The 57,671-nt window shown below is 47.3% G+C and carries 44 protein-coding genes and 2 tRNA genes (2 of these 46 only partly in view); 22 read left to right on the forward strand and 24 right to left on the reverse strand.

Features of this window, described 5'->3' with window-relative positions; translation table 11 throughout:
* From GVI43_RS01240 to lrp, 9 genes are all read right to left on the reverse strand, one after another.
* Positions 1–855 carry the 5' portion of a DMSO/selenate family reductase complex A subunit gene (locus tag GVI43_RS01240; protein WP_159564600.1) on the reverse strand. It extends 1,584 nt beyond the left edge of the window, so only the first 855 of its 2,439 coding nucleotides appear in the window; the start codon lies at positions 853–855; its stop codon lies beyond the left edge, outside the window.
* A gap of 192 nt (positions 856–1,047) precedes the next feature.
* The gene (locus GVI43_RS01245) at positions 1,048–1,902 is read right to left on the reverse strand and encodes a DmsC/YnfH family molybdoenzyme membrane anchor subunit (protein WP_159564602.1); all 855 of its coding nucleotides are present in this window, start codon (positions 1,900–1,902) and stop codon (positions 1,048–1,050) included.
* A 1-nt stretch (position 1,903) separates the two neighbouring features.
* Positions 1,904–2,524 (reverse strand): DMSO/selenate family reductase complex B subunit, encoded by a 621-nt coding sequence (locus tag GVI43_RS01250; RefSeq protein ID WP_159564598.1) that lies wholly within the window; start codon positions 2,522–2,524, stop codon positions 1,904–1,906.
* Positions 2,525–2,534: 10 nt separating this feature from the next.
* Positions 2,535–4,988, reverse strand: coding sequence for a DmsA/YnfE/YnfF family dimethyl sulfoxide reductase (locus GVI43_RS01255; RefSeq protein ID WP_159564604.1), 2,454 nt, complete (start codon positions 4,986–4,988; stop codon positions 2,535–2,537).
* A gap of 512 nt (positions 4,989–5,500) precedes the next feature.
* The gene (gene serS / locus GVI43_RS01260; protein WP_159564606.1) at positions 5,501–6,793 is read right to left on the reverse strand and encodes a serine--tRNA ligase; all 1,293 of its coding nucleotides are present in this window, start codon (positions 6,791–6,793) and stop codon (positions 5,501–5,503) included.
* A gap of 107 nt (positions 6,794–6,900) precedes the next feature.
* Entirely contained in the window at positions 6,901–8,244 is a 1,344-nt protein-coding gene (locus GVI43_RS01265; RefSeq protein WP_159564608.1) for a replication-associated recombination protein A, read from the reverse strand.
* 7 nt (positions 8,245–8,251) lie between these two features.
* Positions 8,252–8,863, reverse strand: coding sequence for an outer membrane lipoprotein periplasmic chaperone LolA (gene lolA, locus GVI43_RS01270; RefSeq protein ID WP_159564610.1), 612 nt, complete (start codon positions 8,861–8,863; stop codon positions 8,252–8,254).
* Between the two features lie 261 nt (positions 8,864–9,124).
* A complete protein-coding gene (locus GVI43_RS01275; RefSeq protein ID WP_159564612.1) occupies positions 9,125–12,700 on the reverse strand; it encodes a DNA translocase FtsK 4TM domain-containing protein in 3,576 nt (1,191 codons plus the stop codon).
* A 124-nt stretch (positions 12,701–12,824) separates the two neighbouring features.
* Positions 12,825–13,319, reverse strand: a complete 495-nt coding sequence (gene lrp / locus GVI43_RS01280) for a leucine-responsive transcriptional regulator Lrp (protein ID WP_027274497.1) — start codon at positions 13,317–13,319, stop codon at positions 12,825–12,827.
* Between the two features lie 639 nt (positions 13,320–13,958).
* Here lrp and trxB point away from each other — a divergent pair.
* The 3 genes from trxB to cydC all read left to right on the forward strand — a co-directional run bounded on the left by trxB (position 13,959) and on the right by cydC (position 18,560).
* Entirely contained in the window at positions 13,959–14,918 is a 960-nt protein-coding gene (gene trxB / locus GVI43_RS01285) for a thioredoxin-disulfide reductase (RefSeq protein ID WP_159564614.1), read from the forward strand.
* A 151-nt stretch (positions 14,919–15,069) separates the two neighbouring features.
* Positions 15,070–16,839 (forward strand): heme ABC transporter permease/ATP-binding protein CydD, encoded by a 1,770-nt coding sequence (gene cydD / locus GVI43_RS01290; protein WP_159564616.1) that lies wholly within the window; start codon positions 15,070–15,072, stop codon positions 16,837–16,839.
* A 2-nt stretch (positions 16,840–16,841) separates the two neighbouring features.
* A complete protein-coding gene (gene cydC, locus GVI43_RS01295; protein ID WP_159565063.1) occupies positions 16,842–18,560 on the forward strand; it encodes a heme ABC transporter ATP-binding protein/permease CydC in 1,719 nt (572 codons plus the stop codon).
* A gap of 80 nt (positions 18,561–18,640) precedes the next feature.
* On the opposite strand, the gene GVI43_RS15945 is transcribed toward cydC, so the two are convergent.
* Positions 18,641–18,772, reverse strand: coding sequence for a hypothetical protein (locus tag GVI43_RS15945; RefSeq protein WP_281350966.1), 132 nt, complete (start codon positions 18,770–18,772; stop codon positions 18,641–18,643).
* A gap of 248 nt (positions 18,773–19,020) precedes the next feature.
* Here GVI43_RS15945 and aat point away from each other — a divergent pair, with 248 nt between their 5' ends.
* Both aat and infA read left to right on the forward strand, forming a co-directional pair.
* Complete coding sequence (gene aat, locus GVI43_RS01300; RefSeq protein ID WP_159564618.1) at positions 19,021–19,713, forward strand: leucyl/phenylalanyl-tRNA--protein transferase; 693 nt, start codon at positions 19,021–19,023, stop codon at positions 19,711–19,713.
* Between the two features lie 139 nt (positions 19,714–19,852).
* Positions 19,853–20,071, forward strand: a complete 219-nt coding sequence (infA, locus tag GVI43_RS01305) for a translation initiation factor IF-1 (protein ID WP_029093554.1) — start codon at positions 19,853–19,855, stop codon at positions 20,069–20,071.
* Positions 20,072–20,179: 108 nt separating this feature from the next.
* Here the strand turns inward: infA and clpA are convergent, their stop codons facing one another.
* The 3 genes from clpA to GVI43_RS01320 form a co-directional block, all read right to left on the reverse strand.
* Positions 20,180–22,462: an ATP-dependent Clp protease ATP-binding subunit ClpA gene (gene clpA, locus GVI43_RS01310; RefSeq protein WP_159564620.1), complete on the reverse strand. Its 2,283-nt coding sequence runs from the start codon at positions 22,460–22,462 to the stop codon at positions 20,180–20,182.
* A gap of 24 nt (positions 22,463–22,486) precedes the next feature.
* A complete protein-coding gene (gene clpS / locus GVI43_RS01315) occupies positions 22,487–22,810 on the reverse strand; it encodes an ATP-dependent Clp protease adapter ClpS (RefSeq protein ID WP_159564622.1) in 324 nt (107 codons plus the stop codon).
* Between the two features lie 514 nt (positions 22,811–23,324).
* Positions 23,325–24,989: an ATP-dependent nuclease gene (locus GVI43_RS01320; protein WP_159564624.1), complete on the reverse strand. Its 1,665-nt coding sequence runs from the start codon at positions 24,987–24,989 to the stop codon at positions 23,325–23,327.
* Between the two features lie 366 nt (positions 24,990–25,355).
* Here GVI43_RS01320 and hcp point away from each other — a divergent pair, with 366 nt between their 5' ends.
* The 3 genes from hcp to GVI43_RS01335 all read left to right on the forward strand — a co-directional run bounded on the left by hcp (position 25,356) and on the right by GVI43_RS01335 (position 29,783).
* A complete protein-coding gene (gene hcp, locus GVI43_RS01325) occupies positions 25,356–27,008 on the forward strand; it encodes a hydroxylamine reductase (RefSeq protein WP_159564626.1) in 1,653 nt (550 codons plus the stop codon).
* Positions 27,009–27,068: 60 nt separating this feature from the next.
* Entirely contained in the window at positions 27,069–28,076 is a 1,008-nt protein-coding gene (gene hcr, locus GVI43_RS01330) for an NADH oxidoreductase (RefSeq protein WP_159564628.1), read from the forward strand.
* Between the two features lie 255 nt (positions 28,077–28,331).
* Positions 28,332–29,783 carry a DUF2867 domain-containing protein gene (locus GVI43_RS01335; protein ID WP_159564630.1) on the forward strand — a complete coding sequence of 484 codons (1,452 nt, stop codon included), beginning with the start codon at positions 28,332–28,334 and terminating at the stop codon, positions 29,781–29,783.
* A gap of 68 nt (positions 29,784–29,851) precedes the next feature.
* Here GVI43_RS01335 and GVI43_RS01340 read toward each other — a convergent pair whose 3' ends face one another.
* Positions 29,852–30,664 carry an N-acetylmuramoyl-L-alanine amidase gene (locus tag GVI43_RS01340; RefSeq protein WP_159565065.1) on the reverse strand — a complete coding sequence of 271 codons (813 nt, stop codon included), beginning with the start codon at positions 30,662–30,664 and terminating at the stop codon, positions 29,852–29,854.
* A gap of 420 nt (positions 30,665–31,084) precedes the next feature.
* Here GVI43_RS01340 and GVI43_RS01345 point away from each other — a divergent pair, with 420 nt between their 5' ends.
* From GVI43_RS01345 to GVI43_RS01365, 5 genes are all read left to right on the forward strand, one after another.
* Positions 31,085–31,654, forward strand: a complete 570-nt coding sequence (locus GVI43_RS01345) for a rhomboid family intramembrane serine protease (protein ID WP_159564632.1) — start codon at positions 31,085–31,087, stop codon at positions 31,652–31,654.
* A 228-nt stretch (positions 31,655–31,882) separates the two neighbouring features.
* A complete protein-coding gene (locus GVI43_RS01350) occupies positions 31,883–32,338 on the forward strand; it encodes a hypothetical protein (protein WP_159564634.1) in 456 nt (151 codons plus the stop codon).
* Between the two features lie 195 nt (positions 32,339–32,533).
* The gene (locus GVI43_RS01355; RefSeq protein ID WP_159564636.1) at positions 32,534–33,904 is read left to right on the forward strand and encodes a COG3014 family protein; all 1,371 of its coding nucleotides are present in this window, start codon (positions 32,534–32,536) and stop codon (positions 33,902–33,904) included.
* 49 nt (positions 33,905–33,953) lie between these two features.
* On the forward strand, positions 33,954–34,559 hold the full coding sequence (lpoB, locus tag GVI43_RS01360; RefSeq protein WP_211959059.1) for a penicillin-binding protein activator LpoB: 606 nt from the start codon (positions 33,954–33,956) through the stop codon (positions 34,557–34,559).
* A 77-nt stretch (positions 34,560–34,636) separates the two neighbouring features.
* Positions 34,637–36,010 (forward strand): hypothetical protein, encoded by a 1,374-nt coding sequence (locus GVI43_RS01365; RefSeq protein ID WP_159564640.1) that lies wholly within the window; start codon positions 34,637–34,639, stop codon positions 36,008–36,010.
* Between the two features lie 106 nt (positions 36,011–36,116).
* Here GVI43_RS01365 and GVI43_RS01370 read toward each other — a convergent pair whose 3' ends face one another.
* Genes GVI43_RS01370 through GVI43_RS01380 form a run of 3 tightly spaced genes read right to left on the reverse strand, consistent with a single transcriptional unit; the run spans position 36,117 to position 39,225 of the window.
* Entirely contained in the window at positions 36,117–37,409 is a 1,293-nt protein-coding gene (locus tag GVI43_RS01370) for a F390 synthetase-related protein (RefSeq protein ID WP_159564642.1), read from the reverse strand.
* Positions 37,409–38,212, reverse strand: coding sequence for an MBL fold metallo-hydrolase (locus tag GVI43_RS01375; protein WP_159564644.1), 804 nt, complete (start codon positions 38,210–38,212; stop codon positions 37,409–37,411). The genes GVI43_RS01370 and GVI43_RS01375 overlap by 1 nt, the downstream gene beginning before the upstream one ends.
* Positions 38,213–38,223: 11 nt before the next feature.
* Positions 38,224–39,225, reverse strand: coding sequence for an NAD-dependent epimerase/dehydratase family protein (locus tag GVI43_RS01380; RefSeq protein ID WP_159564646.1), 1,002 nt, complete (start codon positions 39,223–39,225; stop codon positions 38,224–38,226).
* A gap of 761 nt (positions 39,226–39,986) precedes the next feature.
* Here GVI43_RS01380 and ydgT point away from each other — a divergent pair.
* Positions 39,987–40,199, forward strand: coding sequence for a transcription modulator YdgT (gene ydgT / locus GVI43_RS01385; RefSeq protein ID WP_159564648.1), 213 nt, complete (start codon positions 39,987–39,989; stop codon positions 40,197–40,199).
* Positions 40,200–41,122: 923 nt separating this feature from the next.
* Positions 41,123–41,198 (forward strand) — tRNA-Asn (locus tag GVI43_RS01390).
* Positions 41,199–41,353: 155 nt separating this feature from the next.
* On the opposite strand, the gene GVI43_RS01395 is transcribed toward GVI43_RS01390, so the two are convergent.
* Entirely contained in the window at positions 41,354–43,915 is a 2,562-nt protein-coding gene (locus GVI43_RS01395; RefSeq protein WP_159564650.1) for a bifunctional diguanylate cyclase/phosphodiesterase, read from the reverse strand.
* Between the two features lie 412 nt (positions 43,916–44,327).
* On the opposite strand from GVI43_RS01395, the gene GVI43_RS01400 reads away from it, so the two are divergent.
* A tRNA-Asn gene (locus tag GVI43_RS01400) sits at positions 44,328–44,403 on the forward strand.
* Between the two features lie 611 nt (positions 44,404–45,014).
* On the opposite strand, the gene GVI43_RS01405 is transcribed toward GVI43_RS01400, so the two are convergent.
* Together GVI43_RS01405 and GVI43_RS01410 are read right to left on the reverse strand one after the other, a co-directional pair.
* Positions 45,015–45,977: a YhfZ family protein gene (locus GVI43_RS01405; protein ID WP_159564652.1), complete on the reverse strand. Its 963-nt coding sequence runs from the start codon at positions 45,975–45,977 to the stop codon at positions 45,015–45,017.
* An 18-nt stretch (positions 45,978–45,995) separates the two neighbouring features.
* Positions 45,996–46,844 (reverse strand): class I fructose-bisphosphate aldolase, encoded by an 849-nt coding sequence (locus GVI43_RS01410; protein ID WP_159564654.1) that lies wholly within the window; start codon positions 46,842–46,844, stop codon positions 45,996–45,998.
* A 167-nt stretch (positions 46,845–47,011) separates the two neighbouring features.
* Here GVI43_RS01410 and GVI43_RS01415 point away from each other — a divergent pair, with 167 nt between their 5' ends.
* The 6 genes from GVI43_RS01415 to GVI43_RS01440 all read left to right on the forward strand — a co-directional run bounded on the left by GVI43_RS01415 (position 47,012) and on the right by GVI43_RS01440 (position 54,102).
* A complete protein-coding gene (locus tag GVI43_RS01415; RefSeq protein ID WP_159564656.1) occupies positions 47,012–48,409 on the forward strand; it encodes an FAD-binding oxidoreductase in 1,398 nt (465 codons plus the stop codon).
* Between the two features lie 28 nt (positions 48,410–48,437).
* Complete coding sequence (locus GVI43_RS01420) at positions 48,438–49,781, forward strand: FGGY-family carbohydrate kinase (protein ID WP_159564658.1); 1,344 nt, start codon at positions 48,438–48,440, stop codon at positions 49,779–49,781.
* Positions 49,778–50,731, forward strand: a complete 954-nt coding sequence (locus GVI43_RS01425; protein ID WP_159564660.1) for a 1-phosphofructokinase family hexose kinase — start codon at positions 49,778–49,780, stop codon at positions 50,729–50,731. Before GVI43_RS01420 ends, GVI43_RS01425 begins: the two co-directional genes overlap by 4 nt.
* Positions 50,732–50,745: 14 nt before the next feature.
* A complete protein-coding gene (locus tag GVI43_RS01430) occupies positions 50,746–52,128 on the forward strand; it encodes a sugar porter family MFS transporter (protein ID WP_159564662.1) in 1,383 nt (460 codons plus the stop codon).
* Between the two features lie 78 nt (positions 52,129–52,206).
* A complete protein-coding gene (locus GVI43_RS01435) occupies positions 52,207–52,719 on the forward strand; it encodes an RbsD/FucU domain-containing protein (protein ID WP_159564664.1) in 513 nt (170 codons plus the stop codon).
* A gap of 21 nt (positions 52,720–52,740) precedes the next feature.
* On the forward strand, positions 52,741–54,102 hold the full coding sequence (locus GVI43_RS01440; RefSeq protein WP_246201398.1) for a sugar porter family MFS transporter: 1,362 nt from the start codon (positions 52,741–52,743) through the stop codon (positions 54,100–54,102).
* A gap of 207 nt (positions 54,103–54,309) precedes the next feature.
* Here GVI43_RS01440 and GVI43_RS01445 read toward each other — a convergent pair whose 3' ends face one another.
* From GVI43_RS01445 to GVI43_RS01460, 4 genes are all read right to left on the reverse strand, one after another.
* On the reverse strand, positions 54,310–54,804 hold the full coding sequence (locus GVI43_RS01445; protein WP_159564668.1) for a fimbrial protein: 495 nt from the start codon (positions 54,802–54,804) through the stop codon (positions 54,310–54,312).
* 977 nt (positions 54,805–55,781) lie between these two features.
* Positions 55,782–56,804: a fimbrial protein gene (locus tag GVI43_RS01450; RefSeq protein WP_159564670.1), complete on the reverse strand. Its 1,023-nt coding sequence runs from the start codon at positions 56,802–56,804 to the stop codon at positions 55,782–55,784.
* 216 nt (positions 56,805–57,020) lie between these two features.
* Complete coding sequence (locus GVI43_RS01455; protein WP_159564672.1) at positions 57,021–57,545, reverse strand: fimbrial protein; 525 nt, start codon at positions 57,543–57,545, stop codon at positions 57,021–57,023.
* An 82-nt stretch (positions 57,546–57,627) separates the two neighbouring features.
* Positions 57,628–57,671: the final stretch of a fimbria/pilus outer membrane usher protein gene (locus GVI43_RS01460; protein ID WP_159564674.1), read on the reverse strand. It continues 2,518 nt past the right edge of the window; the window shows 44 of its 2,562 coding nt (coding positions 2,519–2,562); its start codon lies beyond the right edge, outside the window; its stop codon occupies positions 57,628–57,630.

The raw sequence follows: 57,671 nt of genomic DNA on the forward strand, positions 1-57,671 counted from the left end.
TGGCAACCATTCATCTTCGCGACCGGCAGCGGTATCACAATAGCGCGGGTCAATAACCACCATTTTGGTATTCGATATTTCGCGGGCCTGTTCGAGAATATAGGTAATGCCACCGCCGCCCATGCGCGTTTCAGCCGGGTTATTACCAAACATCACTACCAGCTTGCTATTTTCTATATCAGACGTGCTATTACCGGCAGAGCTGCCATAGGTATAGCCTAATCCGGTGGCAATTTGAGCGGTACTGTAAGTGTTGTAATGATTTAAATAGCCACCACAGCAATTCATTAATCGAGCAATCAGGGAATTTCCCGGTGGCCACGAGCGTGTTACTGTTCCACCCAGCGTTCCGGTAGCGTACTGCACGTAAACCGCCTCATTGCCGTAATCTTTGATAATTCTTTTGAGATTATTGGCAATGTCATCATAGGCTTCTTCCCAGCTTATCTTCTTGAATTTACCCTCTCCGCGTTTACCGACTCGCTTCATCGGGTATTTTAGGCGGTCAGGGTTATAAATCCGCCGCCGCATTGAACGGCCGCGCAAACACGCTCGGACCTGAGGTAGAGCCTGATAAACATCGTCACCGGTGTTATCCGTTTCCACATATTTAATTTCACCGTTCACGACGTGCATACGCAACGGGCAGCGACTGCCACAGTTTACCGTACAGGCACTCCAGACTGTCTTAACGGCGTCATCCCCCGACGCGGCAACACTTTGTGCATTTGCACGACCAAAGGGTAGCGAGACACCACCGGCGGCAACGGCAAGACCGCCTATTGCGCTGGTTTGCACAAAAGCACGGCGGCTCAGTGACATCGTTCCAAGAGGTTTAGGATCATCAAAGCTCATAAATCACCTGTTATCTTATTATTGTTAAACTATCGATACTCTATGTAGCCGGAGTACCAAGGGGTATACCCGAATCATTCAGGTTAAAATGAAGTCGAAAAAATAAGGCATCGGTCATTAATCAGAAAATATACTGCTGAGAACAAATAAAGCGCAAAGTAACGAATATATTACCCTGCGCTATATAGCGATTTACCCGCCGTAAGTCATGCCCACGGTCATATGTAAATTGTAAAACACCGCCCGGCCGATAAGTTCACCGCACACCACTAGCACAAAACCGACCAGCAGGCTGAATGTGGTAACGCCTTTAGCGCGGATCAGCGGACAAATCCAGAAGCCGAGGCCCACCGCTACCAGCGCTAAGCGCAACGCCATCATTTGGCCATACTGCGGCACTAAGGCGGTCGCCGACATCACCGAGCTTTGTAGCTGAACCAGTTCGCTCCCCTGCATCAGACCGGATACCGCACTGATTAGCAGCGCGATAACGCTGATGGCCGCCAGTCCTTTACCGCCGCAGGCGCAGGCTTTACTTTTCAGCATATAGCCCAGCAGCGGCCCGCCAATCAGCATGGTCAGGAAGAAGTTCAGCGTGGTATAGCCGCTATGCCAGGTCGGCACCGTCTCCATTTGGTAAACCCGGCACATGCCGTACACAAAGGCCAGGCCCGATATCATACCGATGACCAACCACAGTTTGCCCAGCCCTGCTGGCATCTTGCCCATCATGGCTATCAGCCAGTAAATGCCGCCGATAGCAAAGAAGGCTGAGCCCAGCGCTATCTCATTGCTCAGGCCGGATTGCCCCACCCGATTCAGTGAGTTAAACGCCCGCATCGGTGAACCAAGGTGCATCATTGAGGCGATAAAGGCGATGCCCATCAGGACCCAGATAAAGAACATGCCGTTGTGAATAGACTTTCGCTGAGCGTTATCCGTTTTAGGACATAACAGCGCCAAAGCCAGTACGATAAATCCGCCTACCGCGCACTGCCCCAGGACCGTGAATAACATCAACGGCCATTCATGCCATCCCATTCCCATCTTAAACCTCCTTCGGATTGGATAAATGACCGGTGGTATCCCCGACCGGGCGACTACAGGCGTTCGGCTTGAGCACGATATTCGGCCGGGTGTACTTCGCCGCCGGTAACGGTGCCACTTCGGCCAGCGTACCGTGTTTGGCCCGCAGTTCGTCAATCGGGCCGAAGTCTAGCGCGCGCAGCGGACAAGACTCAACGCAGATAGGCTTTTTGCCTTCGTTAAGCACCCGCTCATGGCAACCGTCGCACTTGGTCATATGCCCCTTCGCCGCATTGTACTGCGGTGCCCCGTACGGGCAGGCCATATGGCAGTAACGACAGCCAATGCACACCTCTTCATTCACCAGTACAAAACCGTCTTCGCGCTTATGCATGGCACCGCTCGGGCAGACCTTAACGCAGGCCGGGTCATCGCAGTGGTTACAGGCAATCGATAAATAGTAGGCAAACACGTTTTGCTGCCAGGCATCGCCGTCTTTCATCCATTCGCCGCCGGCGTATTCGTAAATACGACGGAAGCTGACGTCCGGGGTTAAATCTTTATAGTCTTTACACGCTAGCTCGCAGGTTTTGCAGCCCGTGCAACGACTCGAATCAATATAAAAACCGTATTGCGTTGTCATTGGCCGCTCCTTAAACTTTTGCCACTTCAACCAGATTGGTATGCTGAGGATTGCCTTTCGCCAGCGGCGAAGGCCGCAGCGTAGTCAGCACATTCACACAGCCACCGTGATCGATTTTATCGCCATTCATATTGGCCCGATGCCACGCACCTTGCCCCATTCCCGTTACTCCGGGCATCATTCTCGGCGTCACTTTAGCGGGCAGGCGAAGCTCTCCGCGAACGTTGAATACTCTGACTAAATCGCCACTTTTAATTCCGCGTTCTTGGGCATCAATCGGGTTGATCCAGACTTCCTGACGACAGGCAGCATCCAGCACGTCAATATTTCCATAGCTTGAGTGGGTACGGGATTTATAGTGGAAGCCAACCATTTGTAACGGGAATTTCTCCCTGATAGGGTCATCCCAGCCTTCAAAGGTCGATGCATAAACAGGTAACGGACTAATAACGTCACCCTTTTGCAGCGTCCAGCTGGCCACAATATCCGCCAACTGTTGAGAGTAGATCTCAATTTTTCCTGAAGGGGTTTTTAGTGGGTTCGCGTCAGGATCTTGGCGGAACTTTTTGTAGGCAACAAAATGTCCGCTCGGATCTTTACGCTTGTAGATGCCCATCGCCTTCATATCTTCATAGTCCGGCATTTGCGGATCTTTCTGTTTCATCTTCGCGTAGAGATACTGTAGCCATTCGGCCTGCGACCTGCCCTCGGTGAACTTTTGTGCCACATCAGGGCCTAGGCGCGTTGCGATTTCGGTGAGAATGTCGTAGATAGGTTTACGTTCAAACTTCGGCGAGGTTGCCGGTTGACTAAAGATCAGATAGCCCATGTTGCCGGCATAATCATTACAAACGAAATCTTCTTGTTCGGTGGTCATCAGGTCAGGCAGCAGATAATCGGCGTATTTAGCCGACGACGTCATGAAGTTTTCAATTACCACAATGCATTCGCACTGCTTTTCATCCTGAAGAATTTCATGGGTTCGGTTAATATCCGAATGCTGATTGATAATGGTATTACCGGCATAGTTCCACATAAACTTGATCGGCACCGTTAGCCGTTCTTTGCCGCGCACGCCGTCGGTTTTATCGGTCATCTCTGTGGGCCGATAAATAGCGTCCGTCCAGGTAAATACCGATATGCTGGTTTTTACCGGATTATCCAGCACCGGTACCCGTTCCATCGTCATGTAATAGGTCGATTCACGCGCACCGCTGTTACCGCCATTAATACCAACGTTGCCGGTTAAAATTGGCAGCATAGCAATCGCTCGGGAGGTCAATTCGCCGTTAGCCTGGCGCTGCGGCCCCCAGCCTTGACAAATATAGGCTGGCTTAGTTAGCCCGATATCACGCGCTAGCTTAATAATCCGGTCTACGGGAATGGTGGTAATAGACGAAGCCCATTGCGGCGTTTTGGCTATGCCATCATCGCCCTGGCCTAAAATATACGCTTTATAGTGACCGTTACGCGGAGCACCTTCCGGTAAGGTTGTTTCATCATAGCCAACGCAGTATTTGTCTAAGAACGGTTGGTCGACCAGATTTTCAGTTATCAATACGTAGGCAATACCGGCAACGAGTGCGGCATCGGTACCCGGTCGTATCGGTAGCCATTCATCCTCTCGACCAGCGGCCGTATCCGTATAGCGAGGATCGATAACCACCATTCTCGCATTCGAACGTTCCCTTGCCTGTTCAAGGAGATAGGTAATACCGCCGCCGCTCATGCGCGTTTCGGCCGGATTATTACCAAACATCACCACCAGCTTACTGTTTTCAATATCTGACGTGCTATTGCCGTCATTACTGCCGTAAGTGTATGGCATAGCGCAGCTAATTTGCGCCGTGCTGTAGCTTCCATAGTGGCTTAAATATCCGCCATAGCAGTTCATTAATCGGCCAATCATCGAAGCATAAGGGGAAGAGCGAGTAATATTTCCACCAATAACGCCGGTGCTATATTGCTGATAAACGGATTCATTTCCGTAATCTTTAACGATTCGTTTCAAATTATCGGTAATTTCGTTTAATGCCTGCTCCCAGCTAATTCTGACAAACTTACCTTCCCCTCTTTTTCCTACCCGCTTCATAGGATAATTCAGGCGGTCAGGGTGGTTCATACGACGACGCATTGATCGACCGCGTAAACAGGCCCGAACCTGATGATTACCATAAGCATCATCGCCGGTATTATCCGTTTCGACCCAATAAACCTCATCATCACGCACGTGCAAACGCAGAGCACAACGGCTGCCACAGTTTACCGAGCACATACTCCATACCACTTTATCTTTAGCTTTTTCTTTTATCGCTGAAGATACCGCTTCTGTCGCCTGACTTTTAGCAAAAGGAAGTGAAACACCTACGGTTGCTAGTACAATACTGCCTAACGCACTGCTTTTTACTAAACTTCGGCGGCTAATATCCGTTACCAAAAAACTCTTCTCTTCTGGCTCATTCATGATGGTCCTCACTTTTAGCTATATAAATCGATATTGCACTTGGAATGCTCGCACACAATAAAATAAGTAGCCCGCATAGTTCTTAATCAGCGCTACCGGAGAAATAACGCATTCCTTTGCTATCAATATTTGGACTGCCATACCAGTAAGAATACGCACAAAGGAGTAAGCATTTGTTGTCGACAATCAATTTTTAATAGCACGCTAACTATTTATATATAAAGACGCACAAATTGTTCATTATCAGGCAATTAATAAAAATGATTATCAAATTGATAATGAAAATCATTTTCAAAATATAATCATGGATAGGATTAAACGCGATATAGAAATATATATTGTGGCTGCCACATTGATTGATGAATAACTAATTAGCGAAACAAATAAATAAGAGGTAGCGATGAAAGGATGGCGATAAATAGGCTAGCAATGGGTAAATTAGGCGTAGGTAAAAAATAAGCCCCGAGATATTTTTCGGGGCTTATTTAATCAATGCGGCATTTAAAAATTTATCAGCCGATAAACTCTAAACCACCCATATAAGGGCGAAGCGCTGCCGGTACTTCAATACGGCCATCGGCTTGCTGATAGTTTTCTAATATAGCCACCAGAGTACGACCAACGGCAAGGCCTGAGCCATTTAGAGTATGAACCAATGTGGTTTTCTTATCGGCTTTACCACGATAGCGGGCCTGCATGCGCCGGGCCTGAAAATCCCACATGTTGGAACATGAAGATATCTCGCGGTAAGTATTTTGAGCCGGAACCCACACTTCCAGATCGTAAGTTTTGCTGGAAGAGAAGCCCATATCACCGGTACATAGCAAAATCTTACGATACGGCAGGCCTAGCAACTGCAGCACTTTCTCTGCGTGGCCGGTTAATTCTTCCAGCGCCTGCGCTGAATCTTCCGGGCGAACAATCTGAACCAGTTCAACTTTATCGAACTGGTGCATGCGGATCAGGCCCCGGGTATCACGGCCATACGAACCGGCTTCAGAACGAAAACACGGCGTGTGCGCCGTAAGCTTCATCGGCAATACGTCTTCATCAAGAATTTCATCGCGCACCAGATTGGTCACGGGAACTTCTGCCGTTGGGATCAGCGCATAGTTGCTGCAATCAGCCTCTTCCCCTAACGGTTTGGTATGAAATAAATCTTCACCAAACTTAGGTAACTGGCCGGTCCCGTATAGCGTAGCGTGGTTGACCAGATAAGGGACATAGGTCTCGGTATAGCCATGCTCATTAGTGTGCAGGTCTAGCATAAAGTGGGATAACGCGCGGTGCATACGGGCAACCTGCCCTTTCATCACCACAAAGCGGGCACCGGTTAGCTTAACCGCAGCGGCGAAATCTAAACCACCGGTTATCTCACCTAAGTCGACGTGGTCGCGAACGGGGAAATCGAACTGACGTGGTTCACCCCAACGGCATATTTCCAGATTATCATTCTCATCTCTTCCTGACGGAACGGAATCATGTGGAATATTGGGTATATTGGATGCTAAATCACGAATCTCGGCCTGTAATTGCTCCAGCTCAGCCTTTGCCGAATCCAGTCGCTCTCCCAGTTGGTTAACCTGAAGGCGTAATGGCTCAATATCTTCACCGCGAGCTTTAGCATCACCAATGGATTTGGAGCGTGCATTACGTTCAGCTTGTAATGTTTCGGTTTCAACTTGCAGAACTTTACGGCGCTCTTCTTGCTTACGCAAGGTCTCTACATCCAGTTTAAAGCCTCTGCGAGCCAGTTTTTCAGCGGTTGCGTCTAGCTCATTACGTAATAAATTCGGGTCCAGCATGCCTAATCCTATGCCTATTATTTTAATATTGGTCAATAATAATGCTGGCCGGTTAACTCACAGCACAGCAAAGTGTTTTCAACAATTACCTTACCGCAACAAAAACGTTAACGGTAGCGTTTTGTAGAGCTATTTTGATCCTGCTCAGCCAACCACTTAAGCTTTTCAGCAATCTTGGTTTCCAGCCCTCGGGATTCAGGAAAATAATAACGTCGGTCAGCCATTTCAGCGGGGAAATAACACTCACCGGCCGCGTAACCGTTGGGTTCATCATGAGCGTAACGATATTCGGCCCCTAGCCCCATCTGTTTCATTAACTTCGTCGGCGCATTGCGTAAATGTTCGGGAACGTCATAGTCAGCCTGCTGCTGAGCGTCTTGAACGGCGGCTTTAAACGCAGTATATACCGCATTGCTTTTAGGCGCGCAGGCCAGATAGACAATGGCCTGCGCAATCGCCCTTTCACCTTCGGCCGGGCCAACGCGAGTAAAACAGTCCCACGCGGCAATAGCCACCTGCATGCCGCGCGGATCGGCATTTCCAACGTCTTCAGACGCGATCGCGAGTAAACGACGGGCAACGTACAGCGGATCGCCTCCGGCAGTAATGATTCGTGCATACCAGTAAAGGGCAGCATCCGGAGCCGATCCTCTCACTGATTTATGCAGCGCTGAAATTAAATCGTAAAAGCGATCGCCTTTATTATCGAAACGGGCGCTGCGCTCGCCAGCGATCTCTTTAAGCAACTCAGGCGTTAACACCCGCAGGCCATCGGCAGAAATTTCCGCCATATCGGCCATCATTTCCAGACTATTCAGCGCTCTGCGGGCATCGCCGTTAACCAATTCGGACAACATCCGGCGGGTTTCATCCGGCAAAACAATATTCTGTTTGCCATAGCCTTTTTCGTTATCACCCATCGCCTGTAACAGCACTTGTTCAATATCGGCAGCGTCTAGCGATTTCAGTAAATAGACCCGCGCGCGGGATAACAGCGCCGAGTTAAGTTCAAAAGAGGGGTTTTCTGTGGTTGCGCCAATAAAAGTAATAGTACCGTCTTCGATATGGGGCAAAAAGGCATCTTGCTGGCTTTTATTAAACCGGTGGACTTCATCAACAAACAGAATGGTACGCCGCCCGGCATCGCGGTTATTGCGCGCGCGCTCGATCGATTCGCGGATCTCTTTAATTCCGGACGTTACGGCTGAAATACGTTCAATATCCGCATTACCGTAATGGCCGATAATCTCGGCCAGCGTTGTCTTACCGGTACCCGGCGGGCCCCATAAGATCATGGAATGTAAATGCCCAGCCTCTATAGCTCTGGGTAAAGGCTTGCCGGGCGAAAGTAAATGGCGCTGGCCGATATATTCGGCCAGCGTTGTTGGCCGCATTCGCGCAGCCAAAGGTTGGAATTCATTCTGAGAGAAATCGAGTGAAAGATTACTCACGAATACCTCACTGGCGTTGATCGTCTAAAGTCACGCCTGCTGGTGGTGTAAAAGTAAATTTAGAGGCATCGACAGAACCGCTCTGCTGGCCCTTAAGTACGTAGGTACTACGCTGATTATCTTGCTCTACCGCAACGAACCCTTTGATAGTTCCATCGGTGGTAACGCTGATAGAGAACGCTTTCAGGCTGCCTTTTCCGGCTTTTGGCGTTAGCTCAAACTCATCGCCTTTCTGCTTGATATTGTACTTATTCCAGTCAGCAGAGTCATTGCGGGTAATTAACATAAACGGCGTATCGCCGGTTACGCTATTGAGCCATGTAGCCGTGACCTGCTCAACAAATGGATTATAAAACCATAGGGTTTTACCATCAGAAACCAGCGTACTGTCATCGGGCGAAGTCATATGCCAATGAAATAAATTCGGGCGCTTAACCCACAGCTCACCTTCACCGTCTTGTATCGCTTTACCATTAGCATCTTTCACCGATTGAGAGAAACTGGCATGGAAACTGTTCACTTTACTTAAACGGCCCTGTAAGTCTGAACGGGCATCAGCAAATACGGCTGACGATACCAGACCAGACATCAGGCAACAGGCTATAAGTAATTTCTTCATTATTGCAATTACTCCAATCTCTTTTTGAAAAACGTAAGTTAAACGTAGATTAAACGCATTTTAACCTGTTTTAACGTTGATAGCTGCACTCTACCCGACAACGGCCACTAACGCATAGACTTAACCGGCTAACCGTATGATATTTTACCTATCTTTTCAGCCTGATTACTAATCTCTGACATTCATCAGACGCGATTGTTTAGTCGTTAATGAAAATAAGGGCCGCACATAGCGACCCTCACGAACAAACCGGACCGCTGTTTAATCAAACTGCGAACGGGCCAGCACTTCTCGGTTTCCATTGTGGCCGGGAGGACTAACAATTCCCTGAGCTTCCATTTGGTCAATAATTCGCGCAGCGCGATTATAGCCAATCCGGAACTGGCGCTGAATGCCGGAAATTGACGGTTTTTTCTTCTCAACCACAAAAGCCACAGCTTGATCAAACAGAGCATCAAGTTCTTCGTCGCCTTCAAGCCCAAATCCACCTTCGCTTTCTTCTGACGTCGCCGTAATGCTTTCAATATACTGAGGACGCCCTCGGGCCTTCCAGTCTTGAACTACGGAATGAACTTCCTGATCTCGTACAAAGGCTCCGTGAACCCGAACCGGCATTGATGAGTTAGGTGGTAAATAAAGCATATCACCCATGCCTAATAGGGATTCGGCTCCGCCCTGATCGAGAATAGTACGCGAGTCAATTTTGCTGGAAACGGTAAACGCCATACGGGTTGGGATATTAGCTTTAATCAGTCCGGTAATAACGTCAACCGACGGTCGCTGGGTCGCCAACACCAAGTGAATACCGGCAGCACGGGCTTTCTGAGCCAAACGGGCAATAAGTTCTTCAACTTTCTTGCCTACTGCCATCATTAGATCGGCAAATTCATCAACCAGCACCACGATATAAGGCAATTTTTCCAGCATCGGAGGTGAAACATCCATGCTCTCGCTTGGCTTCCAGAACGGATCCGGAATAGGACGTCCTAACTCTTCGGCTTCTTGAACCCGCTCGTTATATCCGGCTAAGTTTCTGACCCCGAGAGCCGACATCAGCTTATAGCGGCGCTCCATTTCACCAACGCACCAACGCAACGCATTAGCGGCATCTTTCATATCGGTAACAACTTCAGTTAATAAATGAGGAATTCCCTCATAAACTGACAGTTCTAACATTTTCGGATCGATCATAATGAACCGAACGTCTTCCGGCGTTGCCTTGTACAGCATGCTCAGAATCATCGCATTCACGCCTACCGACTTACCGGAACCGGTAGTACCGGCAACCAATAAATGAGGCATTTTTGCTAAATCAGCTACCACTGGCTGGCCTGAGATATCTTTACCCAGCACCACGGTCAGCGGAGAGGCAGCATCCCTGAATTCAGGACCGTTCAACACTTCACGCATGTACACCGTTTGACGATGTTCATTTGGCAGTTCCAGACCAACATAAGGTTTGCCCGGAATAACTTCAACCACCCGCACGGCGATAACGGACAACGAACGCGCTAAATCGCGGGCCAGACTTGAAATACGGGCCGCTTTAACGCCCGGAGCCAAATCAAGTTCAAACCGGGTAATAACCGGCCCCGGTAGAATATCAACAACGTGAGCCTTAACCCGGAAATCTGCTAACCGACGCTCAATTAAACGGGCAGTTTCTTCCAGTTGATCCATATCTATTGGCGTCGGATTAACCGGTGGAGCAGCCAGCAAGTCCAGCGATGGCAGTGGTGTCGACGGTTTCTCTAACGGCCGTTCGTTACGCATCAGGAATGGATGAATCAAACCATCCATTGATGACGGTGTTGATAGGTGATTATCGACATCCTGCATAGGCTGCTGAGACTGCGGCGCCAAAGGCGGAACGGGAGCCGCTGGCGATTCAACGGGCGCTGGAGCGGTATATCCACCATGGTTGATTTGAGGCGCTTGCTGATGAGCATAAGGCGCAGGAGCACTTTGTGGCTGTGATGAATTAAAGCTGCTGATATCACCAAAAGGCACTTCATCAGCGCGCTCAACGTCATCAACCTGAGAAGGCAATCTAAACAACGGTTGTTCTACCTGACGGTTTTCAACCCGTTCTTCATCATCATCGGCCGCTGATACGCCAAACATCGGATTATCTGAATCAATGCAGGCATCATCAGATTGATATCCCTCACCATAACGCTGGAGCTGGTCATCAGCAAAAGCTCTTCTCAGCTCTTCTTGCTGAATAGCATCATAATCTTCTTCACTTTCTACGCTATCAGTATTGATAAATGAGGAATGCTTGGACTGTAAACGTTCGCGTTCACGCTGTTCAGCCTCGCGCTGTGAGGGCAATTTAATACCATATGATGCCAGTTCACGACGAGTTGGAATTCTGACAGGATTCGGCCTCGGCAATTCAGGACCAATACCTTGTTTAACCTGAACCGCCGCGCTGGCTGCGGGCATAAATGTCATACCAGGCAACGCGGACGATGTCGCAGTAGCAGCAGAAGCCGCGACAACGGAATTCAGCGCATTAGAAACGGAATCATCATCACTACTCAGCTCATCAGACATTGCTGCGCTGAAGCTACCAATTGGCGATATTGCCGGCTCACGATCGGCAGTAAAGCGATCGTTAACAGAAGGCTCGCTAAATGCAATATCACCCATGGACGGTTCGGTCGGAGCTCGATCGGCGGCAAAACGCTCGGTTGAACCATCAAAAGTAAACGCTGGCTCGGAAGAAATCAGAGGATGCTGTGCATCAAAAGGCGTGTTTACCGGTAGCGGATTAGCCGATTGATTCAATAAACCGGTATCTGGCTCCGTGGGATGATCAAAACGATTAGAATGATTAAAACTAAATGCGTGATGCTGACTAAACGAAGGTGCGGCGATATCTTGCTGTGGCCCGGATGCCGGACCAAATGATTCCGTTGCCGGGAAACGCGCAGGCTCTGTTGCCGTCAGTTCCGATAGCATATCTAACTGATTATCGTCGTGCGAATCCATTGGCGAAGCAAAAGATGATTGCGGCTCGGCGTCAAAATCAAATTCCTGATTTTGGCTAACTTCAGGTTCAGAGTCATCAAGAGACATGCCGGCTCTGACCACCGGCGCGCTAAACAGCACATCATCAGTCGTGTCAACGGCAGAAAAGTTGATGGCCTCTGTGGGTTGCTCTACGCTGCGAGACTCGATTTCTGGCTCATAGTCGTTAACGTTAGACTCTTTTCTGGTCCTATTAGACATAAACGTCAGGCAGCCCATAATAAAGCCGCCGATTTTTTCAGCAATTATTAACCATGACCAACCGGTGAATAACGTCAGACCAACAGCCCAGACGCAAAGCAGTACTAACGTAGCGCCAACGCTGTTTAAATGAGGCAGTAATGCGCTATTAATTAGGCTGCCAATCACTCCGCCAGAAGCAAAGTAATACCAGTCATCAATGCTGATAGCAGACAGCCCGCACGATGAAAACACCAAGGCCAGCACGCCAATAAAACGTAAAGAGAGTGCAAAAAAGTCTACTTGGCCTTCATCGCGTTCACGGCGATGCAGCATCCAGCACTGGAAAATAATAATGAGAGGGATGGCATAGGCTAAGACGCCAAAAATAAACAATAGGGTATCCGCCAGCCATGCGCCAGTTTCACCACCAATGTTGTGAATAGGCTCATGCCAAGCAGTTTGCGACCAACTAGGATCGGCAGGATTAAAACTTACCAAGGCGACCATAAGGTAGATAGCAAAAATAGCTACAGCCAGCAGTCCTGTTTCAAAAAGCCGTTGGCGGCTACTTAACTTCTTCAACTTTGGCTCTTTATCTTCTATATATTCCTGGCTCAAATAGGGCTCTCCAGGTTACCGTAAAATGCATGAACGGAAGCGCCGGGTTAAACCCAGCGCTTAGGCTGTATGAATACACAGGAGTGTAACGGAAGTTAGCAGAGTTTGCACCTGCTACGATTAATTATCGTGTTTTGATGACCAAATGGTTACTTTGCTTAACTTCTTCCATAACAACATAGGTACGGGTATCGTTTACGCCCGGCAGGCGTAACAAGGTCTCACCCAACAGTTTTCTGTAAGCGGACATATCTGATACACGAGTTTTCAACAGGTAGTCGAAATCACCGGACACTAAGTGACACTCTTGGATTTCTTCTAACTTTTGCACAGCAGTATTAAACTGTTCAAAAACGTCTGCAGCCCCGCGGTTTAACGTAATTTCAACGAAAACCAACAGCGATGCATCCAAATAATGAGGGTTTAATAACGCGGTATAGCCTTGAATAAACTTTTGGCGTTCCAAACGGCGAACACGCTCTAAACATGGCGTAGGCGACAACCCAACCCGTTTTGAAAGTTCGACGTTAGAAATACGTCCATCCATCTGTAATTCATTCAAAATATTACGGTCAATACGATCAAGATCTTTACTAGGGCGTTTTTTGTTGTCTACCATTTTTTATTGTCTCTCAATATCTTCCTTGTTTCTCGATACACCAGATATCTCAGGAATTAATATTTGGCGCTTCAACTATCCAAGCAAATTTTATAGCTATGATGTAAGCCTGAGACTAAGCGCTATAACTGGTCTTTTAGTCAATATTGATAAAAGACCCATAAGAACACTTAGTTTTTTGCTAATTATAGTTAGCCCATCATTAGCATCGTCCGAAGCGTTAGCACACCGACTGTTAGCACTGCCTGAACACATGCATCACCCGATTAAACTTCATATATAAAACTGCTAAACCGCATATAAAAAGAGTAACTGTCTATTACCTTGCCGTAATCGACGCTTTTACAAATTTAACGGTTCATTTTCTTATCAGGATAATTACACACTACTGTTTTCGCAAATACCTACCTGATTGTCAAAGCAAAAGAATAAAAAAAAGCACAATTCTCTATATTTTATGATTAGACCGCTGTTTTCATTCGAATTTTATTTTATTGATAGGTTATACCTATTTCATTAATTAATAACAATCCAGTTACCTGCTTTTTTTCATACCGTATTTTCCTTACAATCACGCTAACCCATTCGGACTGTCTATTCCGATGAATGACAGTCAGTCGAATAACGTAAAGAGGTATTATGGCTATGGCCAAGCATTGCAAGCTTTTGATCTTAGGTTCTGGTCCTGCTGGTTACACGGCAGCGGTTTATGCGGCAAGGGCAAATCTGAACCCGGTATTGATTACCGGTATCGAACAGGGCGGCCAACTAACCACCACCACTGAAGTAGAAAACTGGCCGGGCGATCCTGAAGGGCTGACCGGTCCGGGCCTGATGGCACGCATGCACGAGCACGCTAAGACATTTCATACAGAGATTATTGTTGACCACATTAAGCGGGTCGATCTACAAACGCGCCCTTTCCGCCTGTTTGGCGACTCAGAAGAGTACACTTGCGATGCGCTCATTATTGCTACCGGGGCTTCAGCACAATATTTGGGGCTCCCGTCAGAAGAAGAATTCAAAGGCCGAGGCGTATCGGCCTGTGCGACCTGCGATGGCTTTTTCTACCGAGCTCAGAAAGTTGCCGTAGTCGGCGGCGGAAATTCGGCGGTTGAAGAAGCGCTGTATTTAGCCAACATTGCATCAGAAGTTCACCTTATCCATCGTCGCGATACCTTCCGTGCCGAAAAAATTCTGGTTGAACGTATGATGGAAAAAGTCCGTACCGGCAATATTGTTCTTCATACGCATAGTACGCTCCATAAAGTTCTGGGCGACAATAGCGGCGTTACCGGCGTTCGTTTGCAAAACGTCAATGACCACTCGAAACCGGAGCTAGAGCTTACCGGCGTATTTATCGCTATTGGTCATCGACCGAATACTGAAATATTTGCCGGGCAGTTAAAAATGAATAATGGTTATCTCACCGTTCAGTCAGGCTCTAACGGTAATGCAACTCAAACCAGCATTCCGGGAGTTTTTGCGGCGGGAGATGTCGCCGACCATATCTATCGTCAGGCCATCACTTCTGCGGGCAGTGGCTGTATGGCGGCATTAGATGCTGAACGCTATCTTGATGAGTTAAATGGTAAATAGTTTTTTATTGGTTTCAATTTCGTATTCCATAAGGCGGCCTTAGGTCGCCTTATGATTTTGTATCGATAGAAGGTAAAGAATAGAAGATAAAGTGATGGTATCCTAAGCCGAATATCTACAATCAGATTAGTCCTAGCTTCTTATGTCCAATATGAATAAAACAAGACAGCGCGAGCTAACCCGTTGGTTACAGCTTCAGGGTTCGCTGGCGCAGCGTTGGTTAAGGTTATCCACCCTGCTTGGTCTCATCAGTGGATTATTAATTATCGGACAAGCCTGGCTCTTAGCCACCATCCTGCAAGCACTAATTATCGATAACGTCGCCAAAGTAACATTGAGCAATTATTTTATATTGATGATTGTTACCATTGCGTTGCGCGCCGCGCTAGCATGGCTCAGGGAGCGGGTTGGCTTTATGTATGGTGCCGCAATTCGCCAACGCATTCGCAAGCAGGTTCTTGATAAGCTTGAGCAGTTGGGCCCGAGCTGGATTCAGGGTAAACCAGCCGGCAGTTGGGCAACCATGATCCTCGAACAGATTGAAGATATGCAGGACTTCTATTCGCGCTACCGGCCGCAGATGATGCTGGCCGTCATCATTCCATTACTGATTTTAGCGACCGTATTTCCCATTAACTGGGCGGCGGGAATAATTTTGCTTACCACCGCGCCGCTAATTCCCGTTTTTATGGCTTTAGTGGGAATGGGAGCGGCAGACGCCAACCGGCGTAACTTTATTGCGCTGGCCCGGCTCAGCGGCAATTTTCTCGATCGGCTAAGAGGAATCGATACCCTGCGATTATTCCGTCGGGCAGATGCAGAAGCAGAGCAGATTCGCCACGCTTCGGAAGCTTTTCGCTCCCGCACCATGGACGTGCTTAGGCTGGCATTCTTATCCTCTGCCGTTTTAGAGTTTTTTGCCTCAGTCTCGATTGCCGTAGCCGCAGTCTATTTCGGTTTTTCTTATCTGGGCGAGCTCAATTTCGGCTCTTACGGTACCAGCGTAACGCTGTTTGCCGGTTTTTTAGTTCTGATATTAGCGCCAGAGTTTTTCCAACCTCTGCGCGATCTCGGTACCTATTACCATGCCAAAGCACAGGCCATTGGCGCGGCTGAATCACTATTGACTTTTCTTGAGGCAACGTCAGATAACGCTAACGGCGAAGAACGTCAGGCATTACCAAAATGTGACAGCGTCACGCTACAAGCAACTAACCTGATGGTCATGGCGCCAAGTGGAAAAGTACTGAGCGGGCCGCTGAATTTTACGCTTCATCCCGGCCAGCGCATTGCCATTGTCGGCCACAGCGGCGCGGGTAAAAGTTCGCTGCTGAACCTGTTGCTCGGATTTATGCCTTATCAAGGGTCGATGACGATCAACGATCTCGAACTCCGTTCGATCGAACCCGCATCATGGCGCAATCATTTGAGCTGGGTAGGCCAAAATCCTCAACTGCCGGAATTAACCCTACGGGCCAACATTACGCTGTCAAACCCCGATGCCAGTGACGAGCATATCCAACGGGCGGTTAGCCGAGCCTACGTTGATGAATTCTTAGCCTTGTTACCTGATGGGCTAGACACCGAAGTTGGCGATCATGCCGCTAGGTTATCCGTTGGTCAGGCGCAGCGGGTAGCCGTTGCCAGAGCCCTACTCTCACCCTGTCGCGTTTTGTTACTCGATGAGCCGACTGCAAGCTTAGATGCTAACAGCGAAAAGTTAGTGATGAGTGCGTTATCAGAAGCGGCGAGCCAACAAACAACCATTCTCGTCACTCACCGTCTGGAAGATATTAGTGGGTACGACCAAATTTGGGTGATGGACAAAGGACAAATCGTTCAGCAAGGAGACTTTGCTACGTTATCTCAGTCGGCGGGCCCTTTTGCTGAACTATTGTCAAACCGAAGCGCGGAGATCTGATGGTGAAAACACTACTTCCTTTTTTAGCGCTCTACCGCCGGCACTGGTTTTTGCTCTCGTTAGGCATTGTTTTAGCCATTATCACCATCTTGTCGAGCATCAGCCTATTAACGATTTCCGGCTGGTTCCTTGCCGGATCGGCACTGGCCGGTTTGGCGGGTATTCTAACGTTTAACTATATGCTACCGGCTGCTGGCGTTCGCGGATCGGCGATCGTCCGAACCGCAGGCCGGTATGCAGAACGAGTCGTAAGCCACGATGCCACATTCAGAGTGTTAGCTCATTTACGCGTATTTACCTTTAAAAAGCTACTGCCTCTGTCACCGGGAGGCATCGCCCGTTTCCGCCAATCTGAACTACTGAATCGGCTGGTAGCAGACGTTGAAACGCTGGACCATCTCTATTTACGCCTGATATCGCCATTAATCAGTGCCATTGTGGTGATCGTCGTCGTCACCTTTGGCCTTAGCCTGTTAGACCTTTCCCTTGCTCTAACGCTGGGCGGAATTATGCTGTTTCTGGCGTTTGCCCTCCCGGCGATTTTCTATCGGGCGGGTAAACCTATCGGAGCCGATTTAACCGCCCTGCGCAGCGACTATCGCGGCCAACTCACATCATGGTTACAGGGTCAGGCAGAATTGGTTATTTTCGGAGCCCTACCGGCATTCCGCGCCAAGCTGGACGACATTGAGAAGCGTTGGTTATTCCGCCAGAAGCAACAGGCATCTCTGGCCGGTAGTTCTCAATCGTTGATCATATTCTCATCCGGATTAACGTTTACTCTGATCCTCTGGCTGGCGGCAAACGGCATTGGTGGCGATTCACATCCGGGAGCATTGATTGCGCTGTTCGTTTTTGTCTCTTTAGCCGCCTTTGAAGCGCTGGGACCGGTTGCCGGTGCCTTCCAGCATCTGGGGCACGTTATGGCATCGGCTAAGCGGGTCAATCAGTTGATTGAACAGCGGCCAGAAGTGACGTTCCCAGAGGGAAAAACAACCGGCTCATTACAGGCCTCTTTGTCATTAGAAAACGTTAACTTCAGCTATGACAATCAGCCATTTCCCGCATTAAACGGCATCGGGCTACATATTTCTGCCGGTGAACATATTGCCCTGCTCGGTCGCACCGGGTGTGGAAAGTCTACGCTACTTCAACTACTGACGCGGGCATGGGATCCACAGCAAGGCATTATCAAACTGAATAACATACCGCTGCCAGACTATGATGAAACCACGCTTAGAGAAATGACCGTGGTAGTCAGCCAGCGGGTGCACATTTTCAGTTCAACGTTAAGAGACAACATGCTGTTAGCGGCACCTGATGCCAGCGATAGCCAATTGGAAGAGGTTCTGACCAAGGTTGGTCTATCAGTACTGCTGGAACAAGATGGCCTCAACGCATGGATTGGCGACGGCGGGCGTCAGATTTCCGGTGGAGAACAGCGAAGAATTGGCGTTGCCCGCGCCCTGCTGCACAAAGCACCATTGATTTTGCTCGATGAACCAACCGAAGGTTTGGACGCCGATACCGAAGGCCAAATTCTACGATTGCTCAAACAACATTGTCAGCACAAGACCGTGGTACTGGTCACTCACCGCTTAACAGGGCTAGAACGGATGAACCGAATTTACGTTATGGACGCCGGGCGGATCATAGAACAAGGCACGCATCAGGAGCTACTCAGCCTACAGGGCCAGTACTTCCGCTTCCATCAACGCTAAGTTTGGTCGGCTCAAGGGGGGATTCCTCTTGAGCGTTTAGCGCGACGGCCTGCTTTATTTATTTTCTACCGTAATCATGGTCACAAACGGATAGCGCTGGGAAGGAATGCCTGTTGATAGGTATACATTGCCGAAATAGTACCGTCGAGATATAAAATTTCAGTGGTTTTAAGCCGCTCTGCGGCATATTGCGCAAACTCATAGAAATTCATCGGCCGGTTAGTCAGTAAAAAGTTGCCGCTCAGTTGGATACCTGCCTTCCACTGGCTTTAGAGAAAATCGCTGCCGCAAAGCCTGCTAAGTAACGTTAGCCGGTTTAGCAATGCCGATTATTCACGCGAATAACAATAATTATCACCGGCACGGATGGTATTACCTGCGCCGTTTGAAGATTGCAGGTATACTCTGCAATTAAGGAATCATCTTCGATGATAAATCTCTCTCAATAATCGATAGACCAATGCCAATAACTCAATTACACCCGGAATCAATTGTTTTTCCACCGGTTGAATATGCGTTGAAAGAACCTAACGGTTTACTGGCGCTGGGTGGAGATCTCTCCCCTGAGCGATTAATGAGCGCCTATCAAAACGGAATTTTTCCTTGGTTCAGTCCTGACGACCCTATTTTATGGTGGTCTCCAGATCCCAGAGCGGTTCTAATACCACAAGAACTGCATATCAGCCGCAGTATGAAAAAATTTCTGCGTAAAACTCAGTTTCAGGTGACGATAAACTCTGCGTTTGAGGATGTTATTGTGGCCTGCTCTAATGAACGCAGCGAAGGTACGTGGATTGTACCCGATATCCAACGCTCGTATTTTCAGCTTCACCAACGAGGAATTGCTCATTCGGTCGAAGTATGGGAGGAAGATACGTTGGTCGGGGGGTTATATGGTGTCGGACAAGGATTAATTTTTTGCGGAGAATCCATGTTCAGCCGTCGGGATAATGCATCTAAATTTGCGCTATATGCTTTATGCCAGCATTTCGTCAATTACGGCGGAAAACTGATTGATTGCCAAATATTAAACGATCATACGGAATCATTAGGCGCGATAGAAATTCCGCGCTCTGATTATTTACATTTTTTAAACAAACTCCAGCAGCAACAACTACCTAGAGAGTGCTGGTTACCGCAAAGGTTATTGTAAAACGGTCTGAAAACAAGCAAATGGGGCCTGCGTAAATAGCAGAACTGAGTTTTCTTTACACTCAATCCTTTACTCTTTGCTTGTTTTTCGGCATTATCTTGCCGGTTAAAAACTAAGGTAGTTACACCTAGAGGATTCGATGGCCAAAGAAGATAATATTGAAATGCAGGGCACCATTTTAGACACGTTGCCTAACACGATGTTCCGCGTTGAACTGGAAAACGGTCACGTGGTAACAGCCCATATCTCCGGTAAGATGCGTAAGAACTATATCCGTATCCTGACGGGCGACAAAGTAACTGTAGAGTTGACCCCGTACGACCTGAGCAAAGGCCGCATAATCTTCCGTAGCCGTTAATAAACTGTTATTAGCGCATCGCTGCGCAATAGCCGGTGGAGTATAACTCCAGCGCCCTTACCTCCCGGCAAGGGCGTTTATTTAAGCTACGAAACGATTAAATTTAACTTAATGTACGGCTTTCTCAATTTTAGGCTTTTTAGCACTTTCAAACTGATAGGCTAAATTACCCGCCTCCGCATCAAGCGCAACGCTGACTGACCCCCCGTTCACTAATGAGCCAAACAGTAGTTCGTTTGTCAGTGGTTTCTTCAAGTATTGCTGAATGGTTCTGGCCATCGGACGCGCGCCCATCGCTTTATCATAGCCTTTCTCAGCCAGCCAATGGCGAGCATCCTGACTGACTTCTAACGAAATGCCTTTAGCATCGAGCTGCGCCTGTAGTTCAACAATAAACTTATCAACCACCTGTTGAATCACTTCGGCAGAAAGATGGTTAAACCAAATAATGCCGTCTAAACGGTTGCGGAACTCTGGGGTAAATAATTTCTTAATTTCGCCCATTGCATCGGTGGTGTTGTCTTGGTGTTTAAAGCCAATAGACTCACGCTGAGTTTCGCGCACGCCAGCATTGGTGGTCATCACTAAGATGACGTTACGAAAATCAGCCTTGCGCCCGTTGTTATCGGTCAGGGTTCCGTTATCCATAACCTGCAGCAGTAGGTTGAATACGTCCGGATGCGCTTTCTCTATTTCGTCTAATAACAGCACGGAATGAGGATGCTTGATCACCGAGTCAGTCAACAGACCACCTTGGTCAAATCCTACGTACCCCGGAGGAGCACCAATCAAACGGCTAACCGTATGGCTCTCCATGTACTCTGACATATCAAAACGCAGTAGCTCGATGCCCAGCGCCTTTGCCAGCTGAACTGTCACTTCTGTTTTACCAACGCCGGTCGGCCCGGCAAACAGGAATGAACCAACGGGTTTACGATCGTCACCCAGACCGGCACGGCTCATTTTGATTGACTCAGTTAACGCTTCAATTGCCTTATCCTGACCAAAAATCATCATGCCAATGCGTTCAGACAACGTTTTAAGTACGTTACGATCGTCGGCTGAAACCGTTTTTTCTGGGATCCGCGCAATGCGCGATACGATCAGTTCGATATCGCTGACGTTAACCGTTTTCTTACGGCGACTGGCCGGTAACAAACGGCAGTAAGCCCCTGCTTCATCAATCACATCGATGGCTTTATCGGGCAAATGGCGATCGTTAATATATTTAACCGACAGCTCAACCGCAGCGCGAATAGCCTTCGCCGTATAACGCACATCGTGATGGCTTTCATATTTAGATTTAAGCCCGGTCAGAATTTGCACCGTTTCTTCTGCCGTAGGCTCAGTAATATCAATCTTTTGGAACCGGCGAGCCAGCGCGCGGTCTTTCTCAAAGATATTGCTGAATTCCTGGTAGGTCGTTGATCCCATCACCCGAATTTTACCGTTAGACAACATCGGCTTAATCAGGTTAGCCACATCGACCTGACCGCCTGAAGCCGCTCCGGCACCAATAATAGTGTGGATTTCATCAATAAACAGAATGCTGTTCTTATCGGCTTCCAGCTGCTTTAACAGCGATTTGAAGCGCTTCTCGAAATCACCGCGATACTTGGTACCAGCCAGTAATGAACCGATATCCAATGAATATACGGTGCATTCAGCGACGGCATCAGGAACATCGCCCTGCACAATTCTCCACGCAAGGCCTTCCGCAATCGCGGTTTTACCCACCCCAGACTCACCGACCAAAAGCGGATTATTTTTACGACGACGGCACAACACCTGAATCGTCCTTTCCAGCTCAACTTCCCGGCCAATCAGCGGATCGATACCGCCATTTTGCGCCAGTAGGTTTAAGTTTGAAGTGAAGTTATCCATCCGGTCTTCAGTGCTGGTCTGTTCATCTTCACTTGGAATAGCGCCCTGCGGGCCAGATTCATCGCTGAAACCGTCTTTTCGCGTTCCGTGAGAAATAAAATTCACGATATCTAAGCGGCTAACATCGTGCTTACGCAGTAAATAAGCAGCATGTGACTCTTGTTCACTGAAGATTGCTACCAGCACGTTTGCACCGCTGACTTCCGTCCGGCCTGATGACTGAACGTGGAAGACCGCCCGTTGTAAAACGCGTTGAAAACCTAACGTTGGCTGGGTGTCTTGTTCAGGGGTTCCTTCCGGCAATACGGGGGTATTCTGGTTAATGAACGATTCCAGTTCATGATGTATCGCCACAATATCAACCTGACAGGCGTCGAGTGCCTCTCTTGCAGCCGGATTGCTCAATAAAGCTAACAGTAAATGTTCTACTGTCAGATATTCATGACGCTGTTCTCTTGCCGTAGCAAAGGCCATGTTGAGACTGAGTTCCAGTTCTTGATTAAGCATGGGCACCTCCACATAATTGCCTTTTCAGGCTTTTTCTAACGTACACAACAATGGGTGTTCATTTTCACGCGCATAGGTATTTATTTGCGTGACCTTAGTCTCTGCGACTTCGGCGGTAAACACGCCACATACTGCTTTACCATGGTAATGAACGGTCAACATTAACTGCGTAGCGCGTTCAATATCATAGGAAAAAAACTTCTGCAGCACCTCAATCACAAACTCCATCGGCGTATAATCATCATTGTTCAGTATAACCTGATACATCGAAGGTGGCTGTTTGAGCGCTTCATCTAATTCGGCATCGGCTATCTCTTCAAAGCTTAGCCAATCATGTAATTTATTCATTTCTAAAGTGCCATTTTGATCTAACGCTTTCCGTATTCGGGACATCTATCAAATATTCTGCCTTAGTTACCATAATAATTGTTATTTAAATTTAATCGTAGCCTAAACTTAGCAATACTATTGCCACCGGCTTGATGCCAAAGTTGACAGTAACTGGAAAATATATACTTTAAAATCATAATGATAAATTCCAAGCATGATTAAATCATAGCTTAAAATAATACTTTTTCAGCAGTTTCATTTTTTATATTTTGACCCTGAAATATTATTTCCCTACTAATAATAAGGCTAATAAACTCAGGTTATTCAAATGACATCACCGGTATTTTTATCATGTTCAGCGATTTTGATGGCGATAACAGCGTTTAATAACGGATCGCAATGAAAAACATGATTAAATATATGAGGGCAGCGGAGAATAAATCAACGCACTATCGAAAATAATAATGCGTTAATCATCAATTGAACCGACGAAGTTGGGCTAATTTAATTGAGCTAATTTAGCTGTGCCAATTTAGTTAGCCCGACCTCTGGCAAGCCAGAGAATTCGAGAAAACATTTTTCTAAGCAATGGCGGTACGCTGTTCGTTCCCAGCTCGCCGGCACGCTCCGCCACTTCAATCGCCAAGTCGGGTTTAGAACTATGCTGAATCGCTTTGCTGATTATCTTGCGCATCGGCATGTGGATATTTACCGGTAAACCTGAGGCCTGATGGTAAACATCGCTAAATCCTTCCCGATACATAAAGTTTTCCATATCCAGCGCAGGAAGCTGAGTTAATCGTTCCCGATCGCCGTCAGGGGAACCGTTCAAAAATGAGCGCACGGTCTCTGCGTATTTTTTACCGGCGTCATCACCATCCACTAAAACATGCCATTCAATTCCCATGCGGCTGGCATATTTTAACAACGGTTTTAACCCGCTTTGAGCAAACTCAATAACCTTAATACCCTCGGTTTCAAAGTGATAGCCACACTGCCGGGCAAGCTCGGTCAGCAACCAAACTTCCGTTTCGCCTTCCACCAGTAGCCAGCTTCTGGCAAACAGTGACGAAGCCCGGTTGAGGCGAATGTGAAAAGAGATACGCCGCCGTTCCTGAACGTTAAGCGCCCCGGCTTCAAGATGATAGGCTGCGACTCGATTAGATTGGCGCACCAAACGATACACATTCTCCAGAGGAGCCAGCGCCAGAAGATCGCCGGAATTGGTGGTGGTAATTTTCTGTAGCGGTAGGTTACTTAATAAGCCCCAGGCGGCAGAGAGCATAATCGGATGCAGTCGGCTTTCCGGATCTTCAATCAAGAGCAAGGGCACGGCCCGTGAATCTAGATTTCCGGCATGTTTAGACTGTATCAGGGTGGAAAATACGCCCAACAGAATTAACCGCATATTGCGGCTCTCTGGCTCTGAAATCAGCTGATTAAGGTAATTTAATGATTGCCATACTTGAGGGTTTTCACGGTATTTGTCATTTTTTATTCGCGCCGAATCATCGCTTTCACTCGCCCCTTGGGCGGCAAAGTAGTGTTTCAGCAAACCATGAATGGCCTGTAATCCCTGTTTTAAATCTTTATTGCTCAGTTTTTGCGGATTGCATTCCAGCTCTTTTGCAAGCTTCGACAGCTGTTGGGCCATCTCAACGTTTTCCGACTCAGGAAACAGGCTACCTTGCCTTAATCTACGATTAAAACGAGCATCACGCAGGCGTAATACCGGGTGAAGACGTACCATCTCTTTTGCCAGATGCTCAACGTTTTCCAGCACCAGTTGGTGGCCAGCTACGTCAAGAAAAGAGCGGGAAGTAATAACGCTGCCGTCATTCTGAAGTTCCCCTTCCAGACGATAAAGGATTCGAGAACGGCCATTGTTCCCTTTAACCCAAAGCGGAGCCAATTCATGAAATTTAGGCAGGTCGGGGGAATTAATTTCTCTGGTGCTGAACGTCAGAACAATCTGTAAATGCTCCTGTTTGGCGGTTTCATCGCCCAAAGGATAGTGAAAATCATGGGGTTTAAACGCATACAGTTCATCATCGGGCGAGAACAATAGCGTGAGAGCATCAAGCAGGCTGGACTTACCCCAGGCGTTTTCACCAATCAAAATGACATTGTCATTTAATTCAAGTGACAGGCGGTTTATACCGCGAAAACCAACAATCTCAACGCGCTCTAGATACATCCGCTCTCTCCATTATTGCTGACGGTCAAGGGTAAATCCGGCCATAATTTATTGAGTAACAACATAATTATATGTCACTTAAATTAAACAACTGCAACAATAATAAAAAATCACCGAATAGGGGTGCCTGACTAACCCTGTATCAACCTCTATGTAGCTAGCCTCGCCTTTAACCGCAACCGGTTCACTGCGACTCTTCATCAATATCCCCATGAATTCCTGTCCCGGATTGCTGAGCGCTTTAGTGAAATTTATTGATATAAATCAATCAAGATTAAAGTTGCATTAAAAACTCCTTTTTAACTTATTGCCGTAGGTCTAACATAAACATGAATATAAAATACAACTTATAAAGGTGTAACTATTATGTATTGCGTGCAATGTGAACAAACTATCCGTACTCCTGCAGGAAATGGCTGCTCTTACGCCCAAGGCATGTGCGGTAAAACATCGGAAGTGTCTGATTTACAAGATCTGCTGGTAGCCGTTTTAGAAGGCCTGTCGGCATGGGCTGTTAAAGCCAGAGACTTAGGGATTATTGACCATCGGATTGATACTTTCTCACCAAAAGCGTTTTTTGCTACCCTGACCAACGTTAACTTTGACTCCGATCGCATCATTGGTTATGCAAAAGAGGCCATTACGCTGCGTCAGGATTTAGCGGCTCGCTGCAAGGCCGTGGATGCTAACGTTAAACTAGACCATCCGATGGCTTCTCTTCAGCTCGCCAGCGATCGGCTTTCCGATCTGCTCGATCAGGCCACTGAATTTGCCTTAAACAAAGATAAAGTTGAAATCGGCGACGATATTCATGGCCTGCGTATGCTATGCCTGTACGGTTTGAAAGGCGCGGCAGCCTATATGGAACATGCGTTAGTCTTGGGCCAATACGACGACAATATCTATGCTGAATATCATAAAATAATGGCGTGGCTGGGCACCAATCCGAGCGATATGGCAACCCTACTGGATAACGCGATGAACATCGGCAAAATGAATTTCAATATCATGGCGATCCTTGACCATGGTGAAACCAGTATCTATGGCGATCCTACTCCAACGTCCGTCAACGTTAAGCCTATCGCCGGCAAAGCAATTCTGATTTCAGGCCATGACTTAAAAGATTTACGCATGCTGTTGGAACAAACCGAAGGAAAAGGCATTAATGTCTACACTCACGGTGAAATGTTACCGGCCCACGGTTACCCGGAACTGCGCAAGTACAAACATATGGTCGGTAACTACGGTAGCGGCTGGCAAAACCAGCAGGCTGAGTTTGCTAAATTCCCCGGCCCGATAGTCATGACCTCTAACTGTATTATCGACCCAAACGTTGGTAATTATGGCGACCGTATCTGGACGCGCAGCATTGTTGGCTGGCCGGGCGTCAAACATCTTGACGGCGATAGCTTCAGCGCGGTTATCGATCAGGCCCAAAGTCTGGCCGGTTTCCCGTATGACGAGCTGGAACATATGATTACCGTTGGTTTTGGTCGCCAAACGTTACTTAACGCGGCCGATACCGTTATCGATTTAGTCTCTCAGAAAAAGCTTCGCCACGTATTTTTAGTCGGCGGCTGTGACGGTAGCCGCAATGAACGTAGCTACTACACTGATTTTGCCCGTAGCGTTCCTCAAGACTGCCTGATAATGACGCTGGCCTGCGGTAAATACCGTTTTAATAAGTTAGATTTTGGCACGCTGGAAGGCCTGCCTCGCCTGCTCGATGTCGGCCAATGCAACGACGCATACTCCGCCATTATGCTGGCCGTTAAGCTGTCTGAAAAACTGGGCTGTACGGTCAATGACTTACCGCTCACGCTGGTACTTTCATGGTTTGAACAAAAAGCTATCGTCATTTTACTCACCTTACTGGCCCTTGGGGTAAAAGACATTTACACCGGCCCTACCGCTCCCGGATTCCTGACGGACAACCTAATGAGCGTGCTAAAAGACAATTTTGGTATGCGCTCAATTACCACCGTAGAACAAGATATGAGCGAGATCTTAAGCGCATAAGATCGACTTCACCTGCCCGGGCGCGGCTAACATCGCGCCCGATAATTCAAGGTTCATGATATGACAATGCCAACCCCTCGATGTCCGAATCAGATGCAGGTCCATAGCATCCGTCAGGAAACCGCCGACGTCTGGACGCTGGAGCTGATAACTCAGGACGTCTACCCTTACTTACCCGGCCAGTATGCATTGGTTAGTATTCGTAGCAGCCATACCACGCTTCGGGCTTATACCATTTCCTCCTCTCCCGGGCTCAGCCGATTTATCACGCTGACCGTACGCCACCAGCCAAACGGAGAAGGATCGACATGGCTAACTCATGAAATTAAACCGGGTAATACCCTTTGGCTTTCCGACGCTCAGGGCGAATTTACCTGCGCAAACAAAGCCGATAGCCACTATCTGATGCTGGCCGGTGGCTGTGGCATTACCCCCATAATGTCAATGAGCCGCTGGCTATTAGCCAAACGGCCGCACAGCGATTTGATTGTGTTTTATAACGTACGTACCCCGCCTGACGTGGTATTTGCCGAAGAGTGGCAACGGCTTACCGAACGTTATCCAACCCGGTTAACTCTTTACCTGATGGCAGAAAATGGCGCGACAGAAGGCTGCCTATCGGGGCGTATTTCATCACAATTACTTAACGAAAAAGTCGCTGATATTTCGCAGCGTACGGTGATGACCTGCGGCCCGGCGGCCTATATGGCCGAAGTTGAAAAAATCGGCCTCGCGATGGGCGTACCCGCTGAACGTTTCCATAAAGAGCAGTTTCACACCGCGGCTGAATGCGTTAGTGCCGACGAACCTCGCATTAACCTGATGATTCATAGCTTAAATAAAACCGGCAGCGCGCCGGTTGGAACCTCGCTGCTGTTCGCTATGGAGCAGAATAGCGTTCCGGTCATCGCCGCCTGCCGTTCCGGCGTTTGTGGTTCGTGTAAAACCAAGATCGTTAAAGGTTATTACACCACCACCAGCCAAATGACGCTGACCAACGATGAAATTGCGCAGGGTTACGTTCTGGCCTGCAGCTGTCGGTTAGACGGTGATGTCGAGCTGGCGTAGTTCTTATTGATATTTTCGGCGTTGAGCACCACGTCTTAAATGGCCAGTAAAGTAGTCTGGCTTAACGCCAATACTTATCGGCAACCTCAAGGGCCTGCTCAGGCCCTTTCTTTTTCAATATTGCATAACGCTTCGCAATAGAAAGATTTTTAGCCTGAAGACCGATCAATTTATGACCACCCTTTGCTATTTATGCTAGAGTTCAGAAAGATAACATTCCCATAACTTAATAAGAACAGTAGTCGGGCTCATTTTATGACGTCACAACGCATCTTAATTCTGGGAGCCAGTGGATATATCGGTCAGCGCCTTATCCCCTACCTTACATCACAGGGTCATCAGGTTACGGCGGCGGCCAGACGAATCCAGTGGCTAGAAGAGCAACATATACCTCACGTACAGTGTCAGTACGTTGACCTGTTCAAACCTGAAACAATCCCTCCTGCACTAAATAATATCGATGTGATCTACTATCTGGTTCATAGCATGGGCGAGAACGCTGACTTCCTCTACAGCGAAAAGAAATCAGCCCAGAATTTACAGCAGGCCTTACGCCATTCAAACGTTAAACAGATTATCTTCCTCGGTGCCCTGCAGCCAAAAGAAGGCAGCACGTCTCAGCATTTACTTGCACGGAAAATAACCGGTGAAATGCTACGCGCCAGCGGTATTCCAGTTACCGAACTGCGAGCGGCAATTATTATTGGCGCAGGCTCAGCGGCGTTTGAAGTGATGCGGGACATGGTATATAGCCTGCCAATCCTAACGCCACCGCGCTGGGTGCGTTCAAAATCATCACCGGTTGCGATAGAAAATCTATTGGTTTACCTGTCAGAAATACTCAACCATCCGTCCGATCTACATCGTATTTTTGACGTCGGCGGGCCTGAATATATTAGCTATCAAAATATGTTTGAGCGTTTTATTGCTATTACATCGAAAAAGCGCTGGATTATCCCCATTCCGCTGCCAACCCGGCTGATCTCAGTTTATTGGCTAAATATGATCACCACGGTACCAACCAGTATCGCTAAGGCGCTGATCGAAGGCTTAAAATATAATCTGCCCGCTGATTCAGAACCGCTACAAAAGCTGATCCCACAACGGTTAATTAACTACGACGACGCCGTATTAACCACCCTGCATCAAGAGCAGTCGGCGGTAAACTCCGCCGACTGGGGCTACGACCCGGAAGCCCGTGCTCGCTGGTGCCCCGATTATGCCTTCTATGCTAAGCATGCGGGTTACACCGTAAAAACGACCGCCAGCCCGGAAAACATCTGGAAAGTCGTTCAACAGATAGGCGGCCATGAAGGCTATTTCTATGCGAACTACCTATGGAAAATCAGAGGCTGGATAGACGACATGTTTGGCGGCGAGCGTCGCTATGGCCGGCCTGAAAAACGCCAGTTGGCCGTCGGCGATCGGATAGATTCATGGAAAGTGATCACCGTCAGGCCACTGCGCCAAATTGCGATGCTATTTGGCATGAAAGCGCCGGGGCTGGGAAGGCTAACCCTGAACGTTGACTGTGCGGACAAAATTCGTCAAATCGACGTTCGCGCCTGGTGGCACCCTGCCGGATTTGGTGGATTACTCTATTGGTTCGCAATGATGCCAGCCCACCTGTTTATTTTTAAAGGCATGGCGAAACGTATCGCATTTTTAGCGGAAGAGTTAGAGCGCAGCGCGCCGTCCGACGATTAATGCGGCAGCAGAACGCCAGCACCTTGCGTAAAAACCAGACCATAGCCGTTTGAGCCAGCTGCCGAGGGCTACCGTGGGTATTTGTCTAATAGCGCGTCCAAAATCGCCAGCGTCTCTACGTCAGGTACTCCGGAATAATCGGTTGGCCTGAAGTGCATTTGAAAAGCTTTAACCACCCGAGAAGTTTCTTCGTCCATCACGCCGGTCTCCGGCACCTGATAGCCATACCGGCTCAGGTTATTCTGTAATGCTTTGACATCAATAGCTGCTTCTGACCGGCGCTGAATCAAATAACGGTTAACCGTTTGAGCATCCGGCCATGCGCCAACGCCAGCGTCAGCTAACTTTTCCCACGGAAATAACGGGCCGGGATCGACTTTACGCCCCGGTGAAATATCGCTATGGCCAACAACGTTAACCGCAGCAATCCCATTACGCTGAATAATATCGCGCGACACCGCAATCACCAGCTCAATCTGGCTATCGGTAAAGGGCTGCCAGTGACCGATTCCCTTGGCTTTATTAAAGCCAAGGTTAACAATTTCAATTCCCAAAGACGTGTCGTTAAGGTTGGTACGCCCACGCCAATAGCTGGCACCCGCGTGCCAGGCCCGCATAGACTCAGGCACGAGCTGTAATGCAATCGGCTGACCATTCTGAGTGTCGGGCTCGGTATCGATCAGATAATGAACGCTAACGTTATCACCGGTAAGAATTTCCCGTGACGTCGGAAAATCTCCCGCCGTGTAATGAAAGACTAAAAAGAGGACCCGCGGTTCAGCCCCTTTGGCGCGATAAGAATCATCAACCCAATAATTGCCACGATGGTGTAAGGAGCTACAGCCCGAATTGAATAGGCTCAGAATGGCTAAAACCAACATAGACCAATAGCGCCAACCGTGACCCGATAAACAGCGCTTAGCTAAAACTGCCCTTCTCATCGTACTCGCTACCTTGTATTACCGTTATCGTTAGACTGACGTTCATTATGTCTACAAATTACCTCTTCTGTCCAAAACAGCCCAGCCTTATTTACCGCGCGTTTTTCATGAATATCATCAGGAGAACAAGAAATAGCCAAATTAAATGAAATGAAATGCGGCCCAACGATTAACCAACGGTGCAGAAGAAAACTTATTTTGAGCTGGCTGAAATACGCGACCTTATGCCACCAGCAGAAGGAAAACGCTGACAACCAATAAAATAGGATTTTATGTATAATAACGCTGATGTTGGCGAACGTGTTGTAACTCAGCCTATTGATTGAGTTGAAAATGTAGATGTCTGGGAAAATAATTTTAGTGAAACAATGGATAAAACAGCGAGTCTGGGTACTGAGTATATTAGCCATAGTGCTAATGGCGATAGCCTGTGCAAACTCATTGACCGGCAATGCACTAAATAGCTTTGGCATACTTCCCCGAACTAGCCGGGGGTTGATCGGCATATTATGCGCACCTTGGCTACATAGCGACTGGGAGCATGTATTTAGCAATCTACCTATATTATTAATTCTCAGCGCATTATTGATTACCGGCTCTGTGCGTTATTATATTGTTTCTAGCGTATATATTATTTTGTTAAGCGGCTTTTTAGTTTGGCTCTTTGCCCGTTCGGCGATTCATATTGGTGCCAGCGGATGGATTTTTGGCCTATGGGCTTTGTTGCTAGCCCGAGCCTTTACTCAAAGAAGAATTCTAGATTTTATTTTTGCCATATTGGTCTTTATCTATTACGGCACTATTGCATCAGGCATGTTGCCCGGGGTACCCAGTATATCGTTTGAAGCGCATATTGCCGGTGCTATTTCTGGTTTAAGCTACGCCCTGCTTACCCGCCGCAGAAACCCTATGATTAAACGCCTAGATTAATCAGAATAAATACCGCCATAATGACCAGACCAGAAAGTATATTCACCTCTGCTTTTTAGCATTAAACGCTTTATTTTATACACCGATTAAAGCACACTGGTTAACAGAGACGCGCGTAGCCATAACAAGATTTACATTATTAACAATATCGTGATCCAGCTCAAAATATATAAATCTGACGTCTAAATAACGTATATTTGATGTTTCTATTTTATGGATAAAGTGGATATGGACAACGCGGCACTTGAAAACTACTTAGCAGACACGCTTGCAGACATAGCGTTTCATCAGTCTAAACGTAATCAACTTAAGGCATTAGGGCAAATGCTGATGCCGTTCAGCGTTTTGTATAATTGTGGTTTTGGCTCAGTCAGCGCTCAGCTATTCTCCGTCCGACATTATATTAAACCCACTCTAATGCGGTTAGCGGTAATCATAAAACCCCACGGCATCAGCGGTACTCAGCCTAAAATTGCTTCATCCCCCCATTTTGCTCAAAAAAAATGCTGCCGAAACAAAATTCGTTCAATGCTAAGCCAGACCCTCAACGGTGCCGAAATCCGTATTTTTACTATTGTGGGCTATGGATTAACTGAATCCATCACTCTGCTTAACGGCAGCGTTAATCGGGCAAAGAGTGGCTCTCAGCAACAATCCGATAAACCGTGGGCGCAGTTTAGTTAAATGAAAAAGACGCTAAAACATGAAGGAACGGAGGTAAAGAAAACGAACATAGCATTTAAGTTTACCGTACAAGAAAAGGTGGATATACTCCCTGTCACAAGGAAGTTTTACCCTACGCAAAGATTGCATAAAGTTTCCTCACCTCGCAGTGCCCTCTATGCAAAACCGTTACTTTCTCTACAAAATAGAATACATATGAATAATAAAATAAAACGTATAACTCTTTGTTGTAGCATAGTTTTAACCTTAGCGGCCTGTTCTAATCCGCCATCGCGCAAAAACTATGATTACGCGCTTTCACAAGGGCAAATTGAATTAGCTGAGAAAATTTCGTTAGAAGAAGGCGTTGATGCCACTACCGATACGGCAACGGAACTTTTATGGTCACTTGAGGCCGGTGCAATATTACGTATCGCGAATCAGGTAGATCGCTCAACAAAGGTGTTAGACGGTAGTGAATTATTGATTAAAGACGATGAAACCCAAAATTTGGCGTCTTCAAGCCTGAGTCAGGCTGCATCAATGGTAGTTAACGATAACGTAATGAGCTATACCCCACGCGTTTACGATCGGGTGATGGTAAATACCTATAAAGCATTAAACTTTTGGCAGCAGGCTAACTTCAGCGATGCTCGCGTAGAATGGAACCGGGTCGATGACCGCCAACGCCGCGCCGCCGAATATTTCTCTAAAGAGATCAATGCACAAAAGTCTGAAGTTAAAAGTAATAATATCGGTAACAGCTATTCCCAATCAATGGAAGCGCTTGAAGGCGCTGGCATCGACGTTTCCAAGTGGGCACCGTATGACGGCTATATTAACCCCGCCTCTTTATACTTACACGGTCTGTACTTCCTAATTAACAGCGAGAGCGCTGCCGATTATAATAAAGCAAAAGAAAGCCTGAAACGTGCCTATGCACTAACCAGAAGTAATCAGGTTCGTGCTGATATTACGCTGGCTAACAAAGGTCGCTCAGTCGCTCCGGGAGTGTGGGTTATTTTTGAAAACGGTCTGGCGTCAAGAAAAGTTGAGCGGCGCATCGATCTACCGCTAATTTTACTGACCAACAAAGTTGCTTATACCGGCATGGCTTTACCCGTTTTAGAATCAGGGGCTCCGGCTTACCCTTACCTATCGGTAAACGGTTCTCAGAAGACTGAATCTCTTGCCAGCATGGATAAGATTATCGAAGGCGAATTTAAAACTGAATTCAACGGTATTTTGATCAAAGAGATCTCCCGGGCAGTTTTGAAAACTGCTGCTCAGGCAACAATGATGAACTCGGACAACAAAACGGTGAAGCTTATTGGCGCATTGACCGGTGTTGCCCAAGCCGTAAGCACACAGGCCGATATCCGCAGTTGGCATGCATTACCCTATGATTTTCAGGTCGCTTACGTCAAGTGGCCAAAAGGAGGACAGATTCAGGTCAGTCCTCCAGGAGGCGCAGCAATTAACGTTGACTTACCCGCAACGCCTCAGCCCGTAGTCGTTTATGTGAGAGTCGTGAACGCGAGTTCTGCTCCACAAATTAACGTATTAACTAGTAAAAATGCGATATAACTATCGCTCTGATCTTTAAACTGTATTGAGAACTTTAATAATGAACATTTTGAATAGAAAAACATTTCTTGCCGCTGCTCTAGCACTATCGTTAGCCGGTTGTGCCCAGGAAGGCGCTTATTATGTAGATAGTTCTTCTGATAGCGTTGCCGTTATGGGTCTGGATTACAAAGACTTCGAAATGGCTGCCAACAGCATGGTTGAAGATATGCTGAGTTCAGACCTACTGGTTCACCCACAAGGTGGCCGCTACGTTTTAACCGTTACCGGCATTATCAATGACACCGACCAACGTATCGATACCGATCAGTTAACCAAAAAGATCCGTACTAGCCTGTTAAACTCGGGCCGTTTTGTGGTAACCACGGCTATCAACGCCAACGGCCCGGAAGACGAAATGACGCGTAAAGTTCGTCAGTTACGTAATTCTAAAATGGTTAACCAAAAAACCGTTAAGAAAGATGGCCGCGTAATTGCCCCTGACTTCTCATTAACCGGTAAAATCATTCAACAAAATCAACGTGTAAATTCTAAAACACAGCAGGTTGAATACTATTTCCAATTAACGCTGACCAACTTGGATGACGGTTTAGCTTATTGGGAGAAAGAGTACCCAATCATCAAGCGTGGCGACAACCGCAGCGCTAGTTGGTAAGGTCGGTGTCGTGCTGGATGCCGACTTAATGGCATCCGGTACGGCGTATAATATTTTTAGCCATTAGGGCTTTCTTAATGAAAAAATGGATATTGGTACTTGTAGGCCTTTTGGCAGTTTCACCTGCAGTTTATGCAAAAATTGAAACTGTTGATGCTCAGGGATATGGCGAGACCTACGAAAAAGCAGTTGACGCTGCTTTGGCTGATGCCGTTCGTCAGGTTAACGGAATGACCGTAAGTACTCAGTCAGAACGCGCTGGTGATTATGTTCGTATTAAAGATAAAGCTGATGCCAACATTGAAGGAAAAGGCACCTACGTTCAGGATACTAAGAACAAAGATGACTCTTTCCTTGGCAACAAAGGTGTAAACAGTACTAACACCGAGAATCTGGACGTTAACGTTGGCGGCAACGCTAACCGTGAGGTAACCGTTAACTCGGGTAAAGCCGCACAGATTAATACCCAAAGTTCAGGTACGGTAAAAGGCTATAAGGTTAAAACCCGCGACTGCGATACGAAAGGATGTACCGTTATTCTGAGCGTAGAGATTGATAAGTTAGAGCGCAAAACGTCTCAAGCTAGCGCTAAGCGTGACCGTCTGGCCGTCATTACTACCGGTAACCGAAGCCGTTCAGGTTTTGCAAATTCTCTGCGTCAGGAAATTACTGACCGTATCGTGCAATCACAGCGTTTTACCGTTCTGGATCGCAGCACCACTAACGAAAAAGCGTTTGAGCAAGAAGAAGCGTTCTTAGAAGGTCGCCAGAGCAATGGAAGTGACGTCAGACAAGACGCTATTCCTGCTGATTACCTGTTGGTCATCAACGTCACTGAGGCGGGTGTCAATACAACAACCCGAGTAACCAGCGTTGATTTAACCGGTGAGTTTGACGTTTCGCGCACCAGTAAAACCAAAGTCACCGTTCGTTATTCACTGCTTGAAGCGGCAACTCACGGGATTCAATGGTCTGACTCTAGCGTATTTGAACAAGGCGGTCGTTATTTAGAAACCGCTCGCCAGCAAATCAGCGACGTGATTGCTGACAAAATTGTCAACAAGTTGACTCCAGCTAAAGTCGTTAGCGTAGCCAGCGGTAAAGTGATTATTAACCGTGGCGAAGCCATGACCTACTTAGGCGATCGTTTTGATATCTACTCTCAGGGCGAAGCACTTGTCGATCCTGATACCGGTGAAACCTTAGGGGCAACCGAAGAGAAAGTCGCTACCATCACCATTGATAGCATTAAAGACAAAATTTCTTACGGTACGGTTGAAAGCGGAAAAATCGAGGCTATCGAAAAAGGCGCCATCGCCCGATTAGCGCCGCCGCTACCGCCGGTAGAGAAGGCCTCTGACAATAAGAAAACGACTAAGACTAGCACCAAACCAAAGCCAAAAGCTGATTCGCAAAAGCTCGGCGATTCTGGTGGCGTTTTCCTCAAGTAAAGTCAGTTGGTCAATCATCATTAAACCAGCTAAAAAGCCAACCCTCGGGTTGGCTTTTTTTTTGTATTATTATCAGGCAATGATTCTTACCGGGGTATAACCAAAGCTATTGGCTATCGCGAATATGCAGGATACGCCGACGTTTTTGGGTAAAGCTACCCGCCGGAATATCGCTAGAAAGAGTCCAACTTAGCACGCTATTATCAACCCCCAACTGCCCGAAAGTTTGCGCTAATCGTTCCTGACAGCGAACGGCCAAAGCCTGATCGCCTTCAACTGATAGCGCTAACGCGGTCTTATTACTCAGCGTTAACTGATAGTCTGCCGTCAAAGGGAGCACTTGCGCAAATACTCGGGAGCAGACGTCGGCAAAAACCGATATCAATTCTCCGCCTCCCCTCTTCGCTGGCAGATTCAACACGTCGTCGCATCGCCCTTCAATACGATCAATAGCCATACTGTGGCTTCCACACGGGCAGGAAGTATTTCGCCTAATCAATACATCATCGAGGCGATAGCGGACGATCGGCTGGGTCGTTCGGGTGAAGTCCGTAATAATCGGGACAAAGCGGTCATCGTCTAACCACTGGGGTTCAATATGAATAAATTCTTCATTAAGGTGCATTGTGCCGTGGGAACAGGTGACACCAAGGAATCCTTCCGTTGCCTGATAAACCTCTCTCACATCGCCAAAAACCTGTTCTAACAAAGCCTTATCTAATGGCTCAAGAACTTCCGCTACGGAAATAACACACCTCGATTTTAGCGTGGTTTGCCCATTCGTAATAGCCAGAGCCAGTGCCCGTAGAACCTGCGCAGGGGCAACGATAATAGACGGAGAATAAGCTTCGAGCTTTATCAGCTGCGGCTCAAAGGCTGAAAACAGATCGAAGAATTCAAAAGAGATCCAGCGGTTATCAACTGAGGAATAGAGGTTGTTATTGGCCCGTAAAAATAGAGCTACCCTTTCTCCATGAAACAATCCTCTCGGCAATAATTTTGCCAGTAAAGCGCCAGCCCAACGGGCCTGCTCGTCGGGGCTAACAACAAAAACGCCGCGGCGATGAGAGGTTCCCGATGAGAGACCAACGCTAAAGCCGTTAACGGTAGGCGTAAAATCCCTCGATGACTCGGCATTCATTGCACATTGCAAAACCTCATCCAAATGCAGGCCAGCGGTATTCATCCGATCAAAATTAGCCATCATGGTGGCTTTATCCATCAGTGGCCACTCTGACATTGGTCTATTCGCATATTCGCTGAAGTAAGGGCTTTTAATTAACGTTTGACGAATAAAACCGGAGATACGCCGTTTTTGATAGTCTTCTAACTGCGGGCGAGAAGAGAAATGGCACTGTCGGGTTCGCCAGTAAGACCACAGAAGCTTCAATAATTTCATCAGAGTGCCCCTTCATGACTTAAGAGGATTTTTACATTGGCCTTATCTAACTGATGAAGATGGTTCAACGTCCGGTAATAAGCCTTACTGTCAGCCATAATGATATTGGCAATGCGGGATGGCCCGCGTAATTCTTTATAGTTTTTATCTGACCAGGCGGCATCGGCAGCTAACAATACCCAACCATCCTCAGTTAAAACAAAGGCGCCAATATGACCTGAGGCATGCCCCGGCAATTCGACTAACAAAACCTCACCGTTACTGTCAGGCAATATAAAAGCCCGGGTGAATGGAGCCAGTTCTTCGGGTAAATCGGTTACCTCAAATTGCTCAATAAAGGTCAATTGGGATTCAAATACGTCCGGCACTAATGCCGGAACAAACCCCTGCTTTAACGCAGAAAACCCGCAGAGTAACCGCGTTTTCTCCCAGCCGGAACCGGAGCAAATATAGTGAGTCTTCGTAAAATCGCGTAACCCGGCAATATGGTCACCGTGAAAGTGAGATAAAATTAGTCCGTTTAAATCACCGGCTAAGATCCCTTGTGAAAGCAGCTGTTGAGCTATCGATTGGGAAGATTCAAAATAGACCGGCGTTATTTTACGATAAATAACAAATACGCCCTTTCTGGTCGCATCATCAAAATGAGAGGCGTATCCGGTATCCCATAGCCAACGGCCGTTCCCTGCCTCAATAAGGTAGGTTCTTGCCGGAAAGGCGCACACGGACAGCCCTGCGCCTCTTAAAGCAACGCAGGCCACGTGAGTACAGTATCCCGCTTCAAAAGTGGTGATTTTTGCCATAGTTTTATTGATTAAACTCCATTTTCCTTTATCCAGCGAACGGTCAAATCAATACCATCATCAATGCTGTAGCGGGGAATATAGCCTAACTCTTGCCGAGCCTTAGTTGAATCCAGCGTCATATCAAAATTCAGCGCGCCCATGCTATAGCGGGTAAACGCAGGTTCACGATGGCTGTATTGCGACCACAGCTCCATTGAACCGGCAAGGCGGCTCAATATCCAGTAAGGAAGCGGTTTTATGCGGTATTCGATATTCAGGCGAGACAGCAATTGCTCAATCACCTGCTTTAAGGCCACCGGCTGCTGATTGGTTATATTATAGGCAGAACCGGAATCAATACCAGCACAGTCAGTTGCCAGCCACATCGCCTGAACGGCATTCATCACGAAAGTCATATCCATCAACGTCTCACCGCCGCGGGGAAGAGGCAGTACGCCATTACGCTGTTTAATCAACGATAATATTCGAGGAATGAGCACGCGATCTTCAGGACCAAATAACGCTCTGGGGCGTAAAATGACAAATGTTGTATCAGGGTATTGAACCACCGCTCGCTGAATTTCCTGTTCGGCCAGCCACTTGGTGTGAGCATAGTGATTAACCAGTCGTTCAGGTAAATAGTCTTCAGCAATATTAACGTGATGGCAAAAATTGAAATAGATAGAAGGGGTCGAAATATGAACAAAGCGCTTAATGCCCCGTTCCCCGGCCTGATTAGCTAAATTTCGGGTAGCGATAACGTTGGCCGCATAGAAATCATCGTACTTACCCCACGGGGAAGAGAGCGCAGCGCAGTGCCATACGGTATCTACCTGTGCCAGTAAGGCATCGCTCTGCAATTGGCTTAACTGAGATAAATCTGCAGGAATAAAGGAAATATCCTGCTGCTGTAGCTGAGCCCCCCGATGCAGATCGCGGCCGGTAGCAATAACATCGGTGCCCTGCTGCTTTAGATAATTCACCGCATTACGGCCTAAACCATGAGTCGCGCCGGTTACCAAAATAGTCATAGATCCCTCTCAAACTCAGCGCATTAGTATCAGTAATAAACCCAACATCAACAATATTGTGTTAAACATATCTTACCTTATCAAATGCACGGCTTTATAATTGTTAATAGACGTATCTCAATAATATGTTTCTTTACCCAACCGCTCACAAACACACGCTCGTTCGGCGCTGGCGTGCCACAGTTCGCATTGCATGGGTATTACTTCACTATTTATCATGGATTAGATGATGCCCAAACGTTGGCCATCGTCTTACCTTCAGTACTTGAGATAAAAAAGAGTCTAAACGCCTCAAACTTTTCCAATATGCTGAACGCATTTGGGGATTAACCGACGATGTCGACAAGCATAGAATTAACGGTGCGATAGCCCTTACCCGGAAATTTTTTGAAGATATGGGAATTCCCACTTACCTGCGAGCGTATGGGATCCCGGCATCATCCATTGATGATGCAATTCATTATTTAGAAACCTTTAGTTTGTTGCCATTGGGGAAATATAAAGATACAGACGTAATACAAGTTCGAAAAATTATGAGCTTAAGTTACTAAAATGAGCCGACAGGCTAGAATAGCGTTATAAATACTTGTTCATTTCCTATCGGCATACTATGATACTCTTATAACTCGGATACGCTTCTGTTCAAACCCTGTGTTATATCGATTTCCAGATATATTATCACCAGCCATAACCTCGAATTAATGCTGGGCATGGTTTATCTGGATTCACCTTTCAATTAATTCTATTAAAGTAAAAATATAATGAGCGATATTGATTATTTAATGATGTTCCGAAAATGTTCAAATCACGATAGCTTAGAGCGCCTATATGACAAACTAAACTATTCTTTAGCTGATAATAGCATTCTGGCTAATATGTATCGTGCCGCAGACCATCGCCGCGCAGAGTTAGTCGCAGGTAAACTCTACGACTTAGGTAAAATTCCTAAATCTCTTTGGTCTCAGGTTAGATAGTCTATTTTCATAATAAAAGCGACCGACAACCAGAATTACTTATCTCTTAATATTTCAGGTAGTTATAAAATTCAGCTGTTTAACATAAATATTTATAGCGCTGTATACTATTTTCTACCTGCTTTGTTTTTATTGTCCAATTTTTACGTTATTGCTTTTCTACATTACAATATCTCAATAGGACTGTGCCGTAATATAACGTCTATCTAAAAAGGATAGTTATGAGTATGGAAATAAAAATATACTAGCATACAAGTAAAACTATACGCCCTTCTAATATAGCATTAGTTAAATAAAATCGTATTTAATACGAGCCGTAAAATTAATATAAACTAAAGAAAAATCAAATAGCAATAAATGTAGAGTTAATACAAATAAGGCTAGGCCTATTGCTAAATTCTAACAATTGTAAACATATAATTTGCAGGCTACTTATAATTTTCCTTATATTTTTATACAGCAAATAGTGTGAAAATATATTATGTAGAATTATATCTCATCCCATGAATATCACTACCCCATGGTTAGCGATCAGCCAATAAATCAATAACACATTGAAAAACAACGTCATTACCCACTACATCCTATTGTTTTCAAATGGATAACATAGGATTAGTCGGCTTTTTCCGAATAATGATGACGAACTGATTGAAAAGAATGCTGTGTAGTAATATTGCTCTATCACTGATTTAATATTTCGTCAGAAAGAACATGATAAAAACCTCGGCCGAATAAGGCTGAAATGCCTAGCCTAAAGGCCAACCATCACCTATCGATGTAATTATATATCGGTAGAAGGAAAAGCATTAACTTAGGTTAACAACCCGCCAAATCGTTCAGTTGATGAACACTCAGTTTAAAGATACTAATTTAGCGTTGACAGTCTATGAGTAGCTAGATATGATGCGCCCCGTTCCAACAATTCCTCTGTAGTTCAGTCGGTAGAACGGCGGACTGTTAATCCGTATGTCACTGGTTCAAGTCCAGTCAGAGGAGCCAAATTTAACGCCATAGATTTTTCATAATCTATGGCGTTTTTCATTTTACTTTCTTCAATATTGATTCAATAAAATTATTGCGACAAACCTTGCCGTTGTCCCTTCGCATCAGGAAAGTTCAATGACCTGATTTGAGGCCGTTCAGGCTATCTCCACTCAGTCATTCACAATATATCCGGGCGTATCCCAGTCATCTAACGGAATAGGACGACTGAAATAGTAACCTTGGGCTTTCAAACAGCCGAGTTCATACAGTTTCTCTGCAACCGCCTTAGTCTCTATGCCTTCAGCAATTAATGGTACTGATAGCCCGTTAGCCAACCGGATGACCGCTGAAATAATAGCCTCACTCTTAGAATTTTCGAGTACGCTACAGACAAAATCACGATCGATTTTCAAACAGTCAAAATTTAAATTATGTAGATAGGAAAGGCTGGAAAAACCGGAACCAAAATCATCAATGGCAATAGACACGCCTAGGGCCCGAATCCGCGTTAGCTGTTCCTTAATAACAGCGTTACTTTCCATTATTAGCGATTCAGTAATCTCCAGCGTCAGGTTTTTAGGCGATAAATTAAACTCATCTAAAACGGTAATAATATGGCTATAAAGATCTGACTGCATAAGCTGGCTGACTGACACATTGACATGAATCTCGAAGTTTTCAGGCCAGCCAGAGCTGATTTTTTCAGACAGTTGGCGGCATGATTCACGAAGCATCCAGCGACCAATAGATAAAATTAAGCCCGACTCTTCAGCCAAAGGAATAAATATGGAAGGCGCAACCATACCGTAAACTTTGCTATTCCAGCGAATTAACGCTTCAGCGCCAATAACCCGATTATTTTCAAGGCTAACTATTGGCTGGAAATAAACCAAAAATTCATCGTTAACCAGAGCCTGATTCAAATTAGTCAGCATCTGGGTATTTTCTATGGCTTTAGCCATCATATCTGGATGGTAAACTTCGTACGCGCCACTCCCCTTCTTTCTGGCAGCCATAAGTGCAACGGACGCGTTTCTCAGGTTATCGGGCAGCTCTTTATCATCAAATCTATCTTTAGAGAAGCCAACATTGCCGGAAAACAGCAGCTCACTTCCGTCATCACTTTTTACGCTAGAAAAAATGTGAAGATACTTATTAATCTCTTGGGTACATATTTTATCACCGCCGCTATGGGGATAGCAGATAGCGAACTCTGTATCATTAATTCTGGCTAATAGCGTGTCGTCAGGCGCTACGCCCTGCAGTCGTTTAACAAACTCGCGCAGCAGCGTTTCACCCTGTTTATATCCAAGACTGTTATTAATTTTATTGACGTTATCCAAACTAATTAGAATCAATCCATTCCACAGGCTTTGCTCTTCCTGAGCCGCTAGCTCGCGCATTCTCTCCGTCAAGCCCTCTTTGCTTAATAGGCCGGTTACCGAGTCGTAGTAAACCTGCCGTTTTAGGCTCAGGAAAGCCTTTGAAAGCGTCGTAGACATCTCGTTAAATGCATCATTTAACAGCTTGATTTCTTTTAGTTCAAATCGGCTTTCTTTCGGCGGTGTCCATTTTAACTTAGCAATCAACCGGGCTTGCTTGGCTAATTCAAGAATAGGCGTTGTGATTCGAGATAGCGTGAACCAAGCCAGCGTCACGCCAATAATAAAAATAGACAGAATCAAAAATACGGTAACCATCCGGTCGCTACTAAATATTCCCACCAGATCGTCCTGTGGAACAATAACCACCATGCGCCAGTTAGTTAATCCTAGCTCTTCACCAACGAAAACCATTCGACCATAAAAAGTGTCCCCGTGAACCTCAAAGGTAACTTTAGAGATCTTTGGATTAGCAAGATACGGGGCAATGCTGCGAACGATCGGACTATCGCTGCTGGCGGGCAATAATAAGTGCGCATTACCCTGATTAGCCAACCCGGATAAAGTAGAAGGAGTACTTTTCTCAATCGTTGAGTGAGAAATAATCTCATTATTTCCATTAATGATAAAAATAACACCATTACCAAGGTTCGGTATGTTGCGAAGGTAGTGGTTAAACTCATCAAGCTTAATATCGCTAGAAACAACCCCGACATAGCGCTTATTGATATCATAAACAGGGCTGCTGTAAGAAATGCTGGTACCTTTCAAAGCATCCATATCTTGATAGGCCGGAGTCCAAGATGCAGTCTGGCTTTTATTCGTTTCACGATACCAAGGGCGCGTTCGGGGATCGTAAGCGTTAACGACGGTACGTACTGGGCTATCTACTGACAAATCGGAGTAAAAATTTAATACACCATGGGTTCTTGAGTCTTTTAAAATTAAGGAAAAAGTATCTTTCTGGGCTCCCCGGCTGATACCAACATAGTCACCGGTAATTGAGCCAAATGCTACTAGGCTAAGCTGTGGAGAATAAGGAAAAACCCGCCTCATGGTTCGTCTTAACGGTGACTCAAACTCCTGAAGATCCTTCATATCATCGACCAATAGCTCACGCATTGTCATCTCGACGGCAGCATTGGCCTGAATAGGAACCTTCAGGTAATTAAACAGATTATTATGAACAGTCTCTATTTGAGCCGAAGTTATTTTTTCGCCCAGAGTATTAAAAATAAGGTTTTCACTGCGAAGTTGTAAAAATATGGCCGAACCAAACATGATGGTCAATATAAGAACAAAAAGCGATGTAACCACCAGCTTTAAGGATACTGTATTCAGTATTCGCACATATTCACCACTTCTAATGATAAAACAATAAGTTATAGTCTAACTTCAACAATTCCTTCTGAGGTTACTCACGCTATCGTCCAAGAAAACTTATTGCTAAGGCCCAATTATCTTAAGTTTATATTAAATTGAATAACTCCCCCTACTGAAGCTAAAAGTATTTTCTAGAATGAATAAAAAATAAGAAAATAATATTGCGAAGACTTAACTTCATCAATTAACAACTAAATAGAATAGAGACAAAAAGCCCTACTTTTTTATAGCAACGTATTGATGCCCAGTTAACTAAGTGGCTAAATTTAAAGCAAACAACGGTGAAGTTGTCTGAAGTATGAGCAAACAAATCAGATTCACTTTGCGAGCTGTTGACAGCGTTGCTATTGCCGGATATGATTCGTCCCGTTCAAGCGATTCCTCTGTAGTTCAGTCGGTAGAACGGCGGACTGTTAATCCGTATGTCACTGGTTCAAGTCCAGTCAGAGGAGCCAAATTCTTGTATGAAGACGTTACTACGCGTTTTCAAACAGTTAAAAGTCAAGTAGTTATCAAAACCAGTTGTCCTTATAAGGGCTACTGGTTTTTTTATATCCGTAGTTTTTGGAAGCTGAATTGGAGCCTTGGGGTTCAACCCAAAAACGGAGCCCCCAGTTATGCGCGCTTCACCACCAGGGGTTCCAATCTCGGCTCGTCGCCTGATTTTGCAAGTGCGATACTGCGAAAGTAAATTTCAGGCAATAAAAAACCCCGCTGGTGAGACGGGGTTCTTTATTTTTCGCCCTTCGCGACAGGTCATCGTGAAGCGGCAGTGTGTGACAACACACCCTAACAAGTATACCCAGCACCAACAGGCAATGTAAGGGTTAGGTGCTGGCGTCGCGCTCCTTATAGAAAGGAGCAAGCGGATGAGCATGTTGTCTGTGATCGTCGCCGTGCTGGAGCTTATACTAGCTCTGTTACGGCTGATTAACCTGCTGAATTAATTCTCAGGTTGAAACACAGCTAAAGGGGAAGGCCCCTTCCCCTTTTAAGAAATATGTCGCCCAAACGGGCCAGCTTTATTCCCATCGCAGATAATAGCGTTGAAGATTAATCCTGCATTTTATCGAAAACGTAACGCAACAGGTACGCCGTTGAAGTGCGGGTTGGACGTATCTAAAGGAAGCATAGCCTGTCTCCTCAGCATGGCAAAATCCAGCTGACGCAGTAACTGGGCAATCGGCGACGCAGCTCGAACGACCAGTACGGCGCTGGAGATAGCGTTTGCCATTTCCAACGCCTGAGGTTTGTCCAGCGGGCGAATTTCCAGCCCCACTTTATCGAGTGGAATCAGCGAGGTTTCCTGATGCCACACGCCGGTATCCACTTCCCCCAGAAAAACCAAACGCGGCAACAGCGTAAAATCCACTTCCACGTAATCGCAGTCTTGTTCAGGAAACTGCGCCCGGGTCAGCCGTTGATGATCGCTGGAATGGGAATCGATCCCAACCCGGGGACGACGGCTGCCTGCCACTCCGGTTTTTTCCACCACTACCAGACTTTCCGGGCGGTAGTAACTACCGTTGCCAACGTCAAACATCTCATAGTTTGGTGTCAGGGGATCTGCCAGTAGCATTTGAGCCGAACCCGAAGAGAGCAGAACGATATCCGCAGCATCGTTTTGGAGAGCGGCAAGGCGCGAATATGCACCGCGCAAATAGCTTACTGTTGCTGCCACATCCCACTGACTGCACTGTTGTGCGAACGCAGAGGCAATCTGAGTCGCTTCCTGTGAGCCTCGCGGCGGGAGAAGAATATGCACGGGCGGCATGCGCGCGGCATCCCAGAGCTGAGAAAAGTTCCAAGAGACCACAAAGGTCCCCTGATGACCACGGGAAACAAGAGCGACAGCGCCAGATTTTTTGAGTTCCTGCAGCGCTTTTTGCACCGTACCGGAGCCTATTCCCATCACCTCCTGAAACCAGGAAGTGATGGGCAGTCGGCCAGACTGCCCGAGAGAGATAATAGTACGGGCAATAAATGCGACCGGAGAAAGCTGTTTTATATCGTTCGTAATAACCGTCATTGTTTCCATCAATTTTTATCATTCCAGAAGCAGCGACGCCTGTTCAACGCTCTGTTTTTCATGCACTACAGCATGCAAGGCACGAAGCACGCTAGCAGGCTGCTGCGCACGGAAAATACGCCGTCCAAACATCACCCCTTTCGCACCCGCCTGCATGGCGTCGGCAGCCAGTTGCAGCGTGGAGTGCAGGTCTTCACCGCCCGCGCCACCCGCAAGCAGTACAGGAGTATAGCAAGTGCTTGTAACTGCGGCAAAATCCTCAACGGAACCGGGCCACAGTGCTTTCACCAAATCGGCACCAATATCCGCAGCAATGCGGCAGTACATACTCATCACTTTCGCGCTGAGCGCGTCCGGATCGATCCCTTCCAACGCGGAGCGTGGCTCGATAATCAGCGCAATACCGTGGCGTTCGCAGTCACGGGCGATACGCACGTTGCGGGCAATCTCTGCCTGCTCCAGCGCCGTATCTTTCTGGCCCAGATACATATAGGTCATTACCGCATCGATGCCACACGCCGCCACTTCGCTGATATCCGCAAGCTGCGCCAGTACGCCTTCGCTACGTCCGTCTTTTCCGGGTGTATAAATACTACGGGCATGGTTCTTCCAGTCTAGATGAAGAACAAATCCCGGCCGATCGCGGCCCACCCAAGTCTTTTCAACCAGCGGGATCATGCCTGGTGACACCATCACGCCGTCAGCACTGCGCAGTTGAGTAAAGACCGATTCAATTTCACCGCGCGTTTTCAGACCGGATGGTGGGCCGGACATTACGCCGTGAGAGGCCGCAACTACCACCGCACACCCTGTTTCCGGGCGCAAAATACGACCTAATCGAATAGCTTTTCCGGTACGGGAATCCATGTTGATCTCCTTCACAAAGTTGATAAAACCGTTTAAATGCAATTTGCAGATTTCTGCAAATTGATCGTATATTAGACAAACACATGATGTCAACGAAATATACCCTGCACGTTCTTGCCTCACCCAACGACAGGGAATTATCTACCGCAGTCACAACAGGAGTAGCTATGTCCAACATTTCCCCTCTCATTAGCGCGCTGAAAAATATCATGCCTGAAAAGCAGGTTTTGACCGACATCGATACGCTTCAGGCGTCAAGCCACGATACCTGGCCGTTATCTACCAAGCTGAGACGTTTAGGGTGCCATGATTATCAGGCGGATGTTGTGGTAAAGGTCACTGATGAACAGCAGATCCAACAGGTTTTGGCTCTGGCGAGAGATTACGATACGCCGGTTACGCCGCGCGCGTTAGCATCTTCCGTTACCGGCCAGCCTCTGCCAACCCGCGGGGGTATCGTAATGGACCTGAGCGAAATGACGCAGAACCGGGAAATTAATACCACCAATATGACGGTGGAAGTTTCTACCGGCTATAACGGCGGGGAACTGGAAGATGACCTTCAGCAAATGGGCTGGACGCTGGGCCATTCACCGCAGTCGCTTTATCAGTCCAGCGTTGGCGGCTGGTTATCAACGCTTGCGACCGGGCAGTTTTCTTCTTACTACGGTGGCATTGAAGATTTGATCACTGCCTACACCGTGATCCTCGCTACCGGCGAACGCGTGCGTCTAAAGGCCTCGCCGCGCGCCGCGATGGGGCCGGATCTGCGCCAGCTGTTTATCGGCGCGGAAGGAACGCTTGGTATCGTGACGTCAGTACAGTTGAAGATGTTCCCGCTGCCGCAAACGCGCCTTTACGACTCGCTGGAGTTGCCCTCCGTTGAGGCGGGACTGAATATCATGCGCGAACAGGCGATGGCCGGGTTACGTCCTTTTCTGCTGCGCCTGTACGACACGGCTGAAGCACGCCACGCCATGCAAAACCCCACACAGAATAAACCGGTGATGTTTCTCGGTACTCAAGGCGTTGATGCCGTGGCCCATGCCGAAATGGATGCCTTTATGACCATTGTCCATCGTCACGGCGGAACATCGATCGGCACTGAAGGCGTGCTGAAATGGATGGATCGGCGTTTTGATTTTTCCACGGTGGAAAAGCTGCTCGATACCACCGGTGGTTTTGCTGAAACCATTGAAGTCGCGCATACCTGGGACGGCATCGCCAGCCTGTATCACGATTTAAATAAAACGCTAACCCCGCTGGCGGGCGAAGTGTTATCGCATTTCTCCCATGTCTATCCCCAAGGCACGTCAATGTACATGATCCTGCTGGGGCATGAAGAAACTGACCAACTCGCGGTGGACAAACTGCGCACCGTCTGGCGGGAAACCATGCGCGTTTGCCTTGAGCATAACGCTGAACTGTCGCACCACCACGGCGGTGGACTAGTGCGCTCCCCTTACGCCCGCGAGTCGCTGGGATCGGCGCATTTGCTGCTGCGTCGGGTAAAACACGCGCTCGATCCGAACGGTATTCTCAATCCCGGCAAACTGGGGCTATAACTGGGACTATTAACGAGGGGTAATCACCATGTGGTTTCTCGGCATTGATATCGGCACCACCCATATAAAGATCGTTGGTATCCGCGAGGACGGTGCGCTGCTGCCGGTGAGAAAGTGTCGTACGCCCGTCATCTCGCGTGACGGACTGACATTTCACGATGCACAAGCAGTGTGGCAAACCCTGTCGGCACTGATCGCCGAGTACTCACAGAGCGAGGCAACGGCCTGTGGCCCGCTGGCGGCAATCTCAATAGGAACGTTTGGTCAGGAAGAATCGGTCGCGGTCAATTCAAGCGGCGATGTTATCTACCCTTCGCTGGCATGGTGGGAAAATTATCCCCAAGCGGCGTTAGACGTCGAAACCCATCAATGGCTGGACAGCCAGGAGCACTACGCTGTCTCAGGCATGCGATCGCGCCCGAATCAAAGCCCCGAGCGCCTGAGTTGGATCCGCCAGCACCATCGGGATATTTGGCAGCACATCGAGCAATGGGTCGATTTCGGCAGCTATGTGATGTGGCGTTTGACCGGAGAATGGCGAGCCTGTAGCTCGCAGGTCACCCACTCCCAGTGCATCGATCTCAAATCTATGCGGCCACATGAGCCAACGCTGGAAAAACTCGGGTTAAGGCCAGAGCTGTTTGCCAAAATCGCAGATACCGGAGAGTGCTGCGGGGAAATCCGCGCGGGCAGTCTGCCCGGTGTGGCACTGTATCCCGGAGCCAGCGTGTTTATTGGTGGTCACGATCAGATCGTGGGCGCTTGGGCAGTACAGAGCCACCAACCCACCAATGTCTTCGACTCGATCGGTACGTCCGAATATCTGATGGTGCTAACGCCTCATTTTCCGGATACCGCCATTGCCTGGCAACTGGGTGTGGATATCGAACGCACTTGGCAGCCGGGCGAATACGTGATGGGCTGCGCCACCCCTTCAGGCAAGATCATTCAGACGCTGGCAGAACTGCTGTATCAGGGAGACTACGGCCTGCTTTTCAACGATTTACTTGAAGAAGGCCATACGCCGGGGCTGTCGGTTTCGGTCAATGAAGATGAAGGGCTGGGGCTATTTTCACTGCATCACCTTAATGCAGGCGTTCGGCCAGCGGATGTGGTTCAGGCAACGCTTAATCACATCGCCGATCGGGCCTACCGGCTGCTGACCCATATGTGTGAAATCGGAGGGATCCGTCCGCAGGATGCGGTGCTGATGGGATCGCTGTTCCAGCGTCAGGAGATGCTGGAACACCGCAAACGCCGATGGCAGATGCCGCTTTTTGTCAGCAAACTCGCCGAGCCGGTCGCCACGGGTGCCGCCACCATCGCCCGCGAAAGCTGGCTTATCGCAACCAATCAGGAGGACCGCCTGTGAACGTGATTATCGCCTCGTTGAATACCGCCATCGAACGGCTGTTACTGGTGGATAAACAACAGCCCGGGCAGGTACACCGCCTGCTGGACGACAAAACGTTGGCCGGCGGCAAAGGCGTGAACGTGGCGCGGGTGCTGCGCCAGCTACGGCCGCAGTTAGACAACGCCCCTGCCCCGCTGCTGGTCGGTTTTCTGGGCGGCGCAACCGGCCGCCTGTGTCGGGAACTGCTGGAACAAGAGCAACTGGCCGGGCGTTGGTGCGATATCGCCGCCAACACCCGTATCTGCGAAGTGGTGACGGAGCAAGCTTCGCCGGAAAAAGCCAGCGTGTACAACGCTGCCGGGCCGGAGATCCAGCCGGATGAACTCACCGGGCTACACGACATGCTCGCCGATGAAATGCAGGAAGCCGGTGCAGTTATCTGCACCGGATCATTGGCGAAAAACCTGGCACCGGACGAGTATGGCTACTGGATTTCACTAGCGCGAAGACATGGGGTGCTCTCGCTGCTAGATACCCACGGACCGGCGTTGTTGCAGTCCGCCGCGGCGCTGCCGGACATCATCAAAATCAATCGCGACGAGCTGCAGCAGGCCAACGCCATATCAGGGGGCGATCTTCCCAACGACTGGCTGGCGCGGGGCGTTCGCTGCGTGATCGTCACCAACGGGCAGCAACCTACTCTGGCACTCACACCGGACGGCGATTACCAAATCACGTCTCCTGTGGTTGATACCGTCAGCCCGGTAGGCTCGGGGGATGCGTACTGTGCGGGACTGATCGCCAGCCTGCTTGCACGCCCCGACGCGGGTTGGGTGGAACACTTACGGCTGGCGGCCGCCTGTGGTGCTGCCAACGCCGCCAGCCCAACGGCGGGTCTTTCCGCCGATATCTCTCTTTTCGAATTACAACAACGCTGCGTGGTACGCGCTGTTTCGTCACCCGCTTGATAACGGAGAGTATTATGGTCAGTCATGCACACGTCACCGCAAAAAATGTCTGGATGCGTAACGTTCTGTTGATCTCGTTCGTTACCGCCGTCGGCGGATTTCTATTTGGTTTTGATAACGGCAGTATTTCAGGCTCGGTCGGCTTTTTACAAAGCAAGTTCGCTCTCGATGCGGACGGCATCGGCTGGATGACCTCATCGATTATCGTCGGTTGTATCATTGGAGTTGCTCTGGCTGGCCCACTGTCGGACGCGATTGGCCGTAAGAAGGTCTTGCTGCTAACCGCACTGATTTTTATCTTTGGGGTGCTGGGTCAGGCGATGGCGACATCGGCCGAAATGCTGGTGTGGTACCGCATTCTGGTTGGTATCGGTATTGGTGTGGAAACCACTATTGCACCACTTTACATTGCGGAAGTCTCACCGGCGCACATCCGGGGGCGGCTGGTATCGTTGAATCAATTGTTTAACTGCATCGGTAATCTGGCAATATTTTCTATTGCGGCGGTTATCGCCAGCAGTGCCAGCGAAGCCTGGAATATTGAATACGGCTGGCGAATTATTTTTGCCGCCGGTATCGCCCCGGCAATCGTATTTTTGTTTCTGCTGGCGAAAGTGCCGGAAAGCCCGCGCTGGCTGATTCGCAAAGGGCGCGATGAGTCTGGCCTAGACGTACTGCGCAAAATCAATCCGGATGAGGCCACTGCCAAAGCGCAGCTAGAGGCGATTAAATCCGCCCTGCAAAACGAGCACCAATCGCACCTACGCGAGCTGTTCAAGCCACGGCTGCGTAAGGCGCTGGTGATTGGTTTTGGCGTGGCGCTGTTTCAGCAAATCACCGGCATCAACGCCATCTTTTACTATGCGCCGGAGATCTTTAAAACGGCAGGCGTCAACGTTAGCGGCGCGATGTCCTTTACCGTGCTGATTGGCGTAATGCTGGTTATCTCCACGCTGGTATCCATGTGGATAATCGACAAAGTTGGTCGCCGTTCGCTGCTGATTTTCGGCTCTATCGGTATGGCCGTTTCCCTCTGCTGTACCGGGTTGCTATTTCGCGCCAGCGAAACGCACACAACCCTGTTGTTGATTTGTATTCTGGCCTATGTGGCGATTTTCGCCGTTTCATACGGTACGGTCGCTTACGTCATTATCTCAGAGATTTTTCCGATCCACGTGCGCGGCACGGCGGTGTCAATCGCCACCTTTGCGCTCTGGGGCGGTAATTTCTTTGTTTCACGCTTCTTCCCAGTATTAGTAGAAAACATCAGCGCCGCTAACACGTTCTTCATTTTTTCCGGCATATCCGTCATCGCATTAATTTTCGTTCTCACGATGGTACCGGAAACAAAAGGAAAGACTCTTGAAGAGATCGAGTTTGAAATGCAGCGTAAGTAGGACTCAGGAAAAACAACAGTAGCGGAATGAATAATGCAAAAGAACTAACTATAACCCTACCATCTCAGGAGACAATTTATGAGACCTGGAAAGATATTACACCCACAGATTGCCTACGCTTTAGCGAGCTTAGGACATGGCGATATTGTGCTGGTTACCGATGCCGGGGCGCCTATTCCTGCAAACGCGAACCGAATCGACCTTGCTTTCTGTGCCGGCAGCGTAGACCTTCTTGAAATATTACGCGTTCTGAGGCAGGAGATTTTTATTGAAAATGTCATTTTTGCCGAAGAGGTTCCGGACAATAACCCCAGACTTTTTCAAAGTGTCACGGAGATATTCACGGCTTCCGGCGCAGACTTTACCTTAATCCCTCATGCAAAACTTGTTTCTGATATCTACAGTAAAGCCAAACTGATTATTCGTTCTGGCTCATTGATGCCATGGGGTAATTTTGGGCTGGTTGCCAGCACGGATCCCGATGCTTGGTTTGATGACACAATGAAAATCATCCCAGAGTACGTTGAGAGGTCGAATCGCATCAAAAACAAAGCGGTCCCCAGAATAAATAAAGCTAACGGAATGGTGTAAAAAATGAATACAACGCATCATATGAGTTATAAATTATCGCTCATCGCCTCATTAGCCGGATTATTGTACGGGTTCGATTCTGCCGTGGTTTCCGGGGCAATCTCTCACATTAGTAAATATTTTATGCTTGACGCTATCGGCACCGGATGGGCGGTCTCTTCAGTGGTGCTCGGTTTTATGATAGGTGCTTTTAGTGGGCAATTTATCACCCACTCACTCGGCAGAAGAAAGGCCCTGATTATTACCGGAATGCTGGTGTTTCTGGCCGGGATTTTCACGGCATTTCCCTACAATTTCACCATGTTTATACTCTTCAGAATTATTGGTGGAATTGGTGTTGGTTTAGGCTCGGCAACTGCACCGATGTATATTGGCGAGATTTCAGCACAAAAGATACGCGGAAAAACCTTAGGCTTTTATCAGATGATGATCGCATTTGGTATTTTATCTGTCTATCTGGTCAATGCGCTGATTGCCAGCTGGACATCCGATCCAGAATGGGGAACTAACTACTCATGGCGGTTTATGCTGGGTGCGATGGCGGTTCCCGGCTGCCTGTTTATGATCCTCGCCTTCTTTTTACCCGAGTCGCCGCGCTGGTTAATCAATAAAAACCGTGAGGCCGAAGCCGACGATATTCTGAAATATGTGAATGGCAAAGACTATGACAGCAAAGCGGCTATTGCCGAGATAAAGCATTCTTTTGTGCATAATAATGCGTCATCAAAAAATGAATCGTTATTTTCAAGAAAATATAGACGAGTTTCATTCATCATTCTTTCTATGGCGTTATTGGCTAATCTTTGTGGCATTAATGCTGTTTTATATTATGGCAACGTCCTGTTTGAAAACATCGGTATTGCCACTGCGCAAACGGCATATTATCAACAGGTTATTATTGGTATCGCCTTCTTTGGCGCGGCGGTATGGGCGGTTTATCGTGTTGAAAAATATGGTCGGCGCAAACTGCTCATCATCGGCTCCTTTGTCTGTTTCGTCACCATAACCCTGCTCGGGATTTTAATCTGGATGGGTGTCACCAGCATTTTTATGCTGGCGCTGATCGTTATCTATATTCTATTTTTTGGTGGGACAGTGGGGCCTATTTTATGGATCATTATCCCAGAATTATCGCCCAATATGATTCGTGATAAGTTGATGTCTTGGGCGACATTCCTTATCTGGACGGGAAGTTTTATTGTGTCACAGACGTTCCCAATGTTAACTGACAGTGTACTGCTAACTGATTTATTCAATGGCAGTTTCCCATTCTTCTTATATGGCTTATGTTGCCTGTTGTGGTTTTTACTCAATGTATTTTTTGTGACAGAAACGAAAGATAAATCTCTGGAACAAATTAGTGCGGAGATGAGTAAAACGTAACGCCTATGCTGACTGTGCCTGTCGAGGGCAGTCAGACAACCACGATACTATAGCTGAGTGTTGATTGCTGGATATCAGAGACCAGTGGCATGAGAGCCATTTTAATTTGAGTCAAAAAATAATCCCGGCCATTTTTAACTTGCGCCGGGATTTTTAACTATTGGGAGTCAGCCGATGTAATAATCCTGAATCAAGACTCAGGCTATTCTATTGATACGTCAGGTCGAGTACCGCCGCACTATTGGCCGTTCCCGGAAATATAGGCACTTTCGTTTGATAATACCGTGCCTGAAATGCCACGTTTTCCATCGTAGATGCGGCATTCACCAGATCGATCGGTTGATTTAGTACCATGGGTACCGAATTATAGAGAATTTGCACCCCTACGCCATCAGCAACGCCGGGAGTGCCTTCACCCGTTAAGGCCAGAATATCGTTAGTCGCGGCGGCACTGCTCTTTCTGCCTTCCAGCGTGGCCGTAATTTTCGCCCCTTCGTTCTGGCTACAGTCAAATATAACGTTAAAGGTTTCAAGATTATTTTTTGGCCCCACGGCCCCTACTTCTGCCGAGTTCTCACCTAAATTAATATTAATATTTGGTGTGGTAGTCGCGCACGCCAGATTTTGTACCGTCACATTTGTCGACCCAGACAGCGTAATGCTACCCACAACGGCACCGGGCCGATATACCGATGACATCATTTCACCAGGAAAGGTGAGCAATCCTGATTGAGGCGTATCAATTAATATCAATTCATATCTATATACTAATGAAGGAATATAATCCTCACTAAATAGATAGGCAACCCAAAAGTTATAGGTTTTTGGTGGAGCAATAATTGCCTCACCATACGAATCCGCATTCGGCGAATTAGAATAATAGAATTTAATGCCTATTGATGGGTTCAGTGTTCGATATACATCGGAAAACCCCGGCACTGGCGATGACAAATTACTATATCCGAAAATATAGCTATTATCTCCATAGCCACATGAGACACTAGTTGTTCCTGCATTTACCCATCCACCAGAGTTATATACAACAGTCCCTACCGATGTATTCCGTTTAACACTTATCACACTGGGTAACATCGGTGTCGCATAAATTGTGCCATACCCAGAATTAAACGCGCATCCGGCAAACGACACATTAGAAATCAATAACAAACCAATAAACAAACTCAATAGTGTACAAAACCTATTTATTAACAAAGTACCATTACTCATTACTTAGTACCCCACCCTACAATGCTCATAATAATGTAAGTTCCAGCTCGGCGTTATTATGCGCTACTCTCGATCGTTTCAATCAAATAAGCAGAGCCTTATTTCAACGGCCCGCGCAGAAATCCCGTATATCAATCATCCGATTATAGCACATGGTAATCTAATTTCTGTACCCACTGGGGCACAATCATGCCCCTACTGTGACGCACTTTCTGAGCTTTTTTCGACTTTTTAATATAATAATGCTGAAAAGTAAAATAGGCCCATTCAGAGTCTGTAGTGGGTAAGATTATTGATGATTAAGTAAGGTATACAGCCGCATCAAAAAGTGGAGTATATGATTTAAACAATATTAGTCGGCCACTTTATTAGTGAGTTAGCGATCTCCGTTAATAGGATAGAATCACTCGAAGTGACGAACAGGGCCTAATTAAAGTTAAGCCCTGTTCTTTTTATTGATATGTCAGGTTAAGTACAGCGGTACTGTTGGCCGTTCCCGGATATATAGGCACTTTTGTTTGATAATACCGCCCCTGAAGCGCCACGCTTTCCGTCGTGGATGCGGCATCCATCAGATCGATCGGTTGATTTAATACCATGGGTACCGAATTATAAAGAATTTGCACCCCTACGCCATCAGCAACGCCGGGTGTACCTTCTCCCGTTAAGGCCAGAATATCGTTAGTCGCTGCGGCACTGCTCTTTCTGCCTTCCAGCATAGCCGTAATTTTCGCCCCTTCGTTCCGACTACAGTCAAATATAATATTAAAGTTTTCAAGATTATTTTTTGGCCCTACGGCCCCCACTTCTGCCGGGTTTGCCGTACCTAAATTTATATTAACGTTTGGCGTGGTGGTGAAACAGGTGAGGTTGAGCGCATTGACATATGTCGTCCCGTTTACTTGTAATCTTCCGACAACTCTCCCTGGCGCATATGTCGATGACAGCATATCGCCAGAAAAGGAGATGGAGCCTGATTGAAGCGCATCAATGGCGATGAGTTCATATTTATACACTAATGAAGGAATATAAGGTTCGCCATTGTTATAAGAGACATAAAAGTCATTGTTCACTTGCGGATACTTAACCGTCACACCCCAAGCATCTGCATTTGGTGTATTAGCATAATAGAACTTAATGCCTACCGATGGATTTGATGTTTTATAGACATCGGTAAATCCAGGCGCTGGCGTCATTGGATTACTGTATCCATAATAAAAGTTATTGTTCCCACGATCACACCAAAGTCGGGTTGTTCCGGCATTTACCCAATTACCTGAGCTATACAGCACGGTTCCTGGTGCTACATTTCGTTTTATACTCAGCGAACTAGGTAACGTTGTATAACCAACAATCGTGCCATATCCGTTCTCAAACGAACATCCGGCAAATGATGCATTAGACATCAATAACGAACTGATTAATAAACCCAATAACGCACCGAGCCTATTTATTAACAATTTATTCTTACTCATAACTGACTATCCTTAACTCAGGAATGTACTTCCCGCTTTGCACATGCCCTATTCTTATCCGCTTCAGTCAAAGAGAGTGGCTATATTTCTCTTCAGCCGTCTTCACACTAATTTCCCGTACGGGTCAGTTGCGCAACGATATACAAACGTTTACTAACAGAGAAACATAAAAGACATACCAATTAAGACGACTGCCACTTCAACTAATACAGCCGTTTAATCGTAGCTAAAGGTCACCATCATCACACCGTCTATCGTTCCACTCGTTACGTTGCCAGTCGCACTATACAGTCGAGCAGAAAAATCAAACGAGGCGGTATGTAGATCGGGTGAAATGGCTTTACTCATGGTAGACAGGTTTTGAACTGAAGTATCACTCCAGTTAGACCCAGCAGGAATGACTTTTATCCCTACGTTTTGCGCTGTGCCGTTATTCGCAAATGCGCTGCTATCGTCTGCATAAGCCCCACCTATAAACGTTGCGGTGGCTACGGTGGTACTAGGAGGGCAGTTCGATAAACTGATACTGAAATCCCTTATGGTTGAAGAATAAGATCCGGCCACGCTCAGATCCTGTTTCTTTATTTTTCCAAAACTCACTTCTTGTGTGCTGACATCGACAACGCAGGGCATCGCATTGAACCGCCCCGTGATATTAATATTAACGGTATCAGCCCATGCAGCGAGACCGAGTGACATCAGCACGATCAACAGACTTAAGCGATATAACTTGTTTTTCATAAAAACCTCGATCTCATCAGAATTAATATTTTCATTTCACTGATAAGTAATGTTCAGCACAGCGCAACGGGTGGCTTCCCCCCTACTGACACGATGCATTCAGGATGTGTATGCCCGTTTCCGACG

It is taken from the genome of Budvicia diplopodorum, from assembly GCF_009800925.1.
In the GTDB taxonomy this organism is placed as follows: Bacteria; Pseudomonadota; Gammaproteobacteria; order Enterobacterales; family Enterobacteriaceae; genus Budvicia; species Budvicia diplopodorum.

Excerpts from the sequence above, each read along its gene's own strand:
- GVI43_RS01440 (WP_246201398.1), top strand. The coding sequence starts at position 52,741 with ATGAGTTATAAATTATCGCTCATCGCCTCATTAGCCGGATTATTGTAC.
- GVI43_RS01255 (WP_159564604.1), bottom strand. The coding sequence starts at position 4,988 with ATGAATGAGCCAGAAGAGAAGAGTTTTTTGGTAACGGATATTAGCCGC.
- ydgT (WP_159564648.1), top strand. The coding sequence starts at position 39,987 with ATGAGCGATATTGATTATTTAATGATGTTCCGAAAATGTTCAAATCAC.
- GVI43_RS01245 (WP_159564602.1), bottom strand. The coding sequence starts at position 1,902 with ATGGGAATGGGATGGCATGAATGGCCGTTGATGTTATTCACGGTCCTG.
- GVI43_RS01445 (WP_159564668.1), bottom strand. The coding sequence starts at position 54,804 with ATGATGTCATCGGTATATCGGCCCGGTGCCGTTGTGGGTAGCATTACG.
- trxB (WP_159564614.1), top strand. The coding sequence starts at position 13,959 with ATGGCTATGGCCAAGCATTGCAAGCTTTTGATCTTAGGTTCTGGTCCT.
- GVI43_RS01335 (WP_159564630.1), top strand. The coding sequence starts at position 28,332 with ATGACGTCACAACGCATCTTAATTCTGGGAGCCAGTGGATATATCGGT.
- GVI43_RS01250 (WP_159564598.1), bottom strand. The coding sequence starts at position 2,524 with ATGACAACGCAATACGGTTTTTATATTGATTCGAGTCGTTGCACGGGC.
- lolA (WP_159564610.1), bottom strand. The coding sequence starts at position 8,863 with ATGAAGAAATTACTTATAGCCTGTTGCCTGATGTCTGGTCTGGTATCG.
- infA (WP_029093554.1), top strand. The coding sequence starts at position 19,853 with ATGGCCAAAGAAGATAATATTGAAATGCAGGGCACCATTTTAGACACG.
- aat (WP_159564618.1), top strand. The coding sequence starts at position 19,021 with ATGCCAATAACTCAATTACACCCGGAATCAATTGTTTTTCCACCGGTT.
- GVI43_RS01435 (WP_159564664.1), top strand. The coding sequence starts at position 52,207 with ATGAGACCTGGAAAGATATTACACCCACAGATTGCCTACGCTTTAGCG.
- hcr (WP_159564628.1), top strand. The coding sequence starts at position 27,069 with ATGACAATGCCAACCCCTCGATGTCCGAATCAGATGCAGGTCCATAGC.
- GVI43_RS01415 (WP_159564656.1), top strand. The coding sequence starts at position 47,012 with ATGTCCAACATTTCCCCTCTCATTAGCGCGCTGAAAAATATCATGCCT.
- GVI43_RS01365 (WP_159564640.1), top strand. The coding sequence starts at position 34,637 with ATGAAAAAATGGATATTGGTACTTGTAGGCCTTTTGGCAGTTTCACCT.
- serS (WP_159564606.1), bottom strand. The coding sequence starts at position 6,793 with ATGCTGGACCCGAATTTATTACGTAATGAGCTAGACGCAACCGCTGAA.
- GVI43_RS01350 (WP_159564634.1), top strand. The coding sequence starts at position 31,883 with ATGGACAACGCGGCACTTGAAAACTACTTAGCAGACACGCTTGCAGAC.
- GVI43_RS01370 (WP_159564642.1), bottom strand. The coding sequence starts at position 37,409 with ATGAAATTATTGAAGCTTCTGTGGTCTTACTGGCGAACCCGACAGTGC.
- GVI43_RS01375 (WP_159564644.1), bottom strand. The coding sequence starts at position 38,212 with ATGGCAAAAATCACCACTTTTGAAGCGGGATACTGTACTCACGTGGCC.
- clpS (WP_159564622.1), bottom strand. The coding sequence starts at position 22,810 with ATGAATAAATTACATGATTGGCTAAGCTTTGAAGAGATAGCCGATGCC.
- clpA (WP_159564620.1), bottom strand. The coding sequence starts at position 22,462 with ATGCTTAATCAAGAACTGGAACTCAGTCTCAACATGGCCTTTGCTACG.
- GVI43_RS01410 (WP_159564654.1), bottom strand. The coding sequence starts at position 46,844 with ATGGATTCCCGTACCGGAAAAGCTATTCGATTAGGTCGTATTTTGCGC.
- GVI43_RS01430 (WP_159564662.1), top strand. The coding sequence starts at position 50,746 with ATGGTCAGTCATGCACACGTCACCGCAAAAAATGTCTGGATGCGTAAC.
- GVI43_RS15945 (WP_281350966.1), bottom strand. The coding sequence starts at position 18,772 with ATGAATTTCTATGAGTTTGCGCAATATGCCGCAGAGCGGCTTAAAACC.
- GVI43_RS01450 (WP_159564670.1), bottom strand. The coding sequence starts at position 56,804 with ATGAGTAAGAATAAATTGTTAATAAATAGGCTCGGTGCGTTATTGGGT.
- GVI43_RS01380 (WP_159564646.1), bottom strand. The coding sequence starts at position 39,225 with ATGACTATTTTGGTAACCGGCGCGACTCATGGTTTAGGCCGTAATGCG.
- GVI43_RS01355 (WP_159564636.1), top strand. The coding sequence starts at position 32,534 with ATGAATAATAAAATAAAACGTATAACTCTTTGTTGTAGCATAGTTTTA.
- GVI43_RS01405 (WP_159564652.1), bottom strand. The coding sequence starts at position 45,977 with ATGACGGTTATTACGAACGATATAAAACAGCTTTCTCCGGTCGCATTT.
- lrp (WP_027274497.1), bottom strand. The coding sequence starts at position 13,319 with ATGGTAGACAACAAAAAACGCCCTAGTAAAGATCTTGATCGTATTGAC.
- GVI43_RS01455 (WP_159564672.1), bottom strand. The coding sequence starts at position 57,545 with ATGAAAAACAAGTTATATCGCTTAAGTCTGTTGATCGTGCTGATGTCA.
- GVI43_RS01340 (WP_159565065.1), bottom strand. The coding sequence starts at position 30,664 with ATGTTGGTTTTAGCCATTCTGAGCCTATTCAATTCGGGCTGTAGCTCC.
- cydD (WP_159564616.1), top strand. The coding sequence starts at position 15,070 with ATGAATAAAACAAGACAGCGCGAGCTAACCCGTTGGTTACAGCTTCAG.
- GVI43_RS01320 (WP_159564624.1), bottom strand. The coding sequence starts at position 24,989 with ATGTATCTAGAGCGCGTTGAGATTGTTGGTTTTCGCGGTATAAACCGC.
- GVI43_RS01420 (WP_159564658.1), top strand. The coding sequence starts at position 48,438 with ATGTGGTTTCTCGGCATTGATATCGGCACCACCCATATAAAGATCGTT.
- hcp (WP_159564626.1), top strand. The coding sequence starts at position 25,356 with ATGTATTGCGTGCAATGTGAACAAACTATCCGTACTCCTGCAGGAAAT.